At 59.3% G+C, this 42,743-nt stretch carries 44 protein-coding genes, 2 tRNA genes and 1 pseudogene; 24 read left to right on the top strand and 23 right to left on the bottom strand.

The annotated features are described in order from the left end of the window. Positions 1-114: 114 nt before the first annotated feature. From AC1D35_RS22240 to AC1D35_RS22250, 3 genes are all read right to left on the bottom strand, one after another. On the bottom strand, positions 115-354 hold the full coding sequence (locus AC1D35_RS22240) for a hypothetical protein (RefSeq protein ID WP_113311605.1): 240 nt from the start codon (positions 352-354) through the stop codon (positions 115-117). A 126-nt stretch (positions 355-480) separates the two neighbouring features. Next, positions 481-624, bottom strand: a complete 144-nt coding sequence (locus AC1D35_RS22245; RefSeq protein ID WP_113295701.1) for a DUF1127 domain-containing protein — start codon at positions 622-624, stop codon at positions 481-483. A 293-nt stretch (positions 625-917) separates the two neighbouring features. Beyond that, on the bottom strand, positions 918-1,064 hold the full coding sequence (locus AC1D35_RS22250) for a YjiS-like domain-containing protein (protein WP_113295700.1): 147 nt from the start codon (positions 1,062-1,064) through the stop codon (positions 918-920). An 851-nt stretch (positions 1,065-1,915) separates the two neighbouring features. Here AC1D35_RS22250 and AC1D35_RS22255 point away from each other — a divergent pair. The 4 genes from AC1D35_RS22255 (at position 1,916) to tig (ending at position 5,525) form a co-directional block, all read left to right on the top strand. Next, the gene (locus AC1D35_RS22255; protein ID WP_113311606.1) at positions 1,916-3,019 is read left to right on the top strand and encodes a DUF2157 domain-containing protein; all 1,104 of its coding nucleotides are present in this window, start codon (positions 1,916-1,918) and stop codon (positions 3,017-3,019) included. Beyond that, on the top strand, positions 3,016-3,606 hold the full coding sequence (locus AC1D35_RS22260) for a GDYXXLXY domain-containing protein (RefSeq protein ID WP_113311607.1): 591 nt from the start codon (positions 3,016-3,018) through the stop codon (positions 3,604-3,606). Before AC1D35_RS22255 ends, AC1D35_RS22260 begins: the two co-directional genes overlap by 4 nt. Before the next feature lie 154 nt (positions 3,607-3,760). Continuing rightward, positions 3,761-3,845 (top strand) — tRNA-Leu (locus tag AC1D35_RS22265). Positions 3,846-4,031: 186 nt separating this feature from the next. Then, the gene (gene tig / locus AC1D35_RS22270; protein ID WP_113311608.1) at positions 4,032-5,525 is read left to right on the top strand and encodes a trigger factor; all 1,494 of its coding nucleotides are present in this window, start codon (positions 4,032-4,034) and stop codon (positions 5,523-5,525) included. A 177-nt stretch (positions 5,526-5,702) separates the two neighbouring features. Here the strand turns inward: tig and AC1D35_RS22275 are convergent, their stop codons facing one another. The 5 genes from AC1D35_RS22275 to map form a co-directional block, all read right to left on the bottom strand. Continuing rightward, positions 5,703-7,484, bottom strand: a complete 1,782-nt coding sequence (locus AC1D35_RS22275; RefSeq protein ID WP_113295696.1) for a radical SAM protein — start codon at positions 7,482-7,484, stop codon at positions 5,703-5,705. A gap of 311 nt (positions 7,485-7,795) precedes the next feature. Next, positions 7,796-9,202 (bottom strand): Si-specific NAD(P)(+) transhydrogenase, encoded by a 1,407-nt coding sequence (sthA, locus tag AC1D35_RS22280; protein WP_113295695.1) that lies wholly within the window; start codon positions 9,200-9,202, stop codon positions 7,796-7,798. Between the two features lie 98 nt (positions 9,203-9,300). Next, positions 9,301-9,891, bottom strand: coding sequence for a dual specificity protein phosphatase family protein (locus tag AC1D35_RS22285; protein ID WP_113311609.1), 591 nt, complete (start codon positions 9,889-9,891; stop codon positions 9,301-9,303). A 72-nt stretch (positions 9,892-9,963) separates the two neighbouring features. Continuing rightward, entirely contained in the window at positions 9,964-10,779 is an 816-nt protein-coding gene (gene radC / locus AC1D35_RS22290) for a RadC family protein (protein ID WP_113311610.1), read from the bottom strand. 8 nt (positions 10,780-10,787) lie between these two features. After that, the gene (gene map / locus AC1D35_RS22295) at positions 10,788-11,624 is read right to left on the bottom strand and encodes a type I methionyl aminopeptidase (protein ID WP_113295693.1); all 837 of its coding nucleotides are present in this window, start codon (positions 11,622-11,624) and stop codon (positions 10,788-10,790) included. A 246-nt stretch (positions 11,625-11,870) separates the two neighbouring features. Between map and AC1D35_RS22300 the strand changes: the two genes are divergently transcribed. The 3 genes from AC1D35_RS22300 to AC1D35_RS22310 all read left to right on the top strand — a co-directional run bounded on the left by AC1D35_RS22300 (position 11,871) and on the right by AC1D35_RS22310 (position 13,150). Further along, the gene (locus AC1D35_RS22300; RefSeq protein ID WP_113311611.1) at positions 11,871-12,530 is read left to right on the top strand and encodes a TetR/AcrR family transcriptional regulator; all 660 of its coding nucleotides are present in this window, start codon (positions 11,871-11,873) and stop codon (positions 12,528-12,530) included. A 120-nt stretch (positions 12,531-12,650) separates the two neighbouring features. Then, positions 12,651-12,824: a hypothetical protein gene (locus AC1D35_RS22305; RefSeq protein ID WP_477854091.1), complete on the top strand. Its 174-nt coding sequence runs from the start codon at positions 12,651-12,653 to the stop codon at positions 12,822-12,824. After that, positions 12,821-13,150, top strand: coding sequence for a DUF6105 family protein (locus AC1D35_RS22310; protein ID WP_113311612.1), 330 nt, complete (start codon positions 12,821-12,823; stop codon positions 13,148-13,150). Before AC1D35_RS22305 ends, AC1D35_RS22310 begins: the two co-directional genes overlap by 4 nt. Here the strand turns inward: AC1D35_RS22310 and ruvX are convergent. After that, entirely contained in the window at positions 13,090-13,581 is a 492-nt protein-coding gene (gene ruvX / locus AC1D35_RS22315; RefSeq protein WP_113311613.1) for a Holliday junction resolvase RuvX, read from the bottom strand. The genes AC1D35_RS22310 and ruvX overlap by 61 nt on opposite strands. A gap of 177 nt (positions 13,582-13,758) precedes the next feature. On the opposite strand from ruvX, the gene AC1D35_RS22320 reads away from it, so the two are divergent. The 5 genes and pseudogenes from AC1D35_RS22320 (at position 13,759) to AC1D35_RS22340 (ending at position 17,272) form a co-directional block, all read left to right on the top strand. Continuing rightward, entirely contained in the window at positions 13,759-14,463 is a 705-nt protein-coding gene (locus AC1D35_RS22320; RefSeq protein WP_113311614.1) for a metal-dependent hydrolase, read from the top strand. 125 nt (positions 14,464-14,588) lie between these two features. Continuing rightward, positions 14,589-14,876 (top strand): Asp-tRNA(Asn)/Glu-tRNA(Gln) amidotransferase subunit GatC, encoded by a 288-nt coding sequence (gene gatC, locus AC1D35_RS22325; RefSeq protein WP_113295688.1) that lies wholly within the window; start codon positions 14,589-14,591, stop codon positions 14,874-14,876. Between the two features lie 58 nt (positions 14,877-14,934). Further along, positions 14,935-16,416, top strand: coding sequence for an Asp-tRNA(Asn)/Glu-tRNA(Gln) amidotransferase subunit GatA (gene gatA, locus AC1D35_RS22330; protein WP_477940105.1), 1,482 nt, complete (start codon positions 14,935-14,937; stop codon positions 16,414-16,416). 115 nt (positions 16,417-16,531) lie between these two features. Then, positions 16,532-16,923, top strand: a pseudogene (locus AC1D35_RS22335) (SPFH domain-containing protein); the annotation flags it as partial. A gap of 73 nt (positions 16,924-16,996) precedes the next feature. Then, entirely contained in the window at positions 16,997-17,272 is a 276-nt protein-coding gene (locus AC1D35_RS22340) for a hypothetical protein (protein WP_113295686.1), read from the top strand. Between the two features lie 52 nt (positions 17,273-17,324). Here AC1D35_RS22340 and AC1D35_RS22345 read toward each other — a convergent pair whose 3' ends face one another. After that, entirely contained in the window at positions 17,325-17,579 is a 255-nt protein-coding gene (locus AC1D35_RS22345; protein ID WP_113311615.1) for a YjhX family toxin, read from the bottom strand. A gap of 417 nt (positions 17,580-17,996) precedes the next feature. Here AC1D35_RS22345 and AC1D35_RS22350 point away from each other — a divergent pair, with 417 nt between their 5' ends. The 6 genes from AC1D35_RS22350 to AC1D35_RS22375 all read left to right on the top strand — a co-directional run bounded on the left by AC1D35_RS22350 (position 17,997) and on the right by AC1D35_RS22375 (position 22,189). Beyond that, complete coding sequence (locus tag AC1D35_RS22350) at positions 17,997-18,506, top strand: GNAT family N-acetyltransferase (protein ID WP_113295684.1); 510 nt, start codon at positions 17,997-17,999, stop codon at positions 18,504-18,506. 89 nt (positions 18,507-18,595) lie between these two features. Continuing rightward, positions 18,596-20,098 (top strand): Asp-tRNA(Asn)/Glu-tRNA(Gln) amidotransferase subunit GatB, encoded by a 1,503-nt coding sequence (gene gatB / locus AC1D35_RS22355; RefSeq protein ID WP_113311616.1) that lies wholly within the window; start codon positions 18,596-18,598, stop codon positions 20,096-20,098. Positions 20,099-20,163: 65 nt separating this feature from the next. Then, entirely contained in the window at positions 20,164-20,670 is a 507-nt protein-coding gene (locus AC1D35_RS22360; RefSeq protein ID WP_113295682.1) for a GNAT family N-acetyltransferase, read from the top strand. Then, entirely contained in the window at positions 20,671-21,138 is a 468-nt protein-coding gene (locus AC1D35_RS22365; RefSeq protein ID WP_113311617.1) for a GNAT family N-acetyltransferase, read from the top strand. A gap of 101 nt (positions 21,139-21,239) precedes the next feature. Then, the gene (locus AC1D35_RS22370) at positions 21,240-21,635 is read left to right on the top strand and encodes an NADH:ubiquinone oxidoreductase subunit NDUFA12 (protein WP_113295680.1); all 396 of its coding nucleotides are present in this window, start codon (positions 21,240-21,242) and stop codon (positions 21,633-21,635) included. A gap of 116 nt (positions 21,636-21,751) precedes the next feature. After that, positions 21,752-22,189 (top strand): DUF2155 domain-containing protein, encoded by a 438-nt coding sequence (locus AC1D35_RS22375; protein WP_113295679.1) that lies wholly within the window; start codon positions 21,752-21,754, stop codon positions 22,187-22,189. A 117-nt stretch (positions 22,190-22,306) separates the two neighbouring features. On the opposite strand, the gene AC1D35_RS22380 is transcribed toward AC1D35_RS22375, so the two are convergent. The 6 genes from AC1D35_RS22380 to AC1D35_RS22405 all read right to left on the bottom strand — a co-directional run bounded on the left by AC1D35_RS22380 (position 22,307) and on the right by AC1D35_RS22405 (position 27,228). Beyond that, entirely contained in the window at positions 22,307-23,236 is a 930-nt protein-coding gene (locus AC1D35_RS22380) for a DUF2167 domain-containing protein (RefSeq protein WP_477940110.1), read from the bottom strand. A gap of 74 nt (positions 23,237-23,310) precedes the next feature. Further along, positions 23,311-23,928 carry a leucyl/phenylalanyl-tRNA--protein transferase gene (gene aat / locus AC1D35_RS22385; RefSeq protein ID WP_113311619.1) on the bottom strand — a complete coding sequence of 206 codons (618 nt, stop codon included), beginning with the start codon at positions 23,926-23,928 and terminating at the stop codon, positions 23,311-23,313. Between the two features lie 7 nt (positions 23,929-23,935). Continuing rightward, positions 23,936-25,288, bottom strand: coding sequence for an acetyl-CoA carboxylase biotin carboxylase subunit (gene accC / locus AC1D35_RS22390; protein WP_477940112.1), 1,353 nt, complete (start codon positions 25,286-25,288; stop codon positions 23,936-23,938). Positions 25,289-25,298: 10 nt separating this feature from the next. Beyond that, positions 25,299-25,766 carry an acetyl-CoA carboxylase biotin carboxyl carrier protein gene (accB, locus tag AC1D35_RS22395; RefSeq protein WP_113295675.1) on the bottom strand — a complete coding sequence of 156 codons (468 nt, stop codon included), beginning with the start codon at positions 25,764-25,766 and terminating at the stop codon, positions 25,299-25,301. A 21-nt stretch (positions 25,767-25,787) separates the two neighbouring features. Continuing rightward, positions 25,788-26,225 (bottom strand): type II 3-dehydroquinate dehydratase, encoded by a 438-nt coding sequence (aroQ, locus tag AC1D35_RS22400; protein WP_007825196.1) that lies wholly within the window; start codon positions 26,223-26,225, stop codon positions 25,788-25,790. 244 nt (positions 26,226-26,469) lie between these two features. Then, positions 26,470-27,228, bottom strand: a complete 759-nt coding sequence (locus AC1D35_RS22405) for a DsbA family protein (RefSeq protein WP_113295674.1) — start codon at positions 27,226-27,228, stop codon at positions 26,470-26,472. Between the two features lie 206 nt (positions 27,229-27,434). On the opposite strand from AC1D35_RS22405, the gene AC1D35_RS22410 reads away from it, so the two are divergent. Then, complete coding sequence (locus AC1D35_RS22410; RefSeq protein ID WP_113311621.1) at positions 27,435-28,592, top strand: aminotransferase class I/II-fold pyridoxal phosphate-dependent enzyme; 1,158 nt, start codon at positions 27,435-27,437, stop codon at positions 28,590-28,592. 7 nt (positions 28,593-28,599) lie between these two features. On the opposite strand, the gene AC1D35_RS22415 is transcribed toward AC1D35_RS22410, so the two are convergent. Together AC1D35_RS22415 and AC1D35_RS22420 are read right to left on the bottom strand one after the other, a co-directional pair. Further along, complete coding sequence (locus AC1D35_RS22415) at positions 28,600-29,391, bottom strand: aldolase (protein ID WP_113311622.1); 792 nt, start codon at positions 29,389-29,391, stop codon at positions 28,600-28,602. Between the two features lie 22 nt (positions 29,392-29,413). Continuing rightward, on the bottom strand, positions 29,414-30,115 hold the full coding sequence (locus AC1D35_RS22420) for a haloacid dehalogenase type II (protein WP_477940115.1): 702 nt from the start codon (positions 30,113-30,115) through the stop codon (positions 29,414-29,416). A gap of 87 nt (positions 30,116-30,202) precedes the next feature. On the opposite strand from AC1D35_RS22420, the gene AC1D35_RS22425 reads away from it, so the two are divergent. Then, on the top strand, positions 30,203-31,054 hold the full coding sequence (locus AC1D35_RS22425) for a LysR substrate-binding domain-containing protein (RefSeq protein ID WP_113311624.1): 852 nt from the start codon (positions 30,203-30,205) through the stop codon (positions 31,052-31,054). Between the two features lie 268 nt (positions 31,055-31,322). Here AC1D35_RS22425 and AC1D35_RS22430 read toward each other — a convergent pair whose 3' ends face one another. Continuing rightward, on the bottom strand, positions 31,323-32,669 hold the full coding sequence (locus tag AC1D35_RS22430) for a DUF2778 domain-containing protein (protein ID WP_113310192.1): 1,347 nt from the start codon (positions 32,667-32,669) through the stop codon (positions 31,323-31,325). A gap of 291 nt (positions 32,670-32,960) precedes the next feature. Then, complete coding sequence (phaC, locus tag AC1D35_RS22435; protein ID WP_477940117.1) at positions 32,961-34,793, bottom strand: class I poly(R)-hydroxyalkanoic acid synthase; 1,833 nt, start codon at positions 34,791-34,793, stop codon at positions 32,961-32,963. Between the two features lie 148 nt (positions 34,794-34,941). Here phaC and AC1D35_RS22440 point away from each other — a divergent pair, with 148 nt between their 5' ends. From AC1D35_RS22440 to recJ, 4 genes are all read left to right on the top strand, one after another. Further along, a complete protein-coding gene (locus AC1D35_RS22440) occupies positions 34,942-35,367 on the top strand; it encodes a hypothetical protein (protein WP_113310190.1) in 426 nt (141 codons plus the stop codon). Between the two features lie 223 nt (positions 35,368-35,590). After that, positions 35,591-36,808: an LL-diaminopimelate aminotransferase gene (locus AC1D35_RS22445; RefSeq protein WP_113295665.1), complete on the top strand. Its 1,218-nt coding sequence runs from the start codon at positions 35,591-35,593 to the stop codon at positions 36,806-36,808. A gap of 64 nt (positions 36,809-36,872) precedes the next feature. Then, positions 36,873-38,198, top strand: coding sequence for a homoserine dehydrogenase (locus AC1D35_RS22450; protein WP_113310189.1), 1,326 nt, complete (start codon positions 36,873-36,875; stop codon positions 38,196-38,198). Between the two features lie 436 nt (positions 38,199-38,634). After that, a complete protein-coding gene (recJ, locus tag AC1D35_RS22455; protein ID WP_113310203.1) occupies positions 38,635-40,437 on the top strand; it encodes a single-stranded-DNA-specific exonuclease RecJ in 1,803 nt (600 codons plus the stop codon). 30 nt (positions 40,438-40,467) lie between these two features. On the opposite strand, the gene AC1D35_RS22460 is transcribed toward recJ, so the two are convergent. From AC1D35_RS22460 to AC1D35_RS22470, 3 genes are all read right to left on the bottom strand, one after another. Continuing rightward, positions 40,468-41,637 (bottom strand): TMEM43 family protein, encoded by a 1,170-nt coding sequence (locus AC1D35_RS22460; RefSeq protein WP_113310187.1) that lies wholly within the window; start codon positions 41,635-41,637, stop codon positions 40,468-40,470. A 307-nt stretch (positions 41,638-41,944) separates the two neighbouring features. Beyond that, positions 41,945-42,019: transfer RNA gene (locus AC1D35_RS22465), tRNA-Glu, on the bottom strand. A 226-nt stretch (positions 42,020-42,245) separates the two neighbouring features. Next, positions 42,246-42,458, bottom strand: coding sequence for a hypothetical protein (locus AC1D35_RS22470; protein WP_113310186.1), 213 nt, complete (start codon positions 42,456-42,458; stop codon positions 42,246-42,248). Between the last annotated feature and the right edge of the window lie 285 nt (positions 42,459-42,743).

A 42,743-nucleotide genomic window follows, 5' to 3' on the forward strand; every position in this document is an offset into this window, starting at 1 on the left:
CTCAAGGCCTGGGAGGTTTGCTCCGCAATTTCGCGCCGACGCGCGTCGGCCGTCGGGCTGTCTTCTGCCCGCGCATCATCCGTTGCTTTTTCGAGAATAGTTCCAGCCACGATGTCACCTCCAGAAACGGTTCGTCTCGACGGATTGGCGGCCGAGCAGGTAGCCGATGCTGAAAGCGAGCAGGCCGATACCGACAACCACGGAGCTTGCGGTATGAGGATGATTGGCAGCACCCGTTGCAACGGCCTGCACCTCGCGCCTGACTACGGAGGCTGTATTCGAAGCGGCCTTGCGAATGCCCTCGGGCTTGTTCGTCGGCTGGCCGGTGAAACCGGCGTTGAGTTCGTTTGTCATGGGATGGTCTCCTTTCGTGAAGGAGAACTGCCGGAAGGCTGTTGGGTTCCGACAAAGGCGTCAGCAAAGCCCGAAAACGAAAACGGCGCCCGATGGCGCCGTCTTGGATAATAGTCTGCTCGCTATTTAGCGGAACGAGCGGGATGCGATGTTGCGGATGTCGTAACGGCTGACGCCGATATCGGACAGGGTCTGGTTGGACAGGTTGCCCAGTTCGTTGAGCGTGCGGCGGTAGCTAATCCAGCTCTTTGCAATGCGGATCGGGTTCATGGTCTTTTCCTCGGATGTCTTGCGCGAGCGGCGGGATCGCCGTCTCTGCGGTTGATATCTATATAGTGGAGGTCCCTGATATTGTGCAGTGCAAATAAAAGGCGGCTGCTATGCAATTGTGCACTCTTATGCCTGCTAATTATGCAGCGCGCGATTTTTGAGCGGGCCGAGAATTAATACTTCCGCAACTTTTGCGGCAGCCTGACCAGCCGGCAAAAAGAAAACGCCCGCTGCGGAGGCAGCAGGCGTTTTGGGAAGGCAATCTGCTTGGGAGGAGCAGCGATTACCCGTACTTAGCGGGCGGAAGCTTCGCGAGCAACGCGATGGATGTCCGAACGGTCGATGCCGAGGTCATGCAATTCGCGGTTGGTCATGCGGCCAAGTTCCGTAATCGTCTGACGATACTTGCGCCAGTTATTGAAAGAGCGAGAGAAGTTCATGTTAATCCCCTTTCCTAGGGCTTGATCCTGCCAGCAGCCTGTCTTCGGCGCTGACCTCTATTTGATGGCCAGAATATATGTTGCGCCGCGAAGAACTAACAGAGCCAAGATTTCAAGTCACCTATGCGTGATTCGCAAGGCTCAACCAGTTATTTGCACGCTTTGGTCATTTTCTGGTCAATGAATAGGCAGAATGATTTTCTCTCACGCCGCCACATTCGCGGATGGATATTTGGTCGGCTTTGGTGTCCGCGAATAGTCTTTTCCCTGTAGGCGCACTTCGCCATACATCAACGGCGAAGAACATTGGGCCCCGTGCTCCAAAGCGCTCCCCGACCGTCTCAAGCGGCTTAACGATTGCTTCACCCTGATTAACGCGAAAGCCTGAAAAGCCACCATCCTAATCGTTTAACCACCTGTTAAGCAAAACGCCCACCGGGGGAGGATCCGGTGGGCGTCATGATGGTGACTGGCAACTGGGAGGAGGAGTGTTGCCAGTCTATCGCAGGGCGCTGGGAGGAGGAGTGCGCGTCTGCGAATCTTATCACGGACATATCATCCGCAGGCTTCCGGAAAACCGGGCCGGGGAGCCATCCCCGTGCTTCGATGTACAGTAAATAGTATGACTTTTGAGTATTTTGCAGTGCAATATATTCATGAGGGCTATGCGGCTCATGCATGCCTTCCTGCGATGCTCATATATTAGTAATAGTGCGGTTAGTATTTCGTTAACGAGCGACCCAATTTAGACCAGTGAAGAATTTGCATATTTCGAATGTCGGCGTTTCCGCGAGGCAATCCTGCGCTATRAAGGCAAAAGCCGAAGATGGCGGATCAATGCGGGGTAGGGCATGTATCGCGGCAGATTGGAGCGGGATTTCTCGCTCTGGGTGGAGAAGGGACTTCTGCAGAAGGGGACGGCAGAGGCGCTGCTTGCCGAATACGATGCGCGTCCGGCAAGTTTCAGCCTCGGCCGCGTGCTGATGGGGCTGGCAGCCGTGCTACTCGGTGCGGCTCTGCTGCTGCTCGTCGCTTCAAACTGGGAGTATATCCCGCGCCTCGTCCGTGTCGGTCTGATGCTGGTGCTGATCTGGGCTGTTCATATCGGTGCTGCACTTCTTCTTATGCGTGGTGCGCTGGCCTCCGCCAGCGGCCTGCTCATCATCGGCGCGTTGAGCTTTGGCGGCGCCATCTCCCTCGTCGGCCAGATGTATCATCTCTCTGGCGACGAACAGACGGTCATGTATCTCTGGTTTGCGGTGGCGACCGTTTCGGCGGTTCTTTTCCGCTCGGCCGCGGTGACGGCCGTCGCGGGCTTCCTCTCCTGGGCCTCCTTTGCCGTCTACCTTGAGAATTTCGATACGCGCTGGTTCGGCCTTGGCCCTTATGCGCCGTTGGTGATGGGGGCTGCTATCATCGGCCTGGTGCGCTTCACCGGCGCCGACCGCGCCCGTCATCTAGCTTATCTGTTGGTGGTCGGCTGGCTGGCCTGGCTCTATGTGTTGACTGACGAGATTTCCGTGGCGATTGCCTTCGCGGTCTTCGGCATGGCGGCTTTCCTGCTGACCGCCTTGCCTGTCCCCCCGATTTCCACGCTCGTCAGATCGGCGGGCGCTGCTCCGGCATTCTACAGCTTTCTCGTCGCCATCATGGGATTGTTCCTGCTTCATATGGAGATGGACGAAGGCGGCCGTATGGTCGTGCTTGGTCTGCTGACGCTTGGCGCCGCCGTTGTGGCGATCGTGCTGCATGGCCGGGACAATGGGGCGGTACGCTACCTTGCCTATGGCGCCTTCGCAGCCGAAATGCTCTATCTTGCCTCGGTGACGGTCGGCACGATCCTCGGCACGTCCAGCCTCTTCCTGTTCTCGGGCCTGGTGGTCGCAGCCGTCGCCTGGGTCGTCATCCGCCTCGAAAGACGCTTCGCGGCAGGCCGCGTGGAGGAACGCGCATGAGCTTTGCCTTCGCAAGACCGCAAACCGGCCGCTTCTATATCGTCGCTGCAATCCTGGTCGCCGGCCTGCAGACGTTGATCCTCGGTTACATCATTCAGAGCCGAGCTTCGATTCTGGCCAATGGCACTGAAGTGCTGCTCAAAACCGCTCCCGTGGATCCGCGCGATTTCCTGCGTGGCGATTATGTGGTGCTGAACTATGACATATCGTCGGTCCCGGTCTCGACGGTTACTGGCGGCATTCCGGCGAAAGCGGGGGAGCAGACCCTGTGGGTTCGCCTCAAGCGCCAGCAGGATGGCTTCTGGGGCATTGTCGAATCGTCGTTTAAGGAACTGCCGGCACAGCCGGATACAGTCGTCCTGCGCAGCGTGCCTTTCTACAGCTATGGGCCTGATAATGGTGACATGATCCGGGTCGAATACGGAATCGAACGCTATTACGTGCCGGAAGGCGAAGGAAAGCCGCTGGAGGAGGCGCGCAACGAGGGCGTCGTCTCCATTGCCGCAAGCATTTCCTCCTCCGGCGCTGCGCAGATCCGCAGCCTCGTGGTCGACGGCAAACCGGCCTATGAGGAGCCGCTCTATTGAGAGGCGAGGCCGGTAATGGGAACGATGCGCTTTTGCCCGCAAATCGCTGTCATTTGCCGTTCATTTTTCCTTTGCCTGTTCTAAATCGGGTGATATAGAGACGCCGCGCTCCGGAAGGCCTCATGTGCAGGCATATGCATGCGGTTTTGCGAACGCGGGTATGGTGAAATTGGTAGACACGCCAGATTTAGGTTCTGGTGCCGTAAGGCGTGGGAGTTCAAGTCTCTCTACCCGCACCAAGCTGCCTTGCAGGGCGGGAGGACTGGAACTTGGTTGTCCCGGATACCCGGAAAGCGAGTGCTGTTCCGCTTCGGACGGAACGAACAGGAATTGAGAAAAAGCCACGCGCGGCAGTTGGCCGGCGTCGTGCTCACCGAAACGAACGGCGTCTGGGCACGGCCGTCACTGAATGAAGGTAGGAAGACATGCAGGTTATCGAAACGCTCGCTGAAGGGCTGAAGCGCGAAATCAAGGTCGTTATCCCGGCCAAGGACATGGAAAACAAGATGAATGAACGCCTTGCCGACGTAAAGGACAAGGTGCGCATCAATGGTTTCCGTCCGGGCAAGGTTCCGGCCGGTCACCTCAAGAAGCTCTACGGCAAGTCCGTTATGGCCGATCTCGTCAACGAGATCGTCCGCGACCAGCCGACGCAGATCCTGTCCAGCCGCGGCGAAAAGTCGGCCACCCAGCCGGAAATCGCCATGACGGAAGACAAGGACGAGGCAGACAAGATCCTCGCCGCCGAGCAGGATTTCGAATTCACGCTCTCCTACGAAGTTCTTCCGCCGATCGAACTGAAGTCCAACAACGGCATCAAGGTCGTTCGCGAAGTCGTCGAAATTTCCGATGACGAAGTCAACGAGCAGGTTCTCAAGGTCGCCGAAAGCGCCCGCGACTACGCCGAAAAGAAGGGCAAGGCTGCCAACGGCGACCGCGTCAAGATGGACTATGTCGGCAAGGTCGACGGCGTCGCCTTCGACGGCGGCACCGATCAGGATGCCGAACTGGTTCTCGGCTCCGGCCGTTTCATTCCGGGCTTCGAAGAGCAGCTCGTCGGCCTCAAGGCTGGCGACGAGAAGACCATCAATGTCACCTTCCCGGCCGATTATCCGGCCAAGAACCTCGCCGGTTCGGAAGCGACCTTCGACGTCACCGTCAAGGAAGTTGCTGCTCCGGCCGACGTCGAGATCAACGATGAACTTGCCACCAAGCTCGGCCTCGAATCGGCTGACCGTCTCAAGGAAATTGTCCGCGGCCAGATCGAATCGCAGTACGGCTCGCTGACGCGCCAGAAGCTGAAGCGTCAGATCCTCGACCAGCTCGACGAGATGTACAAGTTCGAAACCCCGTCCAAGCTCGTCGAAGCTGAATATAACGGCATCTGGAACCAGGTCAGCAACGACCTCGCCCAGTCCGGCAAGACCTTCGAGGATGAGGACACCACCGAAGAGCAGGCGCGCGAAGAATACCAGAAGCTCGCTGAGCGCCGCGTTCGCCTCGGTCTCGTTCTCTCCGAAATCGGCGAAAAGGCCGGCGTCGAAGTCAGCGAAGACGAAATGCAGCGCGCGATCTACGAACAGCTGCGCCAGTATCCGGGCCAGGAAAAGCAGATCCTCGAATTCTTCCGCAGCCAGCCGGGTGCCGCCGCTTCGATCCGCGCTCCGATCTTCGAAGAAAAGGTCATCGACCACCTGCTCACCGAAATCGACGTCACCGACAAGAAGGTGACGAAGGAGGAGCTGCTCGCCGACGAAGAAGGCGAAGCTTCCGAGAAGGCCGACACCAAGAAGGCTGCTCCGAAGAAGAAGGCTGCCGCCAAGGCTGAGGCTTCTGAAGAAGTTGCTGAAGGCGAAGAAGCCGCTCCGAAGAAGAAGGCCGCTCCGAAGAAGAAGGCTTCCGAAGACAGCGCCGAATAATCGGCTCCTTCGCACTGAAATTCAAAAAGCCCTGCCGCATGCGGCAGGGCTTTTTTGTTGAGGCTATAAGGTCAGGCGCTGAAATCGCAGATCGCGTGCTGGCCGATGCGTAGATTCAAAGAGCTAGAGCGCAGCGCGTCCGATTGGACGCACCGCGCTCTAGCTCTAAGGACCCGGTCAGACGGCTTTGCGCGCGTGTGTGAGTTCGGCGACCTTCTTGATATGGCTGACGGCGGCAGTGCCGCCGGCCGTCTTGGTGAAGAGGTCGAGAACCTCTTCCTCATCCTCACCGACCGGTGTCAGAGCCTTGTCCATGTAGTTCTTGACGCCGGCCTCGCGTGCAATCAGGAAAGCCGAAACGCTGAGGCCGATGATCGTGCCGGCCAGGGAAATATGCTTGCGGGCCGTGTCGAAGGCAAAACGCGGCCAGAACAGCAGCGGATGTTCGCGCTTCAGGCCGGGGCGCCGCTCCGAGGGATGCTTCAGGCGCATAAGGCCGCTCTGCAGCGGATGGACGTTCTCCAGCGGCACGGTCGTCGCAAACGACACCAGCACCTTGACGAGACTGCTCAGCTTGATGCCGGACGCCACAGCGCGGCGCAGCAGGGTCTTCATATGGTCGGGTGAATAGTAGAGCGACCAGGCCTCCTGATAGATGCTCTCCCATTCCTGCTTGCTCATCTTCGGATGCGCGGTGCAGACGTGCTCAACGTCGTAGATATTGAGATCGGCATCCATTTCGACGCCCTTCTTCCAGAGAACCTGATGATCCTCGGAGCCCGGCAGGGGGGTCAGAATGAAAAACTCGATGACATCGAGCGGTAATTCTTCCTGAATGATCTTGATGTCGCGGCGGATCGACTCCGGCGTGTCTGCCGGAAAGCCCAGAATATAACCGGCGAGCGTCATGATGCCCTGCGCCTTCCAGGCAAGCAGCATCTTACGATATTCGGTGATCTTGTTCTGGTTCTTCTTGGCGGCGGTCAGATTATCCGGATTGACGTTCTCGAGACCGATGAAGACGCGCGTGACACCGGCGCGCTTCGATTTCTCGATGAAGTTCGGGATCTTGTGGCAGAGCGTGTCCACCTGGATCATCAGGCCGAGCGGAATACCGTCCTTTTCCCTGAGCTCGATCAGCCGGTCGAAGATCGCTTCCCAGTCCTTGTTGCGGGCGAAATTGTCGTCGGTGATGAAGAATTTATGGATGCCCTGCGCCCAGTTCATGCGCACCAGCTTTTCCACATCGTCAGCCGAGCGGAAGCGGGATTTGCGGCCCTGCACGTTGATGATTGTGCAGAACGAGCATTGATAGGGACAACCGCGGCCCGCATCGAAGCTGGTGCTGAGGCCGAGCGTGCGCTGGATATTGTCCTTCGGCAGGAAAGGCACCGGTGTGCCGCCGATGCCGGGAAGATCGTTCATGAAATTGTAGAGCGGTTTCAGCTCGCCGGCGGCTGCGTCGCGCAGCACCATCTCCAGCCGCCCTTCGGCTTCGCCGGCAAACATGGAAACGCCCATCTTGCGGCATTCCTCGAGGCCGATCGCGTCGCCACTCAGCATCGACAGGCATCCCGAGATATGGAAGCCGCCCATCGAAACCGGCAGTCCGGCATCGCGGAACGGGCGGGCGATATCGAGCGCACGGGGATACTGGTTGGACTGGACGCCGATAAGCGCGATCATCCCGAAATTGTCATTGCGTTTGAACTGGGAGATCAGCGCCGCAAAATCGATCCGCGTATTTGTCTCGTCAATGACGGTGATGTCGATGGCGGTGTCGGCCCCAAGCACCTGCCGCTCGGCACATTCGGCGGCAATCCCGTAGATGGCGGCCAGCGAATTGGACGGAATCATCGCCCGCCACCAACGAATCACATAGCCGTCGTCGTCATAATGCGACGGCTTTATCAGGATGAGCTGAAACCGCCTGCGAGCAGCCTCTGAAATTTGGGCCAAAATAATTATCTTTCGTTGTTGGCTGCACACCGGACCTTGATGGCGTCGCAGGCCGGTCTAAGACATGGGTTTCATGCTGTCGAAAGGCGCGCACCATACTTGGGAAGGCGATTAACAAAACGCAATAGAATAACGCAAGGCACGAGCAGCGCCGACCTTACCAATATCTTTTGACATAGGATATAGGCAGTTCGAGGACCTCTTGATCGTCGCCAACAATGTTTCGACGGCCTCGCCGCAGTCGGTACAAAGCCCGCGGACCAGCAGCTCTCAGGTCCCAGCATGAAAGACGAGGGAAATCCCTCGCTTCCTCAGAGCTCTGACTTGATGTCGCCCATTCGATTCCCAGCGTCGAGGCCGGCGATCTTGTAGGCCTCGGCAAGCGTCGGGTAGTTGAAGGTATTTTCGACAAAATATTCGACGGTACCCTTCAGGTTCAGCACGGCCTGGCCGATATGCACCAGCTCGGTGGCACCTTCGCCGACGATGTGTACACCGAGCAGTCGGCGCGTCTTCAGCGAAAAGATCAGCTTCAGGAGGCCGGTCTCGAGGCCCATGATGTGGCCACGCGAGGTTTCGCGGAACCGGGCGATGCCGCATTCGTAGGGAATGCCGCGCTCCTTCATTTCCTCTTCCGTCAGGCCGCATGTTGAGATTTCCGGCACGGCATAAATGCCGTAGGGGAAATATTTCTGCGGCTCCTTAGCGACGGCGCCGATTGCGACGCGCGCTGCGATGCGGCCCTGCTCCATCGACGTGGACGCAAGGCTCGGGAAGCCGACGACATCGCCGGCGGCATAAATATTCGGTACCGAGGTCTGGAAAGTCTCGGGATTGACCTTCAGGCGGCCACGGCTGTCGGCTTCGATACCAACTGCGTGCAGGTTCAGCGTATCGGTGGCGCCCATACGCCCGGCGGCAAAAAGCACCATGTCGGTCACGAGATGCCGGCCGCTATCGAGCGTAAGCTGCACCTTGCCGCTATCGAGTCGTTCAACCTTCTCAGCCTTCGTGCCGAGCAGCAACTTCATGTTGCGGTCGCGCAGCTGATAGGTGAAGTCTTCGACGATTTCCTTGTCGATGAAGTCGAGCATGGTCGATTTCGGATCGATGACGGTTACGGCCGTATCCAGCGCCGAAAAGATCGTTGCATATTCGATGCCGATAACGCCGGCGCCGATGACGACCATGCTGCGCGGCAATTCCTCCATATCGAGCAACTCGTCGCTATCGAGCACGGTCTTGCCGTCGAAGGGCATGTAGTCGGGCCGGAAGGGCTTGGTGCCGACGGCGAGCAGAATGCTGGCGCCGGTCACCGTCATGGTTTCGCCGTCGTCCTTGATGACCTGCAATGTCGTGGAATCGATAAAGCTCGCCTTGCCGCGAATATGCTGCACGCGGTTGCGCGCAAACTGGTGTTCGAGCACTTCCACTTCGTGGTCGAGCGTGATCAGCAGCCGGCGGCGCAGGTCTTCGGCGCTGATTTCCTGCTTGACGCGGTAGCTGCGGCCATAAAAGCCGCGCTCACGCCAGCCGGAAAGATTGAGTGCAGTTTCACGCAGCGTCTTGGAAGGGATCGTGCCGGTATGGACGGACACGCCGCCGACACGCTTTCCCTGCTCGATGACCAGCACTTTCTTGCCGAGTTTTGCAGCCTGGATCGCGCCACGGCGCCCTGCCGGACCGCTGCCTACTACCACGAGATCGTACTGGAACATCATTTAGCCCCGAACTGGAATTGGAATCATATTGCGACGCGAAATGTCGCGCGTTCATCGGTAGCCGGTCAATGTTACAGTTTGTAATTCGGCGCAGTTTAGGAGTTCAAAAAGCCGAACATCGGCTCAAGTCGCTCGAATGTGCGGTCCATCGCATAGGCGCCGATGAAGAAAAGCGACAAATGGCCATACGTCAACGAGATCTGCGATTCAGCTGCCATCTCGCCTTCCTTGGCAACGCCGGCTACGTAGATGGCTGAAGCCAGCCCCGTACGGTCGGCGCCGGCCTTGCAGTGAATGAGCATGGGTTTCGGTGCGGCGGCCATGATCGCCATCAGCTGGCGCCCTTCCTCGATGGAGAGTTCCTTCGTCGCAGACATGCGGAAATCGATATGCTGGACATTGAGGCCCTTCGCTGCGGCGACTTCTTTGTCATACCAGGCCTCGCCACTGCTGTCGCCGCGCAGGTTCAGTACGGATTTGATGCCATACTCCTTGACGAGTTCGCCGAGCTTTGCAGGGGAGGGCTGAGCGGAGCGGTAGACCTGGCCATCGACCACCGCATGCACATTGGTCGAAAGCTGCAGGTAACCGAGATAGAGAACGGTAACGACGAGCAGCAGAAGTGTCAGCCTTATCAGCGATTGAAGGCTCGGCGGCGCGTACAAGCGACCAAGAGAAATGCCCATATTTCCCGTCCTGTTGTCAGTCGCTCAGCTTGAAGAATGCCAAGATGGCTTTTTCATGCCTTAGCCGTGTTCTTATATCAAACGCAGGCCTTTGAGGCTTGCCTGTCCGTCTTTACCGATGATGATGTGATCGTGGATGGCGATACCGAGCGGTTTTGCCGCATCGATGATCATCTTCGTCATGTCGATATCGGCGCGCGATGGGGTGGGGTCGCCCGACGGATGGTTGTGCACCAGAATCAGCGCCGTTGCCGAAAGCTCAAGCGCCCGCCTCACCACCTCACGCGGATAGACAGGTGTGTGGTCCACGGTTCCGCGCCCCTGCACCTCGTCGGCGATCAGCGTATTGCGTTTGTCGAGGAACAGAATGCGGAACTGCTCGCGCGTTTCATGCGCCATTGCCGCATGGCAATACTGGATGACCGACGACCACGAAGAAAGCACCTGCTTATCCCTCAGCTCGCTCTTCAGCGTGCGATGGCCAATGGTGGATATCAGCTTCAGATCGAGCGCCACTGCCTCTCCGACGCCTTTGACCTCCTGCAGCAGTGCTGCAGGTGCGCCGAAGACGCCGGCAAGCGAGCCGAAGCGGTCGATCAATGCCTTGGCGATCGGCTTCGTATCGCGGCGCGGGATCAGCCGAAAAAGCAGGAGTTCGAGGATTTCATAATCGGCAAGCGCCGTATCGCCATGTTCGCGGAAGCGGTTGCGCAGCCTCTCGCGATGGCCGTGATAATGCTCTTCCTTGACGGGCAGGGCGGTTTTTTTGGCGGGAGCTGCAGCCTTTGACGGCTGTCCGAAAAACGCCCGTTCGTCTGCCACGAGATCGTCGTCCGTGTCGAAAGGCAGTTCGTCATCGCCAGCCTGCGGAACGGGCCCTTTCGCCATCGACAATGTCACCCGTTGAGCGGTGGCAGGCCCGGCCGGTCGAGGCCGGCGGGCGAAAGCGTGAAGATTTCGCAGCCGTTTGCGGTCACGCCGATCGTATGTTCGTACTGTGCTGATAGCGACCGGTCGCGCGTCACGGCGGTCCAGCCGTCAGCTAGTACCTTCACGTGCGGGCGTCCGAGATTGATCATCGGCTCGATGGTGAAGATCATACCTTCGCGCAGTTCCGGCCCTTCATTGGCGCGGCCGTAATGCAGGATGTTCGGCGAATCGTGGAAAAGGCGGCCGACACCATGGCCGCAGAAATCGCGCACCACGGAGCAGCGCTCGGCTTCGGCGTAGGTCTGGATCGCTTCGCCGATCGCGCCGGTGCGGGCGCCGGGATGCACGGCGGCGATACCACGCATCAGCGACTCATAGGTCACTTCGAGCAGCCGTTCGGCAGCGCGCTTGACCTGGCCGACCGGATACATCCGGCTCGAATCCCCATGCCAGCCATCAACGACGAAGGTCACGTCGATGTTGACGATATCGCCCTCGCGAAGCGGCTTGTCGTCGGGAATGCCGTGACAGACCACATGGTTGATCGAGGTGCAGGTGGACTTCGTATAGCCGCGATAGTTCAGCGTTGCCGGATAGGCACCGTGATCCATGCCGAATTCGAAAACGAAGCGATCGATTTCATTGGTTGCGAGACCTGGCTTGACGATGTCGGCAAGCGCATCGAGGCAGCGTGCGGTCAGCTGGCACGCGTTGCGCATTCCCTCGAATGCTTCAGGGCCATAAAGCCTGATGGCGCCCGTATTTTTCGGCGGCGCGGAGGAGGCTTCGATATAATTCACCATTGCAAGGCCTTAGCAGAAATTGTCGTCTCTGTTCATAATGCAGCTATGCCGGGTTCGTCCATCGCGATCAACCGCATGGCCAAGATTTCTCGGGGCGTTGCATCGGGTGAAAAATGYCGCCGGGCCGCCCGCCAGCGTTAGCAGAGCTGAAGACCATCAATATCCACAGTCTTCTCAATAAGATAGGATTGTAGGTGGAAAATTCCACTGTTACTCACCGATTGGTGACAGACCGGGGTTGACCGAATGCTGAATGAAACTGCCGTGGCCGTGCTCGAACAGACGAGTGCCGCTGAGCCTGAAAAGCGTATCCGCGATAGAAGCGCCACCGAGCGCGCCATCCTGAAGGCGGCCAAGAACCTGCTGGCCGAAGAAGGCTTCCAGAATTTCGGCATCAATGCCGTCGCCCGCCGCTCCGGCTGCGACAAGCAACTTATCTACCGTTATTATGGCGGTCTCGATGGTCTCGTCGAGGCGATCGGCGCCGATCTCGGCAACTGGGTCAAGGACCGCATCCCCGAAGATACCGGCGGCATGTTCCTCTTGACTTATGGCGACCTCATGGAGCGGCTGGCGCTGCTTTTCCTGGAAGCGCTGCGCGACGATCCGCTGATGCGCCGCATCGTCGCCTGGGAAGTGTCCGAAAATACCGAGCAGGTGAGGCGGCTTTCCGAAGCGCGCTCCAAGGCGCTCGGCCAGTGGCTCGATCGCATGCGCGGCTCGCTGGCGCCTCCGAAGGGCATCGACACCGCAGCCGTCAATGCGCTGATCTTTGCGTCGATCCAGCATCTGGTGCTTTCTGCTGCCGCAGGCGGTCAGTGCGCGGGCCTGGTGCTGAAGAACGCCAAGGACTGGGAGAAGGCGGCAACAGCGCTGAAGCGGCTGGTGCGCGGCGTTTACGGCTGAGTAATCCACAGGCTCCGTCCGCCCGTTAACCTTAACAATTGGTTTACGTTGCCTGGTGCCGGTTAACTCGCCAGTGTGGTCTACAGTAGAAATGTAACGAGTGTGGACCCGAGTTCAGTCATGGGAACCAGAATCGCCAGAACCGCGTTGCTTCTCGCGGCGATGATGTTTTTCGCTGTGCTGGCGCTGGATATCGCCGTGCCAACGCTCGTACTCTGCATCATGGCATCGTCGGTCCGGCTCGTTTCCTTTGAAATGCCGGTCCTGCACAAGCACGAAGGAGAGGCCGCATGAAGTGGTTTCTGATCTTCTGGGCCGGTCCGATCGTCTTCCTGGCGGGCTGGTACTGGCTTTCTTATTACGATCTGAACTTCGGCATCTTCATGCTGACGCGGCAGGTCCATGACCTGACTTTCCAGCTCTACGGCAAGGTGCTCGGCCTTCCGCCGCAGGAAATCCCACCGCTCGTCGCCCGCGCGATTGCGGTCGACAGCCTCGTCGTCTTCGCCATCATGGGCTTCCGCAAGCGCCGTCAGATCGCCGCCTGGTGGAAGGCGCGTCACGCCTCGGGATCGTCGACAGATCTCGCCAGCAAGGAAAGCCTGTCGAGCGCTCCCTGAAGGATGAAGCTCGCCGCTGCGGAATCGATCCGTTCGGCGCGTTTTGCCCGCGAAACATCCATTTCCAGCAAGGCCCGTTCGGCGGCCACGGTCGACAGCCGCTCGTCCCAATAGACAAAGGGAAGAGCGGTTTTCTGCTCCATGTTACGCACGAAGGCCCGCGTCGCCTGCACGCGCGGCCCTGCCGATCCATCCATGTTCATGGGCAGGCCGATGACGAAGGCTGCGACTTTTTCTTTCGTGGCAAAGGCCAGCAGGGTCTCGGCATCGATGGTGAATTTCTCGCGCTTGATGACTGGGCGCGGCGTGGCGAAGCGGCGACCGAGATCGGACATGGAAAGCCCGATCGTCTTGGTGCCGAGATCGAGGCCGGCGATTGCCTGTCCAGGCCCGATCGTTTCGGCCAGTTCCTCGATCGTCAGCACCGTCATTGCTCTGTCATCCCGTCAAGAGAAATTGAAGTTCCCACCGCTTTTCTTTGCGGCCATATCGGCTATGTCCTTAGAGCAATTCGAGGAAAAGTGCGAAACGGTTTTCCGCCGCTAAGGGCGTCGCACTGCTCTGGTCCCGAAATCGTCTTTCGCACCACATAATCAAGGAGACTTTTCATGAAGATCACCTGGCTCGGCCATTCTGCTTTCCGTATCGAAACGAAAGCCGCCAAAATCCTGATCGATCCCTTCCTGACCTATAATTCGTCCTTCGTCGGCCAGGATATCAAGAACGTGACCAACGGTATCACCCATATCCTGCTGACGCACGGCCATGGCGACCATGTCGGTGATACCGTCCAGATTGCCAAGGATACCGGCGCCATCGTTCTCGCCAATGCCGACCTTGCTTCCTGGCTCGGGACCAAGGGCGTCGACAAGCTCGAAATGGGCAATACCGGCGGCACGGTCCCGCTCGGCAGCTTCACCGCCACCTTCACCAATGCGCTGCATTCCTCCGCGCAGACCACCGAAGACGGCGTTTCGCATTCGCTCGGCAGCGCGAACGGTCTCGTACTGCATTTCGAGGATGAACCGAGCCTCTTCCACATGGGCGACACGGATATCTTCTCTGACATGGCGCTGATCAACGAGTTGCACCAGCCGGACATCGGCATCGTTCCGATCGGCGACCGCTTCACCATGGGTGGCGCGGTGGCAGCTCTCGCTTGCCAGCGTTACTTCAACTTCAAGACGGCGATCCCCTGCCACTACGGCACCTTCCCGATCATCGACCAGACGCCGGAAAAATTCATTGCCGGCATGGAAGCCTCGAAGACGCAAGTGAAGGCGCCTAAGCCCGGCGAAAGCCTGTCGCTCTGAAGCCCAAGCTCTCAAATACCCAAGGATTTGAGGGCTGGAATTATGCGTTGCCGAAAAGGCAAACCCGTTGCACAGGACGGACATGGTCTTTATAGCGGTAGGAAAATTCCTATCCGGAGAATGCCATGTCCGTCGATCTCGCCACCGTTAAGCGCGTTGCGCGCCTTGCTCGTATTGCCGTCTCGGAAGAAGAGGCAAATCGCATGGTCGGTGAGTTGAACGGCATCCTCGGCTTCGTCGAGCAGCTTTCCGAAGTTGATGTCGAGGGTGTCGAGGCCATGACCTCGGTAACGCCGATGGACATGAAGAAGCGCACCGATGTCGTCAATGACGGCAACAAGGCCGCCGATGTCGTTGCCAATGCGCCGATAACCGACCACAATTTCTTCCTGGTGCCGAAAGTCGTCGAATAAGGTTTTGACCGCCTCTTTCCGACCCTGTTGCCATTTCCAGATCTGAAGCGAAAAAACGATGAGCGAACTCACCAGCCTGACCATTGCCGAAGCCCGCCAGAAGCTGCGCGGCAAGGAAATCACCGCAACCGAACTGACCGAGGCCTATATCTCGGCTATCGACGCGGCCAATGGTCACCTTAACGCCTATATCAAGGTCACGCCGGATCTTGCACGCGTCATGGCAAAGAATTCCGACGAGCGCATCGCCGCCGGAAAGGCGGGCGATCTCGAAGGCATTCCGCTCGGTATCAAGGACCTCTTCGCAACCGTGGGCGTGCACACCCAGGCCTGCAGCCATATCCTCGATGGTTTCGAACCACGTTATGAATCCACCGTAACCCAGAACCTATGGGATGACGGCGCCGTCATGCTCGGTAAGCTCAACATGGACGAGTTCGCGATGGGCTCCTCCAACGAAACCTCGCACTATGGCGCGGTCATCAACCCCTGGCGCGCGGCAGGCTCCAACCAGCAGCTCGTACCGGGCGGTTCTTCCGGTGGTTCGGCCTCAGCCGTTGCCGCCCATCTCTGTGCCGGAGCGACTGCAACCGATACCGGCGGCTCGATCCGCCAGCCGGCCGCCTTTACCGGTACCGTTGGTATCAAGCCGACCTATGGTCGTTGCTCGCGCTGGGGCACAGTTGCTTTCGCCTCCTCTCTCGATCAGGCCGGCCCGATCGCCCGGGACGTTCGCGATGCCGCTATCCTGCTGAAATCGATGGCAAGCGTCGATGCCAAGGACACGACCTCGGTCGACCTGCCGGTACCGGATTACGAAGCCGCCATCGGCCAGTCGCTGAAGGGCATGAAGATCGGCATCCCGAACGAATACCGTGTCGACGGCATGCCCGACGAGATCGAAGCCATCTGGCAACAGGGCATTGCCTGGCTGAAGGATGCTGGTGCCGAGATCGTCAACATTTCTCTGCCGCACACCAAATATGCTCTGCCGGCCTATTACATCGTAGCCCCCGCCGAAGCCTCTTCGAACCTCGCCCGCTATGACGGCGTGCGCTACGGCTTGCGCGTCGACGGCAAGGATATCCTTGAGATGTACGAGAAGACGCGCGCCGCCGGATTCGGCCAGGAAGTCAAGCGCCGCATCATGATCGGTACCTATGTGCTCTCGGCCGGCTATTACGACGCCTATTACCTGCGCGCCCAGAAGGTTCGCACGCTGATCAAACGCGATTTCGAACTCGCCTTCGATGCCGGCGTTGATGCCATCCTGACGCCGGCTACTCCGTCCTCCGCCTTCGGTGTCGCCGACGAGAACCTCGCTGCCGATCCGGTAAAGATGTACCTCAACGATATCTTCACGGTGACGGTCAACATGGCCGGCCTGCCGGGCATCGCCGTTCCCGCCGGTCTGGACCATAAGGGCMTGCCGCTCGGACTGCAGCTCATCGGCAAGGCCTTTGACGAGGAAACCCTTTTCAAAACCGCCCATGTCATCGAACAGGCCGCCGGCAAGTTCACGCCGGCCAAGTGGTGGTAACCGGCTTACCGATCCAAAAGATTACAGACGCCGGCCACAAAATGGTCGGCGTCGTTGATTCTGCCGGTCCGTTTGTAGACGCAATTGGCCCAGCGCTAGTACAGCCGCCGCACGCTTGGCAGCCTTGACGCTTGATCAGATTCTTGAGCGTAAGGTGACGATCAATACTGAGGCAGCCGAGAAGGTCCGCGAGGACATGGCGACGATCGGTATTGAGGTCTCCGGTATCGAACTCAAGGATGTGACCTGCCGGGCGAAATGCGCGAGATCCTCAACCAGGTCGTTGCGGCTGAGAAGCAGGCCGAAGCGAACGTCATTCGCCGCCGTGAGGAAACGAATGCCACGCGTTCGCTCCTCAACACGGCAAAGGTCATGGCCGAAAATCCGGTCATGCTGCGTCTGAAGGAGCTGGAGGCTCTTGAAACCATCGCCGGCAAGGTTGGTCACCTGACCATCCACAACGGTACGGGCGGGTTGATGAACGACATCATCAATCTGCGCGATTGAAGAAAGGCAGGCGCCGTCTCGGATTTCGAGCCGGCGCCTGTTATAGAGGGAGAACTTTGCGGGAGAGGGTCTCATGCCGAAACAGGATCTTGCGCGGTTGATCGAGGCATTTGATCGCCTCTCTGCCAGCGGCTTTAAAATGGGCGCGGAGTGGGAGGTGGTTCACGAAATCTGCCAGAACCATGAAGGCGAGCAGCCCTTCGATTGGGGCCATGCCCTTTGCCACCATGTCGAAGGCGATGACTGGAACGCCGGCTATTGGTATCGACGCGCCGGCAAGACGGTCGGCACAGGCACGATCGCCGAGGAGTGGACGGCAATGCGTACCGAGCTTTCCGAGAAGCTTTGAAACTCTCCTGGCCGCACGGCAACATCGCCGCGCGGCCAGGCTCTTGTCATACCTATTTGTTATCGAGTTGCGCTCTGACGAGCTTCAGCCCTCTCTCGGTAATCCGATATGGCTGACCGGCGGAAGACTTGATCGCCTTCAGCCGTTTCAGCTTGCGGAAAAGCTCCAGACCGAAGCCGGGATAGACCCAGCCGTCGCGGGTGAAGCAGCTCACCATCTCGATTTTTCTGTTGTCGCGGGTAATTTCGATACGGCCGCCCTGGGCCATAAGGTGCAGGATGCGCTGTTCTGCGCGTGAGATGTCCATTGCTGTTGATCCGGAAACGCGCCTTCATGAAGGCGCACGAAAACGATCTGGCGTTCGGAATTATCCGATACGCCGCGGCTTCGTTTTTCGGGCCCATGCGCGCGAGGCTGTGCTTGCGGGCAGGGGCCTTTACCGGGTCTCAGACAGGTTAGACATAAACACCTCTAGGCAATTCCAGCAAAAGTGTTCAGCTGTTTTGCGTCCGGAATTGCGTGAAACAAAGAGATAGAGTGTTTTCGTATTTCGCAGAAAACGGAAATACTCTATCGGGCTTTTTATCAGTAACCACAATCCGGTCAAGCAGGCGCAGCGGAACAAAAGCTGCCGATAACATGCTTTCGCTTCTTCATCTCATTGTAGGGACTGGAAAATTGCCCGACTCAATGGTCTACTCCCTGTTGTAGAGCGGAGGTGCCATTGATCCACATTCGCAATGCCCGCGAAGGCGAAACGGAGCTCTTGAGCGAGATTGGCTTGCGAGCCTGGCAGAGAGCGATGGCATTGATCGGCGAATCGGACGCCATGACGGATGGAGCCCGCACTGCCTTCAGGACTTTTGTAGATAATAACTGGCTGACCATCACGGTCGTCGAGCAGAACGGACAGGTTGCCGGTTGGGCGGCGCGCGAGGGGCTGGACGAGACGATTTCCGACTTCTGGATCGCCCCGACCTTCAATCGCCGGGGGCTCGGCACTGCGCTGCTGGAGCATATTGAGGCCGATATTTTCGAGCGGGGCTTCGAGGAGGCAGCAATGCAGACCCATTCGGGAAATTCCGAGGCGATCGCCTTCTTCCAGAAGCATGGCTACGCGATCCGCTGGCTGTCGGTAGCCTATAATCCGAAGCTTGACCGCGATGTGCCATCGGTCGGTCTCAGCAAGCATCTCGGTCCGCAAGAGCCGGAAGGTTACGGTCCCGGTTTCTAGACCTCTTCCCGGGGCACTGAAAGCCTTGCACCGGCAGGCCATTTCCTTTACCTCACCAGTTGAAAAGAACAGCCTTCGAAGAGCATCTCATGACCATTGTCGACGTTCGCACGCCTGATCAGAAACGTTATATCCCCGGCGCCACCGGTGATTGGGAAGTCATCATCGGCCTGGAAGTCCATGCCCAGGTGCTCTCCAATTCCAAGCTTTTCTCCGGCGCTTCGACGGAGTTCGGCAAGCCGCAAAATTCGAACGTCTCACTCGTCGATGCGGCCATGCCCGGCATGTTGCCCGTCATCAACGAGGAATGCGTCAAGCAGGCTGTGCGCACCGGCCTCGGCCTGAAGGCGCAGATCAACAATCGTTCGGTCTTCGACCGCAAGAATTATTTCTATCCCGACCTGCCGCAGGGCTATCAGATCTCGCAGTACAAGGATCCAATCGTCGGCGAAGGCAAGATCGTCATCTCCCTCGGCCCTGACCGTCAGGGCCAGTTCGAGGATATCGAAATCGGCATCGAGCGCCTGCACCTGGAGCAGGATGCCGGCAAGTCGATGCACGACCAGCATCCGACCATGTCCTATGTGGACCTGAACCGCTCCGGCGTAGCGCTGATGGAAATAGTCTCCAAGCCGGATATGCGCACCTCGGATGAGGCCAAGGCCTACATGACGAAGCTGCGCTCGATCGTGCGCTACCTCGGCACCTGCGACGGCAACATGGACGAAGGCTCAATGCGTGCCGACGTCAACGTCTCCGTGCGCCGTCCGGGCGAGCCCTTCGGGACGCGCTGCGAAATCAAGAACGTCAACTCCATCCGCTTCATCGGCCAGGCAATCGAATTCGAAGCCCGCCGGCAGATTGGCATTATCGAGGATGGGGGCACGATCGATCAGGAAACCCGCTTGTTCGACGCGAACAAGGGCGAGACGCGGTCCATGCGCACCAAGGAAGATGCGCATGACTATCGCTACTTCCCCGATCCGGACCTGCTGCCGCTAGAATTCGACGACGCCTTCGTCAGCGATCTCGCACAGCATCTGCCGGAACTGCCCGACGACAAGAAGGAGCGCTTCGTCCGCGAGCTCGGCCTCTCGATCTACGACGCCTCCGTGCTCGTCTCGGAAAAGGCGATTGCCGATTACTTCGAAGCCGTTGCGGAAGGCCGCGACGGCAAGGCGGCGGCCAACTGGGTTATCAACGATCTGCTCGGCGCACTGAACCGCACCGGCAAGGATATCGAGGAAACGCCGGTTTCTCCGGCCCAGCTCGGTGCCATCATCGACCTCATCAAGGCTGAGACCATCTCCGGCAAGATCGCCAAGGATGTTTTCGAGATCGTGCTCAACGAAGGCGGCGACCCGGCCGAAATCGTCGAGACGCGCGGCCTGAAGCAGGTGACGGATACCGGCGCGATCGAAAAGGCCGTCGATGAGATCATCGCTGCCAATCCGGACCAGGTTGCCAAGGTTCAGGCCAAGCCGACGCTTGCCGGCTGGTTCGTCGGTCAGGTGATGAAGGCGACGGGTGGCAAGGCCAACCCGCAGGCCGTGCAAGCGCTCGTCAAGGCCAAGCTCGGCATCGAGGAATAAGCCAACGGCATCAGCCGAATGGTGTGAAGCGGTTTTCGGAAGGCCGATGCCGCCGGGAGAAAGTCTTGGTTTATTTCGTCCGAACAGCCAGCGAGCGCGATCTCGACAAGGTTCGCGCCCTCCTGGTCGAGAGCTTTCATGCTGCCTATGATGCCGGCCACGGCATTGCGAAGGTCAACGAACTGATCGCCAATCTCTTTTCGCCGACTGCGCTGAAGGCGCGGCTCACGAAGAAGAACGCCGAATTCCTCGTTGCCGATGACGGCCGCGACATCGGTGGCATGGGCTATGCGGCAATGTCGGACGAGATGACGAAGACGGTCATGCTGCACCTCCTCTACATCCGGCCGGATCAACAGCGACAGGGCATCGGGCGCGATATCTTCGCCGAGCTGGAAACCTGCTTTCCGGATGCGGAGATCATGCGGCTGGAAGTCGAGGTGCAAAACCACGAAGCCATTCATTTCTACACGCGGCTCGGTTTCGTCGAGTCCGGCCGCAAGGAGAACAGTGGTCCCGGCCAGTCCGGCATTCCGACACTGGTCTTCGAAAAGGCGCTCGAGCCGCATTGAATGGCATCGGGCGACATTATCATCCGCGAGGCACGTGAGGCCGATCTGCCGGCATTGATCGCCATGTTCGCCGCCGATCCGCTGGGCGGCCATGGCGACACGACCGATGTTGAGGTCTATCCGGATTATGCCGGCGCCTTCGCGACGATCGCGGCGTCTTCCAATCAAACGCTTTATGTCGCCGAACTGGCAGGCGACGTCGCCGGCACCTTCCAGACGATGATCACCACATCGCTGAACGGACGCGGCGCATCCGCCATGATCATCGAGGCGGTGCAGACGCGCGCCGATCTGCGCGGGCAGGGCATCGGCGCTCGAATGATCGAATTTGCCATTGCCGAGGCGAAAAGTCGCGGTGTCCGGCTCGTGCAGTTGACATCGAATGCGGCGCGCAAGGATGCCCACCGCTTCTATGAAAGGCTGGGCTTCAAGCCGTCGCATCTCGGTTTCAAGATGGCCCTGAAATGACCGCAGTTTCGGTGGGAATCACTGGACAATTCGGCTTGGCGGCGGCATAAGCGAAAAGCCTATCTGCTTTCGTCCGCGTCCTGCGGCCACGAGGAAAAGACATGATCAAGTTCCTGCTGCACACCTTCACTTGGTGGAACAACTACACCTTCGGCACGCTGTTCGCCCTTCGTGGCTTCAAGCGCGTTGGTGAAGATGAGTTGGGCAATGTCTATTATGAAGGCGGTCTTTCTTCTTACGGCCTGCCGAAGCGCTGGGTGATCTACAAGGGTTACGCCGAAGCTTCCGCCATTCCTCCGGGCTGGCATGGCTGGATGCATCACCGCACCAATGTTGCGCCGTCGCAGGAAAATTACGTTGCCAAGGAATGGCAGAAACCGCACCGCGCCAACCCGACCGGCTCGCCCCAGGCCTACCGCCCGCCGGGCTCGCTCTCGGTTGCCGGCGAACGTCCGCGCGTAACCGGCGACTATGACGCCTGGACGCCGGGCAACTGAGCATCGGCATCCGATAGCGGGTTCTGACCCGCGCTTTGGCCACAATTGACCTTTACCCGCAGGTTGGCCGCAATCGCTGCGGCCATGAACCTGATATGTGCTGGAGACGGGTAGATATGAAGCTTTCCCTGCGAAACACGGTCCTGCCGGCTGCGGGAGCTGTATCGCTGGCGCTTTCCGCCGGGCTTCTTTCCACTCCAGTACAGGCTGCCCGCATCGATAATCCGGTCGCCGTCTTCTCCGGCCTCGACAAGATCACCGGCCGCATCACCACTTTCGATGTCTATGTCAACGAGACAGTTCAGTTCGGCGCCCTGCAGGTCACGCCGAAGGCCTGTTATTCACGCGACCAGTCGGAAGCCCAGAAGATCGACGGTTTCGTCGAAGTCGATGAGATCACGCTGGACCGCAAGATCCGCCGCATCTTCACCGGCTGGATGTTTGCCGACAGCCCCGGCCTCAACGCCGTTGAGCATCCGATCTATGACGTCTGGCTGAAGGACTGCAAACAGAACTCGGATGTCCCGGCACCGGATAGCGCCGGCGCGAAGTAAGAGCGGCCRCCTTATCGGCAGGTCTTTCAGCCGAAAATCGACCATGGCGACGAGATAACCGCCGCGCAGGTGCGTGTCGCACAAAACCCGTTCGATGCGACACGCCCGCAGACGGTACTATGCGTTGGGCGTTTTCTTGCCGGTGAAGAGCCTCTTCACAAAGCTCAGCGCCCCGCCAAACACCACAAATACCAGGATCCAGGCCTTCTTGAGAAAAACGGCGGCCATGGCCAGCAAGCCGACCTTCGCGGCCACCTTGGCGCCGGCACCGGCAGCGATCATCCCCGCCATGCCGTAGGCAGCGATCTTGTCGCCATCCACATAATCGCCGTAGGTCATCCCCTTGTCGAACTGCACGAGGTTGGTGACGGTCGGGATGGCGGTCTCGATTTCTTTCAGCTCCGCAAGGCCGGCGATGAAATCGAACTCCAGAACACCTTCGCGCCCGAGCACGCGCACGGAATAGTTCAGGGTGTGGTCCGCCTTCATGTCATCGCCGAACAGCAGATCGCGCGCCCAGTGCAGCGCATGTGCAGACTTGTCATAGTGCGGCGCGGAAGCCCAGCCGATCAGCGTGATCCTCGGAAAGCCCTGCTTCTGGCGCTCGGCATTGTTCTCGCTGATGGAATCCTTGATATTCTGCAGCAGTTCGTCAAAGTCGGTCGTTGCCGCGTCCGCATCCGAGACATATCCATCCGCCTTGTACTCGACGATCGAACCCCAGGATCCGACATCCGTCGGCGCATATTTGGCCGGGAATATCATTCCAAGCGTCCCCTCGGCTGCTGTAACAGGGTTTCCCCAGATATCGACAAGCACCKTCTTCGTATCGGCAGGGTTGAGATAATAAAAACCGGTCGGCACGTTCAAAGTCGCCTTCGCGGCAGGCAGCTTGATCGCCCCTTGCTGGAAGTCGAGCTTTTCCAGCAATGGCTTTTCTTGATCGGAAAAGTCCGTTCTGTTTGGAAACATCTCCTGGTAGGGGCGGGCGTCGGCCGTTCCGGCAGCCAGGATAAAAAGGACCGCAACCGCAAAATATCGCTTCAAAACTCTATCCTCCATTGCATTCCAACCTTAATTGCAGTGGCTGGAAAATCAACGCTAGGATGAGGATTTCAACCTTAAAACTTAAGGTGTGGTGACTCCATCGCCGCGGCAAGCAGCAGTGCATAGTCCGCCTTCGGCACGTCGATCGCCCCGAATGTCTTCAGATGTTCCGTCGTGAATTGCGTATCGAGCAGAGTGAAGTGCTTCTGCTTCAAGCGTTCCACCAGATGCACGAGACAGATCTTCGAAGCGTCGGTCCGCCGCGAAAACATGCTTTCCCCGAAGAAGGCAGAGCCGAGCGAGACGCCGTAGAGTCCGCCGATGAGTTCATTGCCGTCCCAGGCTTCGACGGAATGGGCGTGACCCATGCGGTGCAGGGCGGAATAGAGCGTCCTGATGGTCTCGTTGATCCAGGTGCTCGGGCGATCGGATGTCTCGCTCGCGCAGGCGGTAATGACAGCATCGAAGTCACCGTTGAAGCGGATGTCGAAGGGCTTCTGCCGGATCGTCTTTCGAAGACTCTTGGAAATATGGAAGTGATCGTCGAGCGGCAGCACGCCGCGGACATCCGGTTCGACCCAGAAGATTTCCGGATCGTCGGCGGATTCGGCCATGGGAAAGAGGCCGATCGAATAGGCGCGCAGGAGGATTTCCGGGGTAATACCTGGTGACTTCCTGCGCGCTCCTGCCATTCCTGTCCTATGCTGCCGGCTTGCTGTTGGCGAGATACTTTTCCAGCCAGTGAATATCATAGTCGCCGTTGGCGATATCCTGGTTGGAAACGAGATCCTGAAACAGTGGCAGCGTCGTCTTGATTCCGTCAACGACAAATTCATCGAGGGCGCGGCGCAGACGCATCATGCATTCGACGCGCGTGCGGCCGTGGACGATCAGCTTGCCGATGAGGCTGTCGTAGTAAGGCGGGATCTTGTAGCCCTGATAGGCGCCGGAATCGATGCGAACACCAAGACCGCCAGGTGCGTGGAAATGCGTGATCGTACCGGGCGAGGGCACGAAGGTGCGCGCGTCCTCGGCATTGATGCGGCATTCGATGGCATGGCCCTGGAAGTGCACTTCGTCCTGCGTGACGGAGAGACCGCCGCCCGAGGCGACACGGATCTGCTCATGCACGAGGTCGATGCCGGTGATGGCTTCCGTGACCGGGTGTTCCACCTGCAGGCGGGTGTTCATTTCGATGAAATAGAACTCGCCGTTTTCGTAGAGGAACTCGATCGTGCCGGCGCCGCGATATTTCAGCTTCTTCATGGCGTCGGCGCAGGTCTGGCCGATCTTCATGCGCTGCTCGACATTGAGGGCGGGAGAATTGGCTTCTTCCCAGACCTTCTGGTGACGGCGCTGCAGCGAGCAGTCGCGTTCGCCAAGATGGACCGCATTGCCTTCGCCGTCGCCGAACACCTGGATTTCGATGTGGCGCGGCTTTTCGAGATACTTTTCCATATAGACGGCATCGTTACCGAAGGCTGCGGCCGCTTCGGTGCGGGCCGTCGACCATGCCTCGATCAGGTCGGCTTCGGTCTTGGCGACCTTCATGCCGCGTCCGCCGCCGCCGGCCGTTGCCTTGATCAGCACCGGATAGCCGATTTCGGCCGCCGTTTTCAGTGCGTCTTCTTCTGTCTTTACCTCACCGTCGGAGCCGGGGACAACAGGAATGCCGAGTTCCTGAGCGGTCGTCTTGGCGGTGATCTTGTCGCCCATGAGACGGATATGCTCCGCCGTCGGGCCGATGAAGGTGATGCCGTGTGCTTCGAGGATATCGGCGAACTTGGCATTTTCCGACAGGAAGCCGTAACCCGGATGCACGGCGTCGGCGCCGGTGATTTCACAGGCTGCGACGATCTGGTGGATGTTGAGGTAGCTTTCGCGCGACGGCGGAGGGCCGATGCAGACGCTCTCGTCGGCAAGGCGCACATGCATGGCGTYGGCATCAGCCGTCGAATGCACGGCCACACTTGCGATGCCGAGCTCCTTGCAGGCGCGCAGCACGCGAAGGGCGATCTCGCCTCGATTGGCTATGAGGATCTTCGAAATCATTGGCAAAGCCTTATTCGACGACGACGAGCAGCTGGCCGTATTCGACGGGCGAGCCGTCTTCGACGAGGATTTCCGTGACCTTGCCGGACTTGGGCGAGGGGATCTGGTTCATCGTCTTCATCGCTTCGATGATGAGGAGCGTCTGGCCTTCCTTGACGGTGGCGCCCACTTCGATGAACGCGCGCGCGCCCGGTGCGGGAGCCATGTAGACCGTGCCGACCATCGGCGCATTGACGGTGTTGGCCGGGTTACGGCCAGCCGGAGCTGCGACCGCAGCAGCCACCGGGGCTGCCGCAACCGGCGCCGCATAGGCAGGGCCTGCGATCGGTGCCTGGATATACTGGGGCGTGCCTGCGCGCGAAACGCGGATACGCAGATCCTCCTGTTCGACTTCGATCTCGGTCAGATCGGTGTCCTTCAGGATGTTGGCGAGATCGCGGATCAGTGCCTGATCGATAGCGGATTTCTTTTCAGCCATGAGTGTTGCCCTGTCTTCTTCTTATGCTGTGATGTTCTTCAGCGCGTGGAGCGCCAGGATGTAGCTGTGAGGCCCAAAGCCGCAGATCACGCCCTTGCATGCCGGGGCGATCATCGACTTGTGGCGGAATTCTTCCCGTGCATGCACATTGGATATGTGGAGCTCGATGACGGGAATGGAAATAGCGCGGATCGCATCATGCAGCGCGACCGACGTGTGCGTATAGGCGCCTGCATTGATGGCAACCCCGACGGCCTTTTCATCCGCTTCGTGGAACCAGTCCACCAGCGTGCCTTCGTGGTTGCTCTGCCGGAAATCGATGTCGAAACCGAGTTCGCGGCCTGCAGCCTTGCAGTCCGCCTCGATGTCCTTGAGCGTCTTGCCGCCATAGATGCCAGGTTCTCGCTTGCCCAGCATATTGAGGTTGGGCCCGTTCAGGACAAAAATCGTTTGCGTCATCGAATGTTCCGTTTGGCGCACCGGCTGTTGATCCTCTCCGGATCAGACGACCGTTACGCGGTTCACTGTATTCATCGCGTCCTGTGACAGCCTCTCGGCGGCAAAGGCACGGGAATGCGCGAGCGCCACCTATAGACTCCACGCGGGCTTATTGAAAGCCCTTACAGAATCGGCAGGGGACGCCGCGCCATGTTTGTCCACATGGCTGAAGCGCTTCGATTTAGGCGATTTGATGGGCGCGGGTTCAGCAGCTCGTCTTGCCGCAGGCCCGCATGTTCTTCACCTTGGCTTCGAGATCGTCGATGCCGACGGCGCCGGGCACCATTTCGTTGCCGATCACATAGGATGGTGTACCGCTGATACCGAGATTGGCGGCGAGCTGGTAGGTCGCCTGCATGATGTCATCGTTCGGGTTCTTTTTCATCTCCGCGCGGATCTTGTCTTCGCTGACGCCAAGAGAAGAGGCAACCTGGATCGCGGTGTCCTCCGAGGCGCGGCCATCGCTACCGAGCAGAGCCACGTGGAAATCGCTATACTTTTCCGGCGCGAGTCGGCGGAAGGCATCAGCAACGCGATGTGCCGCGACCGAATCCGGTCCGAGGATCGGGAATTCCTTCAGTACGAAGCGGACGTTTTTATCCTTCTTCAGGAGCGCCTGCATGTCGGGCAGGGCATGGCGGCAGTAGGTGCAATTGTAATCGAAGAATTCGACGACGGTGACATCGCCCGTGGGGTTGCCGAGCGTCACGTCATTTTTGGAATCGAAGATGCCGTCGGTGTTGTTCTCGATCGCCATCGTGGCCTTCACCTGCTGAGCCATCTGCTGCTTCTTCTGTAGCGCATCCTGCACATCAAGCATGATTTCCGGATTTTCGATGAGGTACTGCTTGATGAATTCACCCAGTTCCTTCTTCTGCTGGTCGTCGAATGCAAATGCCTGAGCCGGAAGGGCGATGGAGGCTGCAAGCGCCAGCGCGGTGAGCGTTTTGGAGAAGAAGGCCATGGTATCCTCGTCGTCGACGGATGGGTTTTCAAACAAAAAATACMATCGCCGGGTTAATGGGCTTGGATGCGTCTGCACCAAATTACGGCGCGTCGGGCCGCCATCAAACAGGAATTTTCCTCCGATCCAAGCCCTCTCGGGATTGTGATGAGCCGATTATTGCGGCAATTGTCTGGCCGTTATCTGAAGCCAGGCAGGAAGTGATCGTGTTTTCCATATCGAAACGCAGCGAAGTCGAACCGTTCCACGCTATGGATGTTCTGGCCGAAGCGACGAAGCGGCGGGCAGGCGGTCACCCCGTCATTTCCATGGCCGTCGGCCAGCCCTCGCATCCCGCACCCCAGGCAGCGCTTGAAGCCGCTCGTGCGGCGCTCGCAGAAGGGCGCATCGGGTATACGGATGCGCTCGGCACCGCGCGGCTGAAACATGCGCTCGCCTGGCACTATCGCAACCGCCACGGCCTTGAGATCGATCCCTCGCGTATCGCGATTACCACCGGTTCGTCGGCTGCCTTCAATCTCGCCTTCCTGACGCTCTTCGATGCCGGCGATGCAGTCGCAATCGCCCGGCCGGGCTATCCCGCCTATCGCAACATCCTCGGCGCTCTTGGCCTTGATGTGGTCGAAGTGCCTGTCACATCGGAAACGCATTTCACGCTGACGCCGGAGAGCCTTGAAGCGATCCAATCAGAGAAGGGCGTGAAGCTGAAGGGCGTGCTGCTTGCAAGCCCCGCAAACCCGACCGGCACCGTCACCGGCCGTGAAGGCCTGAAGGCGCTGGCCGCCTATTGTGACGCCAATGACATCGCCTTCATCTCCGACGAGATCTATCACGGCCTGACATTTGCCGGCGAGGAGGCGAGCGCGCTGGAGTTGACCGACGAAGCGATCGTCATCAATTCCTTCTCGAAATATTATTGCATGACAGGCTGGCGCATCGGCTGGATGGTGCTGCCCGAGCGGCTGGTGCGCCCCATCGAGCGCGTCGCCCAGAGCCTCTATATCTCGCCGCCGGAGCTTTCGCAGATCGCTGCCACCGCAGCGCTCGACGCAAGTGAGGAGCTCGATCGCGTCAAGGCAAGTTATGCCGCCAACCGTGAACTGCTGCTCGACCTTCTGCCGAAGATCGGCCTTGCGCCGGCTTCGCCCATGGATGGCGCCTTTTACGCCTATGTGGACGTATCGCGCTTCACCAATGACAGCATGGATTTCGCGCGGCGCATGCTTGCGGAAATCAATGTCGCCGCGACGCCCGGCCTCGATTTCGATCCGGTGGAAGGACCGCGCACCCTGCGCATCTCCTATGCCGGTTCCGAGGCCGAGATCGCCGAAGCGGTAGAGCGCATCGGCGCATGGCTGCGATAGGCAAGGCCTAGGTCCGATATTCCGGCGCCTGCCGGTCGAGAACACGCCTGACGCTTTCGAGATGCAGGCGCGCACTTTCCGGATCGCCTTCGCGCATCTGCTTTGCCGCCTGTTCGGCAATCTCTTCGGATACCGGCACCAGCCGGCGCCCCGTGCTCATCGCCTTGAGCTGAACCTCTGCAGCCCGTTCCAGATAGTAGAGGTCGTCCCAGGCTTCGGCGATATTGGGCGCGCAGACCATGACACCATGGTTCTTCATGAACAGGATGTCCTTGTCGCCGAGCACAGCGGCGATCCTGTCGCCCTCGCGCTCATCGAGTGCCAGTCCGTTGTAGTTCTCGTCGACGGCGACGCGGCCATAGAATTTCAGTGCGGTCTGTCCGGCCCAGATGAACGGATCGCCCTCGACCATGCTGAGCGCTGTCGCATTCGGCATGTGCGTATGGAAGGCCGCACCGACGCGCGGCGACATCTTGTGCAGGCGGGCATGGATGAAGAAGGCGGTAGCCTCCGGCATGCCGTCGCCGGCAACGACATTGCCGTCTAGATCGCAGATCAGCAGCGATGAGGCGGTCGCTTCCTGAAAGGCCCAGCCGAGCCTGTTGACGAGAAAGAGATCGGGATGGCCGGGCACGACTGCCGAGAAATGGTTGCAGATGCCTTCCTCAAGCCCGAGCCGCGCCGCCATTCGAAGGCACGCCGCCAGATCGACACGCGCCTGCCAGATCTCTTCGGTATCGAGCGGCAGGTTGCGCAATATCGCCGGCTGTCCCTTCGCCAGGTCCAGTTCATGAGCCATGTCTTGTCTCCAATCGCGTCAATTACATCCAGCCGTTTGCGCCAAAAAGACCGGGCACCTTGTCGAGCGTCGGCACGATCTCGTTGGGGCGATAGTCGCCAAGCGGTTTGCGTCCCGTGCCGCGATCGACCCAGATGGCACGAAAACCGAGTTCGCGCGCGGCCACAAGGTCGAGATGCGGGCTGGCGCAGATATGCACGAGATCTTCCATGCCGATGCCGAGCGTTTTCCAGGCATGCCGGAAAATCTGTGGCGACGGCTTGTAGGCTTCCGCCTGTTCCGCGGTAATCACCCGGTCGATGAAGCCGCCGAGTTGCGCGACGTTGCCGGCGATGATGGCGTCATCCGTATTGGAGATGATGGCAAGCTTGAAGCCTGCAGCCTTCAGCTTGTCGAGTGTTTCGACGACTTCCCGGAAGGGCGGCATCCGGCCGATCGAGGATGTCAGCAAATCGGCATCGGTGGCGTGGAATGGCAGGCCGAATTCCTGCATAGCCAGTTCCAATGCGAGGGCCGTGACTTGGCGGAAGGACCGGTGCGGCTTCTGCTGTTCCAACTCGTGCTCGTAGCGATCGTAGACAGCGATGAAGGCAGGCTGGTCAATATCGCGGCCCTTTGCAGACAGGATCGTGTCCATGGCGGCAAGCAGCCCTTCATCCCATTGGATCAGCGTGCCGTAGCAATCGAACGTCAGCCAGGTCGGCCGGTTTTCGGAAAGTGTCATCTCTCGTCTCCATGATTTGCAGCATGTTGACAAAGAACAGAGTCATTGAGAAATTAAATGTGATAATTACAGATAGTGGAAAATCGAATGATCTTCGCCTTCGACCTCGATCTTCTACGGACCTTCGCAGCGGTCGTCGATGCCGGCGGCTTCACGCGGGCGGCTGAGCGTGTTCACCTTACCCAGTCCACCGTCAGCCAGCAGATCAAGAAGCTCGAGGCCAACATCGGCCACACCTTGCTTCTGCGCGACAAGTCGACAGGTGGCATCCAGACGACGGAGGAGGGCGAAATTCTCTTGAGCTATGCCCGACGCTTGCTGACGACAGCAGAAGAGGCAATGGACGTCATGCGCCAGCCCGCTGCGCCCAAGACCGTCAGGCTCGGCGTTCCCGAAGATTTCGCCGGCCGCAGGCTCATCGATCTTCTCTCCGGTTTTTCCGCTGCCTCACCGCATATAAGGCTCGACACCGTCAGCGGCTGGAGCGTCGAGCTTCGCCGCCTTCTCGATACGGGTGAAATCGATCTGGCACTGATCAAGCGAGAACCCGGCGATGGTGCCTGTCTGGCGAGCTGGAAGGAGGAACTGGTCTGGGTCGAGAGCACGCGCCGACTGGTTCGGGATGAGCCTGTTCCGCTTGCCGTTTTCCCGGTCGGCTGCATCTACAGAGAGAGGGCGATCCGCTTCATCGAGCGCAGCGGACGGCGCTGGCGCATCGCCTATACGAGCCAGGGTTTGATGGGAGTTCAGGCGGCTGTCGCCTCTGGCCTCGGCATCAGCCTGCTGCCGTCGGATGCCGTCTTGCCTGAACATCGTCAACTTGGAGCGGCAGACGGGTTCGATCCGCAGCCGGCATCCGAACTTGCGCTCGTCAGGGGAAAGCCGCGCCTCTCAGCGGAGAGCCGGGCGCTCGCCGATTTCCTCGCGGCCAATCTTTAGAGCCTTTCCTGGTCAGATTGCAGCATTCTGCCGGAGTAGGTTTTCGTCAGGATCAAAGGCGATTGGCGAAGGGCATACCCCTCGGTACGTCCGAGCCGATCGCCTTTGATCCTGGCGGAAAGATGCCCGGCCCTTCGGGTTGGCTGAAACGGGCCGCCTGATCGACCGGCCGGCTTGGCCGTAGATCTGGGCTACGACGCGCGCCGGCCGGTCGACCATCCGACTCCGTTTGAGCCAACAGAATGCTGCAATCTGACCAGGAAAGGCTCTAGGTGCGTGAGGAGAAGAGCGAGGCGAGCGTCGAAGCCGGCTTGTTGTTCATCCGCGGCACGACGACGAGCTGCCTGATGTCTCCACGCTTGTAGGCAGCCAGGAAGCGCTTGTAATCCCTAAAGGAAACGCAACCGTTGGAATCGCCGTTCCTGCCGAGCATATAAGTATGCGCGAGCAGGCCGACACGGTTGAAAATGGCGTCCGATCCCTGCACCGGCGTCAGACGAATGGCTTCCACCCCGTGGAACAGAGCTTCACGCATCGTCAGGTTATAGGTGTGCGGCGGCGTTGGTCCGCGCATCTTCTGGCTCACAAAGCGCGGATTGTCGCGCATCTTGCCAAGGCCGGAATGGGCCTCCAGCCGTTCGCCGTTCGGCAGGTAAACTGTGCCATTCTCGATATCATAGATTGCGACGCCGGCGCGAAGCCGCGGTGTGAAGACCGGCTTGTCGTAGCGCGGCACCGCATCGTCGTCATCGTCCTCGATCGGCGAGTTCGGCTTTGCATAGGCAAGCACAGGCTCGGCAGCACGCTGCGAACCCTTTGAGGCAGGCGCCGGCTTGCCGACGAGACCGTCTGGCCGCGCCATCGGCAGCGGAACGGAATCCTCATCCGGGGCGAGAACCAGACCGAAAGGCGGTGCATCATCGTCTGCTTCGGCGACTTCCACCTCTGCCGGCTTACCTGCGGCGGGAGCAGCAGGGCTGCTTGCCAGCGGGGGCTCGACGGGAGCAGGCATGACGCGCGGGCCGGCTTCGGCCAGAGCGAGCATAGCCGGCATTTCGGCAGCAGCGACGGTCTCCTTCGATGGGATGATGATCCGGTCTGCGTCATTCTCGACAGGCATGGCGGCAGCGGTCTGGACAGCGGGCGCCGCTGCCGTGACAGCATCTTCCTTGCTGAAGCGCGCATTGTCGGAGATCGCAACTGGCTGAGCTTCTGCGATAGCCACGGGTAGGCGAGTGGTCTTGGTGAGCGCCAGCTTTGCGCTCGATGCGGCGGATGTCTTCTCGGCGTGAGACTGGATCAACTGTGCCGTCAACGGCATCACCGGCTTGGCATCGAATGCTGCAAGCCGTGAAGCCTTGTTGACGTGGATAAGCCGCTCATGCGTGACGACAACTGCTGCTGTCCTCGGCGCCGCTGTGACCTGAGCGATCGCCTTCGGCGACGAGAAGGGCATCGATACGGATTGCATTGTTGCAACGGTGCCGACAAGCCACGTGGAGGCCAAAAGTCCGGCGATTGCGATGCCGGTGAGTAAACCGCGAGATCTGCCCGAACGAACAGCGGATCCGCCAAAAGGGGCGACGTTATTGAACGTCCCTACCGCAAACGCCATACTCTACTCGTCTTCTAAACGCGCTACGCAGGCCGGCAGCACTGACAACTGATCTATGCCGGAGCCGCTAACTACCCAAAAAGGCCGAATTTTGGCCTATCCGCGACATGCGACCGTTTCTTAAGGATGACGAACTATGGTTTCCAATTGGTTTACGGTCACTGCTATCTGCTTCGAATGTGACGAAAAGAGACGCAATAATTTAGAGAAGGCTATTTTTCAAAGGCTTGCGGTTGCTGGTATATCCCCGCCCGGCGAGAGGTAATTCGACGGCGGAAAATTTTTCCGCCGTCAGCTCCGCGCCATCACATAGCTGCCGGGTGCTTCCTCGATGGCGTTGAGTGCCGCGCCGCCCGGCTTGCGGGCAGCAACGCGATCGCCGGCTTGGGTCTCGATCCACGCATGCCAGTGCGGCCACCATGAGCCCGCCGTTTCCTTTGCCTTGGCAAGCCACGTATCGTAGTCGCCCTTGGCTGGGCCGCCAGTCCAGAACTGGTACTTGTGCTTGTCGGGCGGGTTGACGACGCCGGCAATATGGCCGGAGCCGGTCACGACGAACTGCACCTTGCCGCCGAAGAACTGGCTGCCGAGGAAGACGGATTTCGCCGGCGCGATATGATCCTCACGCGTCGCGAGATTGTAGATCGGGATCTTGACGTCCTTCAGCGACACCGTCTTGCCGTCGAGGACCAGCTCATCCTTGGTCAGCGCATTCCCGAGGTAGCAGTTGCGCAAGTAGAAAGCATGGTTGGCCGCCGCCATGCGGGTCGAATCGGCGTTCCAGAAAAGCAGGTCGAAGGGCAGGGGCTCCTGACCCTTCAGGTAGTTGTTGACGAAATAGGGCCAGATGAGCTCGCTCGCCCTGAGCATGTTGAACGCCGTCGACATGCGCGAGCCGTCGAGATAGCCCAGCTCCTGCATATGTGCTTCCAGTGCCTGGAGCTGCTCCTCATCGACGAAGACCTTCAGGTCGCCTGCATGGGTGAAATCGACCTGCGTAGTGAAGAGTGTCGCGGTCTTGATGCGCTTGTTCTTCTCCTTGGCATGCAGGGCAAGGGTTGCGGCAAGCAATGTACCGCCGACGCAGTAGCCGATGGCGTTGACCTCTTTCTCGCCGGTCGCCTTCTCCACCGTCTCCAGCGCGAAATCGACGCCTTCCCTTGCGTAAGCGGTCMAGTCCTTCAGCGCATGACGACTATCAGGATTGACCCACGAGATGACGAAGACCGTATGTCCCTGATCCACGCACCATTTGATAAAGGATTTCTGCGGGTTGAGGTCGAGAATATAGAACTTGTTGATCCATGGCGGGCAGATCAGCAGCGGACGCTTCAGCACCGTTTCCGTCGATGGCTCGTATTGGATGACCTGGCAGATCTCGTTCTGGGCGATCACCTTGCCCGGCGTCAGCGCCATGTCACGGCCGACGGCGAATTTGGTCATGTCGGTCTGGCGCAGACGCAATTCGCCGCGGCCGGCGATAATATCCTCGGTCAGCATCTTCATGCCGCGCACGAGGTTCTCGCCGCTGGTCGCAATCGTCTCCCGATAGACCTGCGGATTGGTGACCACGAAATTGGTGGGTGAGAGCGCTGCCGTGATCTGCTTCACATAGAAGCCGGCCTTGTGCTTGGTGTGCTCGTCGAGCCCTTCGGTTTCGGCAACCAGCTTTTCGGCCCAGTCGGCAGTCACGAAATAGACCTGCTTGAGAAATTCGAAAAAGGGATTCTTCTGCCAGTCCTCGTCGGCGAAGCGCTTGTCGACGCGTGCGACCGGCTCCACTGCTGGTGAGGTCCCTTGCATCTTCTGCATGGAGTTCATCCAAATGCCGAAGAACGAGGTCATGAGCTGTGTCTGTGCCTCGAAGGTGCGGCGCGGATCGGCGATCCAGTATTCAGTGACCCTGGAGAGCGTCTTCACCATATCGGTGACAGGGTCGACGACCGTGTCGGAGATTTCGCCGCGCTCGCGCGGGCCGAGCCACGCCGAAGCGGCCTTGCCGAGATTTTCGAGCGCACGGGCGAAGTTCATCGCCATGGCCTCGGGATCCTTCAGGAGATAGGGATCGAGATCCTTGGCGTCGAAATCCACCTTGGCACCATTCTCCCGCTTGCTGTCGGTCACGCACTTCCTCCGGCGGCGGCATCCACTGTTCGTCCGTTGTACATCTGCGGCGATGAAGAAAACAAGTTCCGCGCGACCGCTCTCATGCTATTGCTTTGTCGCTGCGACGAATTTAACAGTCGAAGCAGGCAGGATTGGATCATCAGGCATGACGACGACAGGCATTGGGCATATCGCGACCTTCACCCGCACCGCAGCAATCTGCGCGGCGGCCGCGGCCATGGCCTTTGCGCTTGCCGGATGCAACAAGACCGCCGAGGAGAAGCAGGCCTTCGCCCAGCGCATGGCAGCGCCGACCGCAGTCGTGATGCCGGCTTCCAAGGGCGAAGCGGTCGAAGGCGGCCTTGCCAAGGAACCGGGCGACGGCTACCCGACATTCGGCGCGCCACTGACGGCCGCCAATGTGCAGATGAGCGACGAACAGGCGGCCGAGCTGCAGCATCAGTTGACCGCCCTTGGCGCCAAGCGCCAGTCGGGTGCGATCTCGGAAGCGGAGTATCAGCGCCGCGTAGCTGAGATGCGCGCGCTTGCCGCCGACCACGGGGCCGCGACGCTCTCCGAAATCACCAAATAAGCCTTGCCTTTAAGGCGATTTGGACGCAAAGCCTTCCGGATGGATCGGAAGACACAATTTTCCCGATAATGCGCTTCGTGCGCGGCCTCTCCGTCAAAGATTTGCCGCGCAGTTAAGTTGAAGAAGAATACGGCGCTGCGAGTCTGAAGCTCGTATCGCAGATGCCGGGAGACGGAACGAGCTTCGACAGCGGTCAGCTGGCCGCATTTCCATGGGGAAAGAGATGGAAGAGTTTCACAAAGTCCGGCGTTTGCCGCCCTACGTTTTCGAACAGGTCAACCGTTTGAAAGCGAGCGCGCGAGCGGGCGGGGCCGATATCATCGATCTCGGCATGGGAAACCCAGACCTTCCGACCCCTCAGGCGATCGTCGACAAGCTTTGCGAAGTCGTCCAAGACCCGCGCACCCACCGCTATTCGTCCTCCAAGGGTATTCCCGGTCTGCGCCGCGCGCAGGCTGCTTACTACGCGCGCCGATTCGGCGTGAAGCTGAACCCGGATACGCAGGTCGTCGCCACCCTCGGCTCCAAGGAAGGCTTCGCCAATATGGCGCAGGCGATCACCGCGCCGGGCGACGTCATTCTCTGCCCGAACCCGACCTATCCGATTCATGCCTTCGGCTTCCTGATGGCCGGCGGCGTTATCCGATCCATGTCGGTCGAGCCGGACGAAAGTTTCTTCCCGCCGCTCGAGCGCGCCGTGCGCCACTCGATCCCGAAACCGTTGGCGCTGATCCTGAACTATCCGTCGAACCCGACGGCCTTCGTTGCCAGCCTCGACTTCTATAAGGACGTCATCGCCTTCGCGAAAAAGCACGACATTATCGTGCTTTCGGACCTCGCTTATTCGGAAATCTATTTCGATGGCGAGCCGCCACCGTCGGTTCTGCAGGTTCCGGGCGCAATGGATGTGGCGGTCGAGTTCACCTCCATGTCGAAGACCTTCTCCATGCCCGGCTGGCGCATGGGCTTTGCCGTCGGCAACGAACGGCTGATTGCGGCGCTGACGCGGGTGAAGTCCTACCTCGATTACGGCGCCTTCACGCCGATCCAGGTTGCGGCAACGCATGCGCTGAACGGCGACGGTTCCGACATTGCGGAAGTCCGCAACGTCTACAAGCGTCGCCGCGATGTCATGGTCGAAAGCTTCGGCAAGGCCGGTTTCGACGTTCCGCCGCCGGCCGCCACCATGTTTGCTTGGGCGAAAATCCCGGAAAAGTTCCGTCATCTCGGCTCGCTGGAATTCTCCAAGCTGCTGGTCGAGAAGGCCGACGTCGCCGTTGCCCCGGGCATCGGCTTCGGCGAGATGGGCGACGACTACGTGCGTCTGGCACTCGTCGAAAACGAGCACCGCATCCGCCAGGCCGCACGCAACATCAAGAAGTTCATGTCGACGGCAGACGAGACGATGCACAACGTCATCTCGCTCAACGCCCACCGTTAATTCCAACCTCGAAGACAGCCGCAGATTTGCGGCTGTCTCTCACTAGACATTTCAGGATCTATCCATGGCAGATGCCCTCAAAATCGGCATTGCGGGCTTGGGTACCGTTGGTGCCTCGCTTGTTCGCATCATCAGGCAGAAAAGCAACGAACTTGCAGTCACCTGCGGCCGCCCGATTACGATTACGGCAGTTTCGGCCCGTGACCGCACGAAGGACCGTGGTATCGATCTGACCGGCATCACCTGGTATGAGCGTCCCGAAGAACTGGCCGAAAAGGCCGATATCGACGTGTTCGTCGAGCTGATCGGCGGTGCCGAAGGGGCTGCAAATACGGCCGTTCGCGCCGCTCTTGCCCGTGGTCTCCATGTGGTGACCGCCAACAAGGCGCTGCTTGCCTATCACGGCGTCGAGCTTGCGACGATCGCGGAAGAGAAGGGCTCGCTCTTGAATTTCGAAGCGGCCGTTGCCGGTGGCATCCCTGTTATCAAGGCGCTGCGTGAATCGCTGACGGGCAACACGATCTCGCGCGTCTACGGCATCATGAACGGCACCTGCAACTACATCCTCACCAAGATGGAGAAGGAAGGCCTGTCCTTTGCCGATTGCCTGAAGGAAGCCCAGCGCCTCGGTTATGCCGAGGCTGACCCGGCCTTCGACATCGAAGGCAACGACACCGCCCACAAGCTTTCGATCCTGACGACGCTCGCCTTCGGCAACAGGATCGCCGCTGACGATATCTATCTCGAAGGCATCACCAATATCTCGATCGACGATATCCATGCCGCAGCCGATCTCGGCTACCGCATCAAGCTGCTCGGCGTCGCCCAGCGCACGGATACCGGCATCGAACAGCGCGTGCATCCGACCATGGTGCCGGTCGATTCCGTCATCGCCCAGGTCGATGGTGTCACCAATGCGGTCGCAATCGAATCCGATATTCTCGGCGAATTGCTGATGGTCGGCCCCGGTGCCGGCGGCAGCGCCACGGCATCCTCGGTGCTTGGCGATATCGCCGACATCGCCAAGAGCCAGCCGGGTGCGCAGCGCGTTCCCGTTCTCGGCCATCCCGCCAAATCGCTGGAGCCTTACCGCAAGGCGCAGATTCAGAGCCACGAGGGCGGTTATTTCATCCGCCTGACCGTCCTCGATCGCACCGGCGTCTTCGCCAGCGTCGCCACGCGCATGGCGGAAAACCAGATTTCGCTGGAATCGATCGTCCAGCGTTCCAAGCAGCATCTGGCGCCTTCGCATCATCAGACGATCATCCTCGTCACCCATGCGACGATGGAGGATTCTGTGCGAAAGGCGGTCGCTGCAATCAAGGAAGAGGGCTACCTCGTTGGAGAGCCGCAGGTGATCCGCATCGAGCGTCCCAAGGAAGAATCCTGACACTTTGTCCCGGTTTGGACCACTTCAGCCCGTCCGGGATCGCCCGGACGGGTTTTCTGTTATTAATCAAAGCACTTCACGAAGATTTATATTAACAGATATGTAGATATAGATATAATCAACCTGGGAGTCGTTGGAGTCGTGGGTTGAGGAACATCGAGCATACGCATGATCATGTTCGGGCGGAGATCGAGAGTCCTCGGGCGGGCTTGCCTATATCTGATCCGACAGCGCATGGAGCAGCCCTTGAGTGCGAGGCGCCGCGAGGCCGGAATTGGGCCACGCTCCTAATCCTGCTTTCGATCGTCTTCGTGCAGGTCCTCGGCATCGGCTTGATTGCCTGGGCACTTTTCCGGTAATCCACAGCCCTCAAATCACCGCTTTGCTATCTGTGCCGCATCTGTAAAAAGGGCAGATGATGAAAGCGGAGTTTGGCATGGCAGATCAGGTCGATCCGGTACCGCGCGCCTTCTTGGGCGTCGAAAAGTCCGTCCTCGACAATCGCTGGGTTTCGCGCCTCGATCAGGCGGGGCAGAATCGCGCGCTCGCCATGTCGCAGATGCATGGTCTGCCGGACCTGATCGCCCGCGTGCTTGCCGGGCGCGGCGTGACGGTGGATGAGGCGGTCGAATTCCTCGATCCGACGATCCGTAGCCTGATGCCCGATCCCCACAAGCTGACCGACTGCGAGAAGGCCGCCAAGCGTCTCGCCGCGGCGATCCGTGATGGCGAGCCCGTCGCGATCTTCGGTGATTACGACGTCGATGGTGCGGCCTCTTCCGCGCTCATCTATCGCTTCCTTACCCATTTCGGCGTCAAGGCGCATATCTACATTCCCGATCGCATCTTCGAAGGTTACGGCCCCAACCCGACTGCCATCAACCAGTTGATCGATAACGGTGCGACCCTGATCGTGACCGTCGATTGCGGCTCCACCAGCCATGAAGCGTTGGCGGCCGCTGCTGACCGCAACATAGACGTCGTCGTCATCGATCACCACCAGGTGACACACGAGCTGCCGCCCTGCCATTCCCTTGTCAATCCAAACCGCGAGGACGATCTTTCGGGGCTTGGGCATCTGTGCGCCGCCGGTGTCGTGTTCATGGTGTTGGTCGCGACTTTGCGCCTGCTGCGTGAGGCCGGCGACAAGCGCATCCTCGCGATCGATCTGCTGCAGTGGTTGGATATCGTCGCGCTCGCGACCGTTTGTGACGTCGTCCCGCTCAAGGGGCTCAATCGTGCCTATGTGGTGAAAGGACTGGTCGCAGCGCGCCACCAGAGCAATGCCGGTCTTGCGGCGCTGTTCCGCAAGGCGGGCCTGGCAGGGCCGGTGACGCCCTATCATTTCGGTTTTCTGATCGGCCCACGAATCAATGCCGGCGGACGAATCGGCGATGCGGCACTCGGGAGCCGCTTGCTGACGCTCGATGACGCGATCCAGGCTGAAGCCATTGCCCAGCGCCTGGATGAGCTCAACCGCGAACGGCAGGCCATGGAGGCGATCATGCTGCAGGAGGCCGAGGCCGAAGCGCTTGCAGAGTATGGAGACGGCGAGGGGGCTTCCGTCATCGTCACGGCGCACGAGAAATGGCATCCCGGCATTGTCGGCCTGATTGCCGCGCGCCTGAAGGAGAAGTTCAAGCGTCCCGCCTTCGCCATTGCCTTCGATCCCTCCGGCAGGGGCACCGGGTCGGGTCGTTCGATTAACGGCTTCGACATGGGCAGGATGGTGCGTGCCGCGGTCGATGAGGGGCTGCTCGTCAAGGGCGGCGGTCACGCCATGGCGGCTGGTCTAACCGTTGAACGTGGCAAGCTCGGCCTGTTGCGCGGCTTCTTCACCGAGAAGGCGCAGAAAACGGTGGCGGCCCTTGTCGCCAATGAAACGCTGAAGATCGATGGCGCGATCGCTGCAAGCGGCGCGACGATCGAGCTCATCGATCGCCTGGAGACGGCTGGGCCTTATGGCTCAGGGCATTCCCAGCCGCTCTTTGCCGTACCGGCGCATCGTGTTCGTGATTCCCGTCTCGTCGGCGAGCGGCATGTGAAGGTGACACTGGAAGCGATGGATGGCACGCGCCTCGACGGCATCGCCTTCAGGGCTGCCGAGACCCCGCTCGGCAACCTTCTTCTCAATTCCCGCGGCGCCAACCTGCATGTCGCAGGCTCACTCGGCGCCGAGCATTATCAGGGTTCGCGCCGCATCCAGCTGCGCATCATCGACGGCGCGCCGGCCAAGTGACTGGCGGAAAATCCTTGGCCGGAACAGAGATCAGGCCGGTTGCGGCTGGGAAAGTGGCGCTTTTCTGCGAAGACGGGTAACGATCACCGCAAGTAATACGCCGCCCGCGATGATGCCGACTGACAGCAGCGGCCTGTAGGCGAACCAGCCTATGGCGATGACGGCAGGACCGACCAGTAGCGTCAGCACGAAGGCGACGATGCTGGTGCCGAAACCGATGATCGAGCCGATAAACGGGATCAGGTCTCCGAGAATGGGCAGCAACCCAAACATTAGCTTGAAGCTGACGAACAAGCCGATCAGGCCGCCGGCGCGGACAAGCCAGGTGATGATGGTGTTTTCGCTCTCCGCCGATTTGAACATCTGGCTGGCATCCATATCGCCATCGGCGGTGAGGAAGATATTGCGATGGTTCGTCGTCTCATAGGAACTGAGAGCGTCGTGGCTCTGCTTGCCGACGATGCTTGCCGTTTCCACATCGATCCGCTGGTAAGCGATCTTGAGATCACCGACATCAGGCAGGTTCTCGTTCTGACCGATATAGGTGCCTTCGACACTTCGCCTTGCCGGTCGGCCGGCGCCAATCTGGGCAGCGATGCGCTCGACGTCGCCGTCGGTGAGCGCGAGCCGCGAATAGTCGCCGATCCCGGCAATATCCTTGCTCGGCACCGAGAAGGCGCCGACATGCGCTGTCTTTGCCGTGAAAGTCGCGCCGTCAGGCATGCTGGTTGGATTCTGATGGTCATCAGGCTGCTTGAAGCGGCTCGAATCGACGACGTCCGAGCGCCACTCTCTGTTGTAGGAATAGCTCGTCGTCGTTTCCTCGCCGCCACCCAGCGTCTTCTTGGTCTGGCTCTCGCTCTTTTCTACCCACTGATACATCTCGACCTTGCGGGAAAGGCCGACGGCGCCGTCGGCGATGACACCGAATTGGCTGTCTCGGGGAACCTGATCGGATTTCACCGTTCCGCTGATGTGGACCAGCTTGCCTTCATTTGCCGGATCGATCGTAGAGCCATCGACTGAAACGACCTGAGACGCGCCTTCTGAGAGGGCGCGATAAGTCTGGATTGCGCGTCCTTCGTTCCAGACCAGCAGCCAGATGCATCCTATGAGCAACACGAGGCCAATCACTGCGCCGATCAGTGCGTTTTTGATGCGTTCAAACCATGAAGTATAGGTCGTTTCCGTGTGGCTCATTTTCGAAAGTCACCTGCCGCGAGGGAGTATATTGGAGTGCCGGATCTGTGAAACTGTCCGGAATAATCTTAGTCTTCGCTCGCTAATTCCCCGTAAATTCCGAAAACAAATTCTGGGCAGATTATACTGTTGAAAATGATGGTCTTTCCGAGACGTTGCTACCGAGATTGAGGGGCGTGTTTTGGCGCCGCGCAGCTTGCCGGAATTCGACGTCCAGTCCGCGCCGAGCGACATCAATTGGCATGTTGCGCATAATCAGCGTCGCGAAGGCAACTCTATGAAAAGCAAGGGAAGTCATGAAGGGGAGTGGCACGCCCTAGGGGAGTCGAACCCCTCTTTACAGAATGAAAATCTGTCGTCCTAACCGATAGACGAAGGGCGCGTGCGCTGTGGTGGCGCCCTTATAGTCAGCACTTTTCTGCGCCGCAAGCCGCAAAATGAGAAATTTTTGCCGGATTATCCAGTTTTTTGCTTGGCTTGTGGAAAAGGGGAGGGTGGACGGGAAGCCAACCTTGTCGTTGGATGGATTGCTAGCACATCGCAGGGCGAGGACGAGCTTTGAAAATGCTAAAGAGCCTTCTGGCGCCTAAGCCTCGGAGCATTGCAAGTCATGGAATTCTCGTTGGTCCCTGGCTTTCAGCTTCAGCCAAAATCTGCGAAGTGGCCCGCAAATCGATAGTATTGGGCTTCTGCCCTGGCTGCCAGGAAAACCAGATAGCGATCGGGCGCCGGTAATGCTTGTTGAGGGCTTCGGCCGCTTCCTTCTCGAAGCGCGTCCGTTCTTTCGAGCTGTCGGCAACGTTCCGCTTTTCGTAGATCACAGTATTCCTCCCCCAGGTTGCGATCTAATTCTGGATCATGCACAGAAAAACGCCTGTCCGGAACGGACTAAAGTCCCAAGGCCAGGAGGATGCGCCGGGAAGGCGAAGACGGCGCCGCGCGGTGTATAGCGCGCGATGTGATCATTGAATTACGCGAAAATCAGTAGCGCCTGAAGCAAGAGCTATGCGGTCTAAGGTCGGAATATCCGCAAATGAAATTTTGGTACGCCCTAGGGGAGTCGAACCCCTCTTTACAGAATGAGAATCTGTCGTCCTAACCGATAG

This window comes from Rhizobium sp. P1_E6 (genome assembly GCF_056405875.1).

Coding starts and splice junctions, on each gene's coding strand:
- AC1D35_RS22450 (WP_113310189.1), top strand. CDS start 36,873: ATGGCAGATGCCCTCAAAATCGGCATTGCGGGCTTGGGTACCGTTGGT.
- AC1D35_RS22420 (WP_477940115.1), bottom strand. CDS start 30,115: ATGACACTTTCCGAAAACCGGCCGACCTGGCTGACGTTCGATTGCTAC.
- AC1D35_RS22345 (WP_113311615.1), bottom strand. CDS start 17,579: ATGGACATCTCACGCGCAGAACAGCGCATCCTGCACCTTATGGCCCAG.
- tig (WP_113311608.1), top strand. CDS start 4,032: ATGCAGGTTATCGAAACGCTCGCTGAAGGGCTGAAGCGCGAAATCAAG.
- AC1D35_RS22405 (WP_113295674.1), bottom strand. CDS start 27,228: ATGGCCTTCTTCTCCAAAACGCTCACCGCGCTGGCGCTTGCAGCCTCC.
- AC1D35_RS22260 (WP_113311607.1), top strand. CDS start 3,016: ATGAGCTTTGCCTTCGCAAGACCGCAAACCGGCCGCTTCTATATCGTC.
- gatB (WP_113311616.1), top strand. CDS start 18,596: ATGACCATTGTCGACGTTCGCACGCCTGATCAGAAACGTTATATCCCC.
- AC1D35_RS22425 (WP_113311624.1), top strand. CDS start 30,203: ATGATCTTCGCCTTCGACCTCGATCTTCTACGGACCTTCGCAGCGGTC.
- accB (WP_113295675.1), bottom strand. CDS start 25,766: ATGGCTGAAAAGAAATCCGCTATCGATCAGGCACTGATCCGCGATCTC.
- AC1D35_RS22430 (WP_113310192.1), bottom strand. CDS start 32,669: ATGGCGTTTGCGGTAGGGACGTTCAATAACGTCGCCCCTTTTGGCGGA.
- AC1D35_RS22310 (WP_113311612.1), top strand. CDS start 12,821: ATGAAGTGGTTTCTGATCTTCTGGGCCGGTCCGATCGTCTTCCTGGCG.
- AC1D35_RS22375 (WP_113295679.1), top strand. CDS start 21,752: ATGAAGCTTTCCCTGCGAAACACGGTCCTGCCGGCTGCGGGAGCTGTA.
- AC1D35_RS22340 (WP_113295686.1), top strand. CDS start 16,997: ATGCCGAAACAGGATCTTGCGCGGTTGATCGAGGCATTTGATCGCCTC.
- AC1D35_RS22365 (WP_113311617.1), top strand. CDS start 20,671: ATGGCATCGGGCGACATTATCATCCGCGAGGCACGTGAGGCCGATCTG.
- AC1D35_RS22460 (WP_113310187.1), bottom strand. CDS start 41,637: ATGAGCCACACGGAAACGACCTATACTTCATGGTTTGAACGCATCAAA.
- AC1D35_RS22445 (WP_113295665.1), top strand. CDS start 35,591: ATGGAAGAGTTTCACAAAGTCCGGCGTTTGCCGCCCTACGTTTTCGAA.
- AC1D35_RS22285 (WP_113311609.1), bottom strand. CDS start 9,891: ATGGGCATTTCTCTTGGTCGCTTGTACGCGCCGCCGAGCCTTCAATCG.
- gatC (WP_113295688.1), top strand. CDS start 14,589: ATGTCCGTCGATCTCGCCACCGTTAAGCGCGTTGCGCGCCTTGCTCGT.
- AC1D35_RS22415 (WP_113311622.1), bottom strand. CDS start 29,391: ATGGCTCATGAACTGGACCTGGCGAAGGGACAGCCGGCGATATTGCGC.
- AC1D35_RS22370 (WP_113295680.1), top strand. CDS start 21,240: ATGATCAAGTTCCTGCTGCACACCTTCACTTGGTGGAACAACTACACC.
- map (WP_113295693.1), bottom strand. CDS start 11,624: ATGGTGAATTATATCGAAGCCTCCTCCGCGCCGCCGAAAAATACGGGC.
- AC1D35_RS22255 (WP_113311606.1), top strand. CDS start 1,916: ATGTATCGCGGCAGATTGGAGCGGGATTTCTCGCTCTGGGTGGAGAAG.
- AC1D35_RS22305 (WP_477854091.1), top strand. CDS start 12,651: ATGGGAACCAGAATCGCCAGAACCGCGTTGCTTCTCGCGGCGATGATG.
- AC1D35_RS22250 (WP_113295700.1), bottom strand. CDS start 1,064: ATGAACTTCTCTCGCTCTTTCAATAACTGGCGCAAGTATCGTCAGACG.
- ruvX (WP_113311613.1), bottom strand. CDS start 13,581: ATGACGGTGCTGACGATCGAGGAACTGGCCGAAACGATCGGGCCTGGA.
- recJ (WP_113310203.1), top strand. CDS start 38,635: ATGGCAGATCAGGTCGATCCGGTACCGCGCGCCTTCTTGGGCGTCGAA.
- AC1D35_RS22240 (WP_113311605.1), bottom strand. CDS start 354: ATGACAAACGAACTCAACGCCGGTTTCACCGGCCAGCCGACGAACAAG.
- aat (WP_113311619.1), bottom strand. CDS start 23,928: ATGGCAGGAGCGCGCAGGAAGTCACCAGGTATTACCCCGGAAATCCTC.
- AC1D35_RS22245 (WP_113295701.1), bottom strand. CDS start 624: ATGAACCCGATCCGCATTGCAAAGAGCTGGATTAGCTACCGCCGCACG.
- AC1D35_RS22300 (WP_113311611.1), top strand. CDS start 11,871: ATGCTGAATGAAACTGCCGTGGCCGTGCTCGAACAGACGAGTGCCGCT.
- sthA (WP_113295695.1), bottom strand. CDS start 9,202: ATGTTCCAGTACGATCTCGTGGTAGTAGGCAGCGGTCCGGCAGGGCGC.
- AC1D35_RS22440 (WP_113310190.1), top strand. CDS start 34,942: ATGACGACGACAGGCATTGGGCATATCGCGACCTTCACCCGCACCGCA.
- AC1D35_RS22320 (WP_113311614.1), top strand. CDS start 13,759: ATGAAGATCACCTGGCTCGGCCATTCTGCTTTCCGTATCGAAACGAAA.
- radC (WP_113311610.1), bottom strand. CDS start 10,779: ATGGCGAAAGGGCCCGTTCCGCAGGCTGGCGATGACGAACTGCCTTTC.
- aroQ (WP_007825196.1), bottom strand. CDS start 26,225: ATGACGCAAACGATTTTTGTCCTGAACGGGCCCAACCTCAATATGCTG.